Origin of the sequence: Gluconacetobacter johannae (genome assembly GCF_014174305.1) — a bacterium.
GTDB classification, from domain to species: domain Bacteria; phylum Pseudomonadota; class Alphaproteobacteria; order Acetobacterales; family Acetobacteraceae; genus Gluconacetobacter; species Gluconacetobacter johannae.
Window position 1 is genome coordinate 115344 of record NZ_JABEQH010000001.1, and the last position, 55543, is coordinate 170886.

The window sequence follows — 55543 nt, forward strand, 5'->3', positions numbered from 1 at the left end:
GGACCGGACGGCGTGACGGCGCCTTACTGGTCCTCGATCGCCACGATCAGGGGCACATGGTCCGACGGCTGGGCGCGCCCGCGTTCGTCACGGTCCGGCTCGGCGGCCAGCAGCCGTTCGGCAATACGCGGCGACAGCAGGGCGTGGTCGATACGCAGCCCGCTGTCGCGGGGCCACGCGCCTGCCTGGTAATCCCAGAACGTGTAATGCCGGCCATGCGGATGCAGGGCGCGCACCGCATCCGTCAGGCCCAGCCACAGCAGGCGCCGGAAGGCCGCGCGGGTTTCGGGGCGCAGCAGGGCGTCGGTCGGGGGCAGGGCGCCGGGGGCGCAATCCTCGTCGGTCGGGCAGACGTTGTAATCCCCGGCCAGGATGAAGTCGGTCCCGGCCTCCAGCAGGGCGCGGGCATGCAGCGCCAGCGCCTCCATGAAGGCCAGCTTGGCGGCGTAGCCGATGCTGCCGCCCGAATTGCCGTTGGGCAGATACAGATTGCCGAACACCAGCCCGGCGGCCCGGACTTCGACATAGCGCGCCTGCGGGGCGTCGTCGTCCAGAAAGGGCAGCCCCTGCGCCGTGACCTCGAAGGGCAGGCGGCTGAGAATCGCGACGCCGTTATAGCTTTTCTGCCCGACGACGACACTGTCGTAGCCCGCTTCGCGAAACGCCTCGGCCGGGAAGGCCGCGCTTTCGCACTTGATTTCCTGCAGGCCGAGCAGATCGGGCTTTTCCCGGTCCAGCCAGTCCAGGACATGCTGCTGACGCTGGCGGACGGAATTGACGTTCCAGGTGGCGATTTTCATCAGTCGATGGAAAAGCTGGTGCCGCAGCCGCAGGACGCAGTCGCATTGGGGTTACGGACGGTGAAATGCGCCCCCATCAGCGAATCGTTGAAATGCAGTTCCGCCCCCGCCAGCAGGTCCAGGCTCGCCGGATCGACCAGCACCCGCGCGCGTCCTGCCGGAATGACCGTATCGTCGGCCCGCGTGTCGGCATCCAGGGCGAAGCTGTACTGGAACCCGTTGCAGCCGCCGGCCAGCACCGCCACGCGCAGGCCCTGCGCGCCGGCCCCCGGCTGGGACGCGACGATCTCTTCCAGCCGGCTGACGGCCTCGGGCGAAACGCTGAAGGCAGGGGGGGACACGTCCATTCGGATCACCATCGTCGGTCCGGCCGGACCAGGGCATGCTGGCCTTGTGGCGCCGGGCGGGTTATCGACGGGGGCGTGCCCGGCGCATCCGATGCCGGAGCCGCCGCCCGTGCGGGATGAGGGTATATATGAGCATCGCATCCTACGCTGTCCAGACGGGCGCCGCCCGTGGCCGCCTGTACCCCGAGCCCGAGGCTCCGACCCGCACGCCCTGGCAGCGGGACCGGGACCGCGTCCTGCATTCGGCCGGCTTCCGGACCTTGCAGTACAAGACGCAGGTCTTCGTCAATCACGAGGGCGATTTCTTCCGCACGCGCCTGACCCATTCGCTGGAGGTCGCCCAGATCGCCCGGTCGATCGCCCGCAGCCTGGCGGTGGACGAGGACCTGACCGAAACGCTGGCCCTGGCGCACGACCTGGGCCACACGCCCTTCGGCCACGCCGGCGAGGACGCGCTGGCGGCGGCGATGCGCGACTGGGGCGGGTTCGATCACAACACCCAGACGCTGCGCCAGGTGACCAAGCTGGAACGGCGGTATTTCGCCTTCGACGGGCTGAACCTGACGTGGGAGACCCTGGAAGGCCTGGTGAAGCATAACGGGCCGGTCGATCATCCGACCGGCTACATTGCGGATTACGCGGACCGGATGGGGCAGGACCTGGGCCAGTACGCCTCGGTCGAGGCGCAGGTCGCGGCGATGTCCGACGACATCGCCTACCACGCCCACGACCTGGATGACGGACTGCGCGCCGGCCTGCTGCACTTGTCGGACCTGGTGGATCTGCCGGTGGTGGGGCCGGCCCTGGCCCAGGTGCGCGGGCTGGCCGGCGCGGCCGACCTGGATGTCGATGCCCGCCTGCGGCACGAGACCATCCGCCGCGTCATCAACGCGCTGGCGGTGGACCTGAGGGAGCAGACCCGGCGCAACCTGGACGAGCTGGCCCCGGCTTCGGCCGACGACGTGCGGCGCGCGGGACGGCCGGTGGTGGCGTACAGCGCCCCCATGGCCCGCGACAACGGGGCGATCCGGACGTTCCTCTACGCCCGCCTGTATCGCCACTGGCGGGTGAACCGCATGACGCGCAAGGCGCGGATGGCGGTCGAATCGATCTTCTCGATCCTGGCGCAGGATGTGTCCCTGCTGCCCGACGGGTGGCGCCAGCAGGCGCAGGCGGCCGACCCCGCCGGTGCGCGCCGGGTCGTGGCGGATTATATAGCGGGAATGACGGACCGATTCGCGATGGAGGAACATCGACGGTTGACGGATCTGTCCGTGCCGGGCTGAAACGCCCATCATTCTTCGCCCACCCATTCCTTATTCGTCGGCTTTTTGGGAAACCGCATCGCATGTCAGACAGCCTGTTCGTCCGCTATCTCTCGTATGTGCAGGAGGCCGTGCGGCGCATCGTGCCCGACCTGCCGGACGAGGTCGCGGCCCGCGTGGAACTGACGCCCACCCGCGATGCGGCCCACGGCGACATGGCGACCAACGCGGCCCTGCTGGTGGCGAAGATCGCCCGCCGCCGCCCGGCCGACATCGCGGCCGAACTGGCGGCGGCGCTGGTTGCGGCGCCGGGCATCGCCAGGGCCGAGCCCGCCGGGCCGGGATTCGTCAATCTGACGCTGGACGCCGGGGTCCTGCGGTCGGTCGTGTCGGACGTGCTGCGGGCCGGGGAATCGTACGGCGACGCCGCGATCGGGCAGGGGGTGCGGGTGAATGTCGAGTATGTCTCGGCCAACCCCACCGGGCCGATGCATGTCGGCCATTGCCGTGGCGCGGTGGTGGGCGACGCGCTGGCCAACCTGCTGCTGAAGGCCGGGTACGACGTCACCAAGGAATATTACATCAACGACGCCGGCGCGCAGGTTTCGGCCCTCGCCTGGGCGGCCTACTGGCGCTACCTGCAGGCCATCGGCACCCCGATGGACGAGGACGCGTTCGCGGCCCTGGTGCCGGGCGGGATCCAGTACGGCGGCGACTACCTGGTGCCGGTCGGCCAGGCGCTGGCCGAGCTGCACGGCACCGGCCTGGCGGGTGCGGGGGCGGTGGCCGCCCCGGTCGATGTCTGGTTCGCGACCGTGAAATCCTTCACCGTCGCCGAGATGATGCGGATGATCCGCGAGGACCTCGAAGCGCTGGGCGTGCGTCATGACGTCTTCACCAGCGAGGCGCAGATCCTGGCCGATGGGGTGACCGACTGCGCGATCGGCCGCCTGGATGCGCTGGGCCTGCTGTATGAAGGCGTGCTGGAGCCGCCGAAGGGCAAGCTGCCCGACGATTGGGAGGCCCGGCCCCAGACCCTGTTCCGTTCGACCGCGTTCGGCGACGACGTTGACCGCCCGCTCCGCAAGTCTGACGGGTCGAACACTTATTTCGCCAACGATATCGGCTATCACGACGACAAGATCCGCCGGGGCGCGGATGTGCTGATCGATGTCTGGGGCGCCGATCACGGGGGATATGTCACCCGGATGAAGGCGGCGGTGAAGGCGCTGGCGGGCGAGGCGGGCAAGCCCGACCTCGACGTGCTGCTGTGCCAGATCGTGCGGATCGTGCGCGACGGCCAGCCGGTGCGTATGTCCAAGCGCGCCGGCACGTTCGTCACCCTGCGCGACCTGATCGACGAGGTCGGGCGCGACGCCGTCCGCTTCACCATGCTGACGCGCAAGGCCGACGCCCAGATGGAATTCGACCTGGACCAGGTGGTGGCCCAGACGCGCGACAACCCGGTGTTCTACGTCCAGTACGCCCACGCCCGCTGCCGCTCGGTGCTGCGCGCGGCGCAGGAGATGCTGGGGGCGGACGCCATCACGCCGGTGGCGCTGGCCGAGGCGCCGCTGGACGGGCTGGAGTCGGACGCCGAACTGGCGCTGCTGCGCCGCATGGCCCAGTGGCCGCGCACGATCGAGGGGGCGGCCCAGGCGAAGGAGCCGCACCGGGTCGCGTTCTATCTGGGCGAGCTGGCGGCGGATTTCCATACATTGTGGAATCGCGGCCGCGATGATGCGACATTGCGCTTCCTGCAAGAGGACGATCCGCAGGCCACGCGGACGAAGCTGGCGATGGTGGAAGCGACGGCCACGGTGATCCGGTCGGGTCTGGCGGTGCTGGGCGTGGAGCCGGTCGAGGAAATGCGATGACAGATTCGGACCCTTCCGATCGCGACCCCTACGCGGAACGCCTGACCCGCGCGCGCGAACGCATGAGCACCGACTACGACGACGAACCGCCGGCCCGCGATCGTTCCCGCTCGGCGGGTCATCGGGCCGCGGGGGTGCTGCACGGGTTCCTGGGCTCCGACCCGGCTACGCGGCGGCTGGCCTATGGCGCGGCGGGGCTGGGCGGGCTGCTGGTGCTGGCGATCGGCGGCTGGGTTCTGATGGGGCATCAGCAATCGGGCATTCCGGTCCTGGGGCCGCCGCCTGGGCCGCTGCGCGTCCGGCCGGTCGATCCGGGCGGGATGCAGGTTCTGGGCGCGGATGCGCCGACGGGCGAGGACGGGGCGGTCGCGCGCCTGGCCCCCGGACCGGAACAGCCGCGTCCCGACGCGCTGGCCCAACAGTACGGGGCGCCGCCCTCCGCCGCGCCCGCCGCGGCTCCGGGTCCCGCGCCGGCGGCTCAGCCCGTGCCGCCGCCCGCCACGGCGGCTTCCCCCGCGACGCCATCCATCCCGGCCGGGCCGGCGACGGCTCCGGCTCCGGCGGCGCAGCCGGCCGCCCCGGCGCCGACCCCGCCTGTCGCGGCCACGCCCGCCGAGGGAAAATACGGCGTTCAACTGGCCGCCCTCGATTCCCAGGAGGCCGCGCAGAAGGAATGGGCGCGTCTGGTCCACCAATATCCGGACCTGTTCGCCAGCCGCACCCCGATCGTCGAGCGGACGGAACGTGGCGGCGCGGTCTTCTACCGCCTGCGTACGCGCGGGTTCGCCAGCATCGCCCAGGCGACGTCGTTCTGCGAACATGTGCGCCTGAACGGCCTGGCCTGCACCCTGGCCGGGTTCTGAGGCGGCGGCGTTCGTGACGCAGGGACACGAGACAGGCGGGGGGTTCGAGCTGCCGGAGGGCCTGACCTCGCCCATGCTGCATCTGGACGGGTTCGACGGCCCGCTGGACCTGCTGCTGGACCTGGCCCGGGCGCAGAAGGTCGATCTGGCGCGGATCTCGATCCTGCGTCTGGTCGAACAGTATCTGGCCATCGTGGAATCGGCCCGGCGCATCCGGCTGGAACTGGCGGCGGACTGGCTGGTGATGGCGGCCTGGCTGGCCTGGCTGAAATCGCGGCTGCTGCTGCCGGCCGAGGAAAGCGAGGCCGCCGACGCCGAGGAAGCCGCCGGCCTGCTGCAGGCGCGGCTTGTGGAACTGGCGCGGATCGGCCAGGCGGCGGAATGGCTGGCGGCGCGGCCGCAACTGGGCCGTGACGTCTTCGCCCGTGGCGCGCGCGAGGACCTGACGGAAATCGACCGGTCGGGGCTGGCGCTGGACCTGTCGCAATTGATGGGCGCCTACATGGCGGCCATGCGGCGCACCGCGCGCAAGCGGGTCTACCAGCCGCGCCGCCTGCTGTTCTGGACGGTGCAGGATGCGCTGTCGCGCCTGCAGCGGCTGCTGGGCGCCGAAGCGGTGCCGGGCTGGTGCGAACTGGACAATTTCCTGCCGGACACCGGCCCCGGCATCGACGCGGCCGATGACGCCGAACGCATGCGGCTGCGCCGCGCGGCGATGGCGGGAACGTTGATCGCGGGGCTGGAACTGGCGCGCAACGGCGCGATCGAACTGCGCCAGGACGAACAGTTCGGCCGGATCATGCTGCGCCCCAGCGACCCGGCGGCCGACGCCGCCAACGATGGGGACATGGACCGGATGGACGCGGCGGAATGACGAACGACAATATGGAAGCGCCCGCGCGGGCCGGCGGGGGTGACGTGGTCCCGCTGCCGGTCCGGCTGGTCGAGGCCCTGATCTTCGCCAGCCCCGATCCGGTCCCCGAACGCGCCATCGCCGACCTGCTGGAGGCCCAGGGCGAAATCCCGGCGGAGGTCGAGGACCTGGCCGCCTATGTGCGCGGGGTGATCGAGGCGGTGGTGGCGCTGTATGCCGGCCGGGGCGTCGCGCCGGTGCTGATCGCGGGTGGCTGGCAGTTCCGCACGGTGGCGGACCTGGCGCCGCGCCTGACCAAGGTGCTGCATCGTCCCCGGCGGCTGGCGCGCGCCACGATGGAAACCCTGGCCATCGTCGCCTATCATCAGCCCTGCACGCGTGCGGACATCGAGGAAATTCGCGGCGTGTCGCTCAGCCAGCAGGTGCTGGACACGCTGCTCGAGGCCGCCCTGATCGTCCCGCGCGGCCGCAAGGAGGTCCCTGGCCGGCCGATCCTGTGGGGCACCTCGCCCGATTTCCTGCGTCATTTCGGCCTGCGCGACCTGCGCGACCTGCCCCGGCGCGAGGAATTGCTGGTCGATGTGCCGGACAACCCCGGCCTGCGCGAACGCCCGGCCCCCGCGCCCGTGGACGAGGCCGGCCCCGAGGGGGCGGTTTCCGACCTGTCCACGCCGTGATAGGTGTCCATCCTGTTTTCGTGTTACCCGATGCCGCCTGACGTTCCCCGTCGCGGGTGTCGTCCGGCAGGGCAGGAGGCCCTGGGCCACCATGTTTGATTTCGCCTGGTCTGAAATGGCCCTGATCGGTGTCGTCGGCCTGTTGCTGATCGGCCCCAAGGACATGCCGGTGGCCATCCGTACCGTCACCGGCCTGATTAAGAAGGGCCGGAAGCTGGCGGCGGAGTTCCAGTCCCACGTGGACGAGATGGTGCGCGACGCCGACCTGACCGAGGTCCGCGACGAGGTGAACCGCATGCGCCGGTTCAATGTCCGCAACCAGCTCATGAAGGCGATCGACGGCGACGGGACCATCCGGCGGGCCATCGACGACTCGCCGCTGGACACGGTGGCCGAACCGCGCCGGACCCCGATTCCCGACAGCACGCCGCTGAACAGTTCGCCCGCCTTCGATCCGGGCGGCCTGCACGAGTACGGCTACGCCACGCCGGTGGCCTCGTACGCCGAAACTGCCTTTCCCCCGGCCGCCGATGATACGCCGCCGCCCGCGCTGCTACCGCCGTCGGTCGGGCGGCGCCTGGCCGGTGAGCGTGCGCGCCTGCGGCCGCCCGCCTTCCTGCCGCCGGTGCGGGTGATGCATGGCGCGCGGCGGGTTTCGGCCACGCATCCGGCCGAAGGCTGAGGCCCCAACGCGATGGACCAACGCAAGCCCGGAGACACGGTTCTGAACGACGATCCGATCAACGACCAGCCGATGCCGCTGCTGGAACATCTGGTCGAACTGCGTCGCCGCCTGCTGTGGTCGACCGTCACCTTCGCCCTGTGCTTCCTGCTGTGCTACCATTTTTCGGCGCGGATCTATCTGTTCCTGGCCCGCCCGCTGGGCGAGGTGATGCGCCAGCAGGGCGAACAGCCGCACCTGATCTACACCGCGCTGTACGAGGCGTTCTTCACCTACATCAAGGTCGCCATCTTCGGCGCGGCCTTCCTGTCCTTTCCGATGGTGGCCGTGCAGGTGTGGATGTTCGTGGCACCCGGCCTGTATCGCAGCGAAAAGCGCGCCTTCCTGCCGTTCCTGGTCGCAACGCCGGTCATGTTCGTCCTGGGGGCGGCGCTGGCCTATTATTTCGTCTTCCCGTTCGCGTGGAAATTCTTCCTGTCGTTCCAGACCGCCGACGGGCAGGACGGGTTGCAGATCCAGCTCCAGGCCAAGGTGTCGGAATATCTGGCGCTGGTAATGAAGCTGATTATGGCGTTCGGCATCGCGTTCGAGCTGCCGGTCGTGCTGACCCTGCTGGCGAAAGTCGGGATCGTGACATCGGCTTCGCTGAAGCGGGTACGGCGCTACGCCTATGTCGGTGCGTTCGTGGCGGCGGCGATCCTGACGCCGCCCGACGTGATTACCCAGACCGGGCTGGCGGTGCCGCTGATCGGCCTATACGAAATTTCCATTTTCTGCGCGCGCCTGGTCGAACCCCGGCGGCTGGACGATGATGAAGCGGAGCAAAACTGATGCATGATCTTCGCGCCCTGCGCGCCGATCCCGCCGCCTTCGACGCGGCGCTGGCCCGTCGGGGCGAGGAAGCAGTGGCCGGCCGGGTGGTCCGCCTGGACGAGGAACGGCGCGCCGCCGTCACCGCGTTGCAGGAGAAGCAGGCCCGACGCAAATCCCTGTCCCGCGAAATCGCCACCCTGCGCCGCGCCGGCGACGACACCAGCGCCCTCGAGGCCGAGGGCACGCGCCTGCGCGACGAGATGGAGGGGCTGGAACTCCAGTCCCGCGAGCTTGACGCCGAAATCCGCGACATTCTGGTCGTGCTGCCGAACCGGCTGGACGCATCGGTGCCGGACGGCGCGGACGAGGCCGGCAATGTCGTCGTCCACCAGGTGGGCCAGCGGCGGGAATTCGCCTTCGAACCCCGCGAGCATTATGCGCTGGGCGAGGCGCTGGGCCTGATGGATTTCGAAACAGCGTCCAAGCTGTCGGGCGCGCGGTTCGTCGTGCTGCGCGGCGCGCTGGCGCGGATGGAACGCGCGCTGGGCCAGTTCATGCTGGACCTGCACACGCAGGAAAACGGCTACACCGAGACGGTGGTGCCGGTGCTGGTGAACGAGGCGGCGATGTTCGGCACCGACAAGCTGCCGAAATTCGCCGACCAGTCCTTCCGGACCGAGGACGGGCGGTGGCTGATCCCCACGGCCGAGGTCCCGCTGACGGCCAGCGTGTCCGGTGACATCCTGCCGGCCGCCAGCCTGCCGCGACGGCTGGTCGCGCTGTCCTCGTGCTTTCGCAGCGAGGCCGGGGCGGCCGGGCGCGACACGCGCGGCATGCTGCGCCAGCACCAGTTCCAGAAGGTCGAGATGGTGTCCATCACCACCGCCGAGGACAGCGACGCCGAGCATGAGCGGATGACCCGCTGCGCCGAAATGGTGCTGGAACGGCTGGACATCCCGTACCGCCGGATGCTGCTGTGCGCCGGCGACACCGGGTTCGGGGCGGCGAAGACCTTCGACCTCGAAGCCTGGCTGCCGGGCCAGCAGGCCTGGCGCGAGATCTCGTCCTGCTCCACCACCCGCGACTTCCAGGCGCGGCGGATGAACGCGCGCGTCCGCCCGGCCGACGGCGGGGCGCCGGTGTTCGCCCATACGCTGAACGGGTCGGGCCTGGCCGTCGGCCGGACCCTGATCGCGGTGATGGAAAACTACCAGAACGCGGACGGCAGCATCACCGTCCCGCAGGCCCTGCGCCCCTACATGGGCGGGCTGGAGGTCGTTCGGGCCGCGTAGGGGCTCAGGATCGCGCGCGGGCGGCGCGGGGGTTTTCGCGGGCGCGGCTGCTCTGCTGGCGCAGGACGTCCTCGATCCAGTCGTTCAGCCGCGCGGTCGCGTCCTCGGCGTCCTCGCGCGCCAGGTAGGTGTCGGGGAAGCGCAGGGACAGCCACCGCCAGGCCACCAGCCGCTTGTGGCGCTTCTCGGCGCGTTCCAGTTCCACGCGTTCCGCCCGGTCGGCCGGGGGCAGGCGGCCCGGCCCCGGCGGGACGACCGGCCGGCCGGCGGCATGGTCCGCCGCCCAGTGGACCAGGCGCTGGATGCCGTTGTCGCGGTCGTCCACCGGACACATGGCGTAGACCCAGCGCTGCGCCAGGCTCAGGCCCGTCACGCCTTCCAACGCCGTGGCGATGGCGAAGGCCTGTTCCATGTTGGCCAGGCGATAGTTCGGGTCGTCGCGGCGCAGCACCGCGCGGCGGATGCGCGCCAGGACGCCGAACAGGCTTTCCGACCCGATCTCGGCGGCGACGGCCTGGATGATGTCGGCGTCGGGCTGCACCTGGGGGCGCAGGTCGGTCAGTTCGGCCGGGGGCGCGGCCAGCATGGTCCGCACGAAGGAGGCGCTGCCCGCGCCGGCCAGTACGGCGACGACACCCTGTTCATGCTTGCCGTAGCGCCCGGCGCGGCCGCCGATCTGCTTGACCTCCTGCGCGTTCAGGTCGCGGGTCTGCGTGCCGTCGAACTTGCGTAGGGCGGTGAAGATGACCCGCCGGATGGTCAGGTTCAGGCCCATGCCGATGGCGTCGGTCGCGATCAGGATATCGGCGGCCCCGCTGTTGAATCGCTGGGCCTCGGCCCGGCGGACTTCGGGGCTCAGCGCGCCATAGACCACGGCCACCCGGCGGCCGCGCGCCAGCAGGGCCGCGCGCAGGTCCAGCACCTCGCGCCGGGAAAAGGCGATCAGCGCATCGTGCGGGCGCAGGTCCTGCAACCGCACCGGGTCGGGGGCCGTCACCAGCGGCCCCTTGCGCTCCAGATGGACCTCGTCCAGCGGGTCGCCGCACAGTTCGGCGATCCGGCGGACCATGGGAATGCAGTCCGGCGCGCCCAGCACGAACAGGTGCCGCGCCGGCGCGCCCATGATGGCTGCCGTCCAGGCCGCGCCCCGGTCGGGGTCGGTCAGCATCTGGGCCTCGTCGATGACGGCGACATCGACGGGGTTATGCAGGGGGCACATCTCGACGGTTGCGGCCAGGTGCCGGCTGCCGGGGACGTCGATCCGTTCCTCGCCGGTGGCCAGCGAGGTGGGGACGCCGCGCGCGGTCAGCGCCTCGCGGAATTCGTGGGCCAGCAGGCGTAGCGGGGCCAGCGCCATGCCGCTTTCCGCGCGCGCCAGGGCATCCAGCGCGGTATGGGACTTGCCGCTGTTGGTCGGGCCGGTCACCAGGGTGATCCGCCGCTTCAGCGCGCGGGCGGTCTTGAAATGCGCGGCATAGCGGTCCAGTGCCGCGACGCGGGCGATGACGGCGTTGCCCACCTTGCGAGTGCCCGCATCCGGGACCAGGGGGGCGCCGGGGGCCTGGGATTCCCCCCGCCAGAGCGGCAGTTGCGTCCGCAGCGCGATCAGCTCGCGCGGGTCGAATTCCCAGCGTTCGGTACCGTTCTTCTGCGGCACGCGCCGGGCGACCGGCAGGCGGTTCTCGGCGATCCAGCGCAGGGCCTCGTTCTGCGAACACCGCAGCAGGCGCGGCACCTCGGCGAAGGGGACCAGGCTTGCTTCCCATTCGCGCAGGCGGCGGACTTCCTCGCGGCGGCGGGCGCGAGCCTCCTGCTCGATGCTGTCGTGTTCCTGCTGGCGGGCATCGGCCATCCGCCGGACGGATTCGACGAATCCGCCTTCGGGCGCCAGGCCGAAGGCCACGGCGATGGCGCGGGACAGGTCCTCGGTCTCGGCGGGGGACAGGACGCGGCCGGTGCCGTCGAACAGGTCGGCGCGGATCGTCTCCAGCACCGCCTCGGGCGAGGCGGCGGTGGCGCGCAGGCGGGCGTGGACGACCGGCGCCAGCGCACGCAGCAGGCGCGCGTCGTCGGGCTGCGGGTCATCGACGGTGGCGGCCGCGGCCTCGGTATCGGCGCGGGTGATCCAGGCCTGGCCCTTGCGGCGGGTCAGGTCCATCAGGCGCGATCCCCACGGCTTGCGCCGGACGGCGCACAGGGCCGCGCGGAACGTCGCCTCGTCCACCCGGTCCTGCCCCGGCGTCAGGGCGCGGGCGACAGTGCGCTCCAGCTTCGGCAGTTCGCGGGTCTCGACGGTCAGGCCGGTCGCCGCGATGGCGGCGTCGACGGCGGTGCGGGCGGGTGAATCGGATGTCATATGTGGTATGTGCGCCATCCGGCGCGCCGGAACAATCGTCGCGTGCCCCGGCACGCGCGCGAAGGCCTGACCTGCCTGGCGCTCAACCCCCGATGACGGATTTGTGCTGGCATCGGCGGCTGGGGGCGCTTAAACATCTGTCCCTCTTGCACGAACGGGGCGTCCGCCACGGGTCGTGGCCTTCTGTGAATCCCTGACCAGTCGGGAGAATGCGACGTCATGTCCGATACGTTGACCATGCCAGCCACCGAGACCGTCCCCAGCGGTCTGGAGCCCGTCGCGGGCCAGGCCGGCGTGTATCATCTTGCCGCGCCGACCAAGACCTACGGCCATCTGAACGCCGAAACGGTGCTGACCGTCCATCACTGGACGGACCGGCTGTTCACGTTCACCACCACCCGCGACGCCGGCCTGCGGTTCGAGAACGGCCAGTTCGCGATGATCGGCATCGAGGTCGAAGGCAAGCCCCTGCTGCGCGCCTACAGCATCGCCAGCGCCAATTACGAGGACCAGATGGAATTCCTGTCCATCGCGGTTCCCGACGGCCCGCTGACGTCGCGCCTGCGCCATGTCAAGCCCGGCGACAAGGTGCTGATCGGGCGCAAGCCGACCGGCACGCTGCTGCTGGACAATCTGCGTCCGGGCCGAAACCTGTATTTCCTGTCCACCGGCACCGGCCTGGCCCCGTTCATGAGCCTTATCAAGGACCCGGCGGTGTACGAGCGTTTCGACCGCGTGATCCTGAGCCATACGGTGCGTATTTCCGGCGAGCTGGCCTATGCCAACCACATCCGCCACGAACTGCCGCAGCACGAATTCCTGGGCGAGGACGTGTCGGGCAAGCTGCTGTACTACCCCGCCGTGACGCGCGAGCCGTTCGCCGTTACCGACCGGATCACCAAGCTGATCGAATCCGGCAAGATCTTTACCGATCTGTGCATCCCGGAACTGGACCCGGAACATGATCGCGTCATGATCTGCGGCTCGCCCGAGATGCTGGCGGATACCGAGGCGATGCTGGTCGCCCGCGGCTTCGACGAGGGCAACAATTCCACCCCGGGCGCCTATGTCGTCGAAAAGGCGTTCGCCGAACGCTGATCGCCCGCAAGGGCCGAGGCGAATATGGGATGCAGCGGATTGGGATGGCCTGATGGCGTATGATTTCGACCTGTTCGTGATCGGAGCGGGTTCCGGCGGTGTGCGCTGTGCGCGGATCGCCGCCGGGCACGGGGCACGGGTGGCCGTGGCCGAAAGCCGGCACTGGGGTGGAACCTGCGTCAATCTGGGCTGCGTACCCAAGAAGCTGATGGTCCAGGCCGGCGAGTACGGCGATCTGGCGGAGGACAGCCATGGTTTCGGCTGGGACACGGCGCGGGGCCATCACGACTGGGCGGCCCTGATCGCCGCCAAGGACCGCGAGATCGCGCGGCTGAACGGCATCTATGTCTCGATGCTGGAGAAGACGGGCGTCACGCTGTTTACCGGCGCCGCGCGGTTCGAGGACGCGCATACGCTGCTGATCGGGCCGGGGCCGCTGGACCTCGAGGCGCCGGTTCGCCGCGTGACGGCCGAACGGATCGTGATCGCCACCGGTTCGACCCCCGACCTGCCGGACATCGAGGGAATCGGATATGCGATTTCCTCGGACCAGGCGTTCCACCTGGAAACCCGGCCGCAGCATGTCTGCATCGTGGGCGGCGGCTATATCGGCATCGAGTTCTCGGGCATCTTCCAGGGGCTGGGGTCGTCGGTCGATCTGGTCTACCGGCAGGACCTGCCGCTGCGCGGCTTCGACCAGGACATGCGCGCGGGCCTGCGCGACGCCATCGAGGCCCGGGGCATCCGCCAGCATGCCGGACGCTCCCCCACGGCAATCGCCCCCCGGCCCGAGGGTGGCTATGTGGTCCATCTGGATGATGGCGGGCGGATCGGGGCCGATTGCGTGTTCTTCGCTACCGGCCGCCGGCCCAAGATCGACGGGCTGGGGCTGGAACATACCGCCGTCCGCACCACCAGCGGCGGGCGGATCGTCGTCGATGCGACCGGCGAGACGGATGCGCCCGGCATCTACGCCATCGGCGACGTCACCAACCGCGACAATCTGACGCCGGTCGCGATTGCCGAGGGCCATACCCTGGCCGACCGTCTGTTCGGGACCGGCCATCCGCGTGACTGGTCGCTGGCGACGACGCCGAAGGCCGTGTTCTTCTCTCCGCCCCTGGCCACCGTGGGCCTGACGGAAGAAGAGGCGGCCCGTGACGGGGCGGTGGATATCTACCTCGCGCGGTTCACGCCGATGCGCCATACGCTCAGCGGCCGGACGCGGCGGACGGTCATGAAGCTGGTGGTCGATCAGCACAGCCAGAAGGTGGTGGGCGCGCACATGCTGGGCGACGACGCGCCGGAAATGATGCAGGGGCTGGCCATCGCCGTGACCGCCGGCCTGTCCAAGCACGATTTCGACCGGACCGTGGGCATCCATCCGACCTCGGCCGAGGAATTCGTGACAATGCGGACCCGCACCCGCGTCACCGAACGACAGACCGACTGAATTCTCTGCGACCGGGCGGCGCCGCCCGGTCGCTAGTTGGCGTCGTCAGTGCGGCGTGACCCAGCCGTTGCCGGTGGCGTCGCCAAGCTGGCCCTGGCCGTAGGGGCCGCTGCTCTGATACGCGCTGCCGAAGCGCGAGAGGTCGCTGCCGGTGACGGCGTCGCGATGCACGTTGGCCTCGTGGTCCGGGTCCGGCCCGTGATTCAGTTCCATCGACGGTGCGTCCTGGTAGCCGGGCGGCAGGCTACGGCGTCCCTTGACCGTCATCTGGTCGCCGCTGCGGGCCTCGACGCCTTCCTCATGACCGGATGAAGACGTCTGGGGGGTCGACTCGTCCGCCGGCGCCGCCATGGCGGAGGCGCCGACCAGGCAGAGGCCGGCCACCACTGTCACCAGGCCTGTGCGAAGCATGGCCATCATGCGTAATCCTTCTGTTCGCTCTGCATCCAGCATGTCATGCGCGGGGTGCCGCGTTAAGGCACCGTGACGCACGTCGTCCATGCACCATATGGGAGATATGTCGGCGATCCCGCGAAAATGCGAGGTGGAAGACGCGCTTCGGCGCCATTCGCGCGGCACGGCAGCCATTCGCGCATGATCCCTTTGCGTCGGGTAGGGTTTTTCGACATAAAGACTGCCCCCTGTATGAAAGTCCGGCCGACGGGGCGCGGGCAAGGGGGAAAATGGCGGCTGACGGCGGACAGGATGCCGCGGCCGGATAGCCAGAGGAAATTAGGATCCGACCATGAGTGCGATGCACACACACGACAGTTCTTCCCGGCAGGCCTGGACGCCGGAGAGCTGGCGGTCGTTTCCCATCCGACAGGTGCCGGAATATCCCGACGCGGCGGCGCTGCACGCGGTCGAGGAGCGGCTGCGCCGCTATCCGCCCCTGGTCTTCGCGGGCGAGGCCCGGCGGCTGAAGGCCAATCTGGCGCTGGCGGCCAAGGGGAAGGCGTTCGTCCTGCAAGGCGGGGCATGCGCCGAAAGCTTCGGTGAATTCACCGCCGACATCGTCCGCGACACCTTCCGCGTGCTGCTGCAGATGGCGGTGGTGCTGACGTTCGGCGCGAAGGTCCCGGTCGTGAAGATCGGCCGCATGGCCGGCCAGTACGCCAAGCCCCGCTCGTCGGACATGGAGACCGTCGGGGGCGTCACCCTGCCGTCCTACCGGGGCGACATCGTCAATGGCCCGGACTTCACCGCGGCGGCCCGGATCCCCGATCCGGCGCGCATGGAAACCGGCTATTTCCAGTCGGCCGGGGTGATGAACCTGCTGCGCGCCTTCGCCGGCGGCGGCTACGCCAACCTGCACCAGGTCCATCGCTGGAACCTCGGCTTCGTCGAGCGTTCGCCGCTGGCCAAGCAGTACGGCGTCCTGGCCGAACGGATCGACGAGACGCTGGCCTTCATGGCGGCCTGCGGCCTGACCGGCGCCACGACGCGCCAGATGGACGAGACCGAATTCTACACCTCGCACGAGGCGCTGCTGCTGCCGTACGAGCAGGCGCTGACCCGCATCGATTCGACGTCGGGCGAATGGTACGACTGCTCGGCCCATTTCGTGTGGATCGGCGATCGCACCCGCCAGCCGGACGGCGCGCATGTCGAATTCCTGCGCGGCGTACGCAACCCGATCGGCATCAAGGTCGGCCCCTCCACCACGATCGCGGACCTGGAGCGCCTGCTGGACATCCTCAATCCGCAGGACGAGGCCGGCCGGATCTCGCTGATCTCGCGCATGGGGGCCGAGGGGGTGCAGAAGCACCTGCCGCCGCTGCTGCGGCAGGTGATGGCGTCCGGGCGGACGGTCACGTGGTTGTGCGATCCGATGCACGGCAACACGATTTCGACCGTCAACAAGATCAAGACCCGGTCGTTCGAGGCCATTCTGTCCGAGATTCGCGGGTTTTTCGATGTGTTCGAGGCCGAGGGCGCGTTCCCCGGCGGCGTGCATGTCGAGATGACCGGGCAGAACGTCACCGAGTGCGTGGGGGGGGCCCACCGCTTGACGGAAGCCGATCTTGGTGAGCGCTATGAAACCTTCTGCGACCCCCGCCTGAATGCGGAGCAATCGCTGGAAATGGCATTCCTGCTGGCCGAGGAGCTGACGGCGCGCCTGCGCGGCACGCCGGCGACGGGGGGCATGGAGGCCGCATAAAAATCCACGGAGGAACGATGTCCGCAGCAGATACCGGTACGGGCTGGCCCGCCGCAGGCGCCTTCGGGCCGGCCCAGGCCCTGGATGACGGGACGATCCGCGCGCGGACTGACGCCTATTTCAACCGGACGCGGGACATCGTGACCCGCTTCGGCGACCGGCAGGTGACCTACGCCCTGTTCATCCGCCGTCCGGTCATCTCCGCCCCCCGGCTGATGACCGAATGGCTGGACGGCGTGGCCCGCGCCCGCGGGGTCGTGCTGTCCTACGACATCATGTTCCCCGAAGGCGCCTGGGTCGGCGCGGGCGAGCCGCTGGTCTACATCACCGGCTCGTTCGTCGCCCTGGCGGATCTGGAAACGCTGCTGTTGCAGAAGCTGGGTCCGCCCTGCGTCGCCGCGCTCAATGCCTACCAGATGGCGATGGCGCTGCCGGGCGCGCGGTTCATGGCGATGGAGGCCCGTCATTGCGCGGGCTTCGAGATGCAGGAACAGATGGCCTATGCCGCCGCGGTGGGCAGCCGGGCGGCGCAGCGCGAGGGCGCGCTGGGCTTCATCGGCGGCGCCAACGACGCGACGGCGGGTTTTTTCGGCGACGGACGGGGCCTGGGCACCATGCCGCACGCCCTGGTCGGCTATGCCGGTTCCACCCTGCGCGCGGCCGAGATGTTCCATTCGACCTATCCCGAGGCCGACCTTGTGGTGCTGGTCGATTATTTCGGGCGGGAAATCACCGATGCGCTGGAGGTCTGCCGGGCCTTTCCGGACCTGGCCGCCGCCGGGCGCATCGGCGTGCGGCTGGACACGCATGGCGGGCGCTTCCTGGAAGGGCTGGACCCGCAGTTGTCCTACGCGGCGCTGGAGCGCAATACGCCCGGCACCATCCGCCGCTATCGCTCGGAGACCGAACTGCGCCACCTGGTGGGCACGGGCGTGTCGGCCGCCGCCATCTGGCGCATGCGCGAGGCGCTGGACGAGGGCGGCTTCCCCAAGGTACGCATCATCGTCTCGTCCGGCTTCAGCGTGGAAAAATGCCTGGCCATGGCCGATGCCCACGCGCCGATCGACCTGGTCGGGACGGGGTCGTTCATCCCCGACCGCTGGTCCGAGACCTATGCCACCGCCGATATCGTGTCCTACGACGGCGACGCGCGGGTGAAGGTCGGGCGCGAATTTCTGCTGCGTAAGGCGCGCGACCGGGCGGTTCCGGCGCGCAACAGCGCATCGTGACACGGAAACGGAAGGTCTGCCTTTGACGGAATCCCTTTTTGCGCCCGAGGGCGGCTGGCGGGTCAGGATCCTGGACCTGTCCGGCGGGGCCGAGGACAATATCGTCGAGGAAGTCGGCGGCTTCCCCGACCTGATCCATGCCAACGCCTTCGCCCGCGCCTATGTGCGCGACAGCGTCGAACGCTGCCGCGTGCCCGGTGCGTCGCCGCGCGACGTGCTGTCGGCCTGGTTCGCCTTCGGCGAGGATGCCGAGGTGCTCGAATCCGGGGAAAACGGCTGGCGTTCGGCGAACGAACTGGACGATTTCACCGCCCATGCGGCATCGGAGATGGAACGCGACTGGCGCGCGCTCGACCCCCGCCGCGATCAGGACGACGAGCCGGAGGAATAGTCCCGCGCCGCGTCGCGCATGGCTGGTCTTTCGGCCGGCGCCGACGCATATAAGGCGGCATGAAACTCCGTTTTGCGCCCAGCCCGACGGGCCTGATCCATGTTGGCAATGCCCGGCAGGCCATTGCCAACGCCCTGTTCGCCCGCCGCCACGGCGGGACCTTCCTGCTGCGTATCGACGATACCGACCGCGACCGCTCGCGCGAGGAGTATGTCGAGGCCCTGCGTACCGACCTGGCGTGGCTGGGACTCGACTGGGACGAATACGTCCGGCAATCCGACCGGCTGGACCGCTACGCGCTGGCGATCGAACGGCTGAAGGCCTCGGGCCGGCTGTATCCGTGTTTCGAGAGCGAGCAGGAACTGGCCGCCAAGCGCGAGGCCCGGATTCGCATGCGTAAGCCCCCGATCTATGACCGGGCGATGCTGCGCATGACGCCGGAACAGCGCGCGCAGGCCGAGGCGAACGGCAAGGTGCCGTACTGGCGCTTCCGCCTGTCGGACAGCATCGTGGCGTGGAACGACCTGGTGATGGGGCGCTCGCAGGTCAAGCTGACGGCGATCTCGGACCCGGTTCTGGTGCGGGCCGACGGCACGGTGCTGTACACGCTGGCGTCGGTTGTCGACGATATCGAAACCGGCATCACCCATGTGGTGCGCGGCGAGGACCATGTGACCAATACCGGGGTGCAGATCGACATCGCCCAGGCGCTGGGGGCGCGGCCCGACCGCTTCGCGTTCGCGCATCTGCCGCTGTTGCTGGACGAGGGCGGGGGCAAGCTGTCGAAGCGGTTCGACGGGCTGTCGATCCGCGCCCTGCGCCAGGACGGGATCGAGCCCGAGGCCGTGGTGTCCTACCTGGCGCGGCTGGGCAGCGCGGACGACCCGGCGCCGCTGTCGATGGACGAACTGGCCGCCGGCTACGACCTGGGGCGGGTGTCGCGGTCGGCGGCGCGGTTCGACATGCGCCAGCTTCTGGCGCTGAACCGCAGGATCATGCACCAGACGCCCTTCGAGGCCGTGCGCGCCCGCCTGCCCGAGGGCGCGACCGAGGCCTTCTGGCTGGCCGTCAGGGGCAATGTCGACATGGTCTCGGAACTGCGCCACTGGTGGGACGTCGTCGCGGGCACGATCGTGCCCCCGGTTCTGGACGACGAGGGGGAGTATCTGCTGCGGGCCCTGGCGCTGCTGCCGGACGAGCCGTGGGACGCGCAGACCTGGAAGGGCTGGACGACGGCCCTGCGCGAAGCCACGGGCCGGACCGGCAAGGCGGTCTTCCACCCGCTGCGCGTGGCCCTGACCGGCGAGGAAAAGGGGCCGGAGATGCGCGACCTGCTTCCCCTGATGGGCCGTGCGCGCGTGGCCGCGCGCCTGCGGATCGCCGCGCGATGAGCGACGTGACGATCTGGCACAATCCGCGCTGCGGCACCTCGCGCAAGGTGCTCGACCTGCTGCGCGCCGAGGGGATCGAGCCTGCGATCGTCTTCTATCTCCAGACGCCGCCGGACCGGGCCACGTTGGCCGGCGTGATCGCGCGGGCCGGGCTTTCGGTCCGCGAGGCGATCCGCACCAAGGAGGCCGCCTATCGCGAACGGGGGCTGGGCGATCCGGCGCTGGACGATGCGGCAGTGCTGGATGCGATGCTGGCCGATCCGGTCCTGATCGAACGGCCGTTCGTGACGACCCCGCGCGGGGCACGGCTGTGCCGCCCGGCGGAGCGGGTGCGCGAGATCCTCTGACGCTCGGGCGGCGCGCCGGCGGGGTTCGTTATTTCGTTGTTTCCCGATGTGGCGCTGTGCTCATATCGAGCGTGCAATGGGGCGCAAGCGGGCAAAGGCAGTGCGGCAATCCTATCATTTCGTCGTCCTGCCGATCGGCACGCTGGGCGACTTTCTTCCGGCCGCCGGACTGGCCCGGGAACTGGCGGCGCGAGGACACGATGTCGACCTGATGGCCCAGGCGGCCTTCGCGTCGCATGCGCCGGGTGGGGGCGTCCGCTTCCGGACGTTCGGCCGGCAGGACGAGTACGAACGCGATATCGCCAATGTGCGCGTCCTGGACCGGCAACAGCCGGTTCTTTACGAATCCCTGATCGCGCCGACCATCCTGCCGCATCGCCAGGCGGTCGAAACCGCCGTCCGGACGGGAATGAAGCCGGTCGTCGTGCTGTCGGCGGTGCATGCGGTGGGCGCGCTATGGGCCGCCCGGTGCCTGGGCGCGCAGGCGATCGGCATGGTGACCACGCCGCCCTACATGGTCGGATACCAGACCCCCAACCCCGTGGCGGATTCGGTCATGCGCGCGGCGTTCCGCGGCTGCGGCCTGCCGGATCTGCCGCCGCCCGTCCATGACGGCGCGCGGCTGTTCTGGGGCGATTTCATCATGACCTACGACGCCTTCCTGGAATTGTTTCCCGCATGGCTGGAAACCGTTCCGATGCGGCGTGACGCGCGGCATATCCAGGGCACGTTTCCTGGTGGCAGCAGCGATACCGCCGTTCCGGAAATCGAGGCGTTCGCGCTGGATGGGCCGGCGCCATGGATCTTCTTCCCCGGGTCGTCGGGCATGCTCAATGTCGTCTGCCGCGATTTTCGCAGCGTGGTTGCCGAATACGCGCGCCTTTCGGGCCGGCGCTGCATCCTGATCGACCGGACGCTGGACGTGCCGTTCCAGTCGATGGCGGACAATCTGGTGGCCACCCCCTGCACGGACATGAACCGCCTGCTGCCGCTGGCGCGCGGCGTCCTGCACCATGGCGGGATCGGCATCATGTCGCAGTCCCTGGCCGCCGGCCTGCCGCAGGTCGTCGTGCCCGTGGGGTTCGACCAGCCGGCGAATGCCCAGTGGCTGGAGGACAGGGGCGTGGCCGTCACGACCATGCCGGCGGCGCTGTCCGCGTCGCATCTGCTCGACCTGGTGGCCGAAGCCGAAGCCCTGGCGCCAGGACCGGCGCGCGACCTGGCCCGGCGCCTGAAGCGCGAGGGCGGAACGGGCGGCCTGGCCGAGATGCTGCTGGACCGCCTGGACGGGCATGTGCCCGCGTCCGGACTGGTACGGAGCGTGGCGTGACCGGGGCGGGTGCGCTTGTTCCGTCCCATGCCGGACAATTGCCGCTGACCATGCGGGACCGGGCCCTGCTGCCGCGATTCTATACCCGCTTCGGCCCCTCGGGATCGACGTCGCACACCAACCTGGTCTACGGCACCGTGATCCGGGGCGAGGTCGATGTGGACGCCCTGCGGTCCGCCGTCGGCCGGGTGGTCGAGGCCAACCCCGAATTGCGGGCCTTCTATTCCGGCCCGGACCAGGACCCGGCGAAATATTGCGCGTCGCCCGACGTGCCCTTCCATTTCGAGGATTGTCGCGCCGACGGAGCCGCGTTCAAGGCGGCGGTGCGCGCGGCGATCGCCTATCCGTTCAGCCTGACGGACTACCCGCTGATCCGCGTGACGCTGGTGCGCCGCGCGCCCGCGCGCTTCGTCTTCATCCTGTGCGCGCATCACCTGGCGGTCGATGGATGGTCGATCGTGATGTTCCTGCGGGCGATTTCCCGGCTGTACAAGTCGGACGGTCCGGCATCGCGGCCCGCTGTCAACGTGCCGGACTATCTGCGGGACCGTCAGGCCTACCTGGACTCCGACGCCGCCGCCGCCGATACCGCCCGGGCGCTGGCCTGGCTGACCCCGGCGATCCCGGCCCTGCGTCCGACGCAGCCGACGCTGTTTCCGTCGCCCGAGGAAGTCCATCGCCTGGTCCGCCTGGACCGGCAGGCGGTCCGGCAGGCCTGCCAGGTGCTGGGCCTGAGCGTGACCGAGGTGCATCGCGTCCTGTTCGTGCTGGTCCAGCATGCGCTGACCGGACTGGACGAACTGGGCTTCAGCGAGTCGCATCCCAACCGGCCGCCAGAAGGGCTGGGCCTGTATGGCTTCCTGTCCGACGACCATCTGGTCCGCGTGACCATCCGGCCCGGCGACACCGTGCGGGATCTGGTCAATGCCGTGAACCGGGGGCTGGATCATGCCCGGGAGTACGAGGGTCTGCCGGCGGCGACCTTGCTGCGGCGGCTGTATGACGGGCCGCCGCTGCCGCGATTCCATTTCAACCCGTTCGGGGTCGGCGCGAACGCGCTGCGCCTGGGCGGCCTGTCCATCCGCCATTTCAAGACGATGAAAGCCTTCGCGCTGACGGACCTGACCTTCGTGTCCCTGAACGCGGATTTCGCCTTCATCGCCATGGCGCGGCCCGAGGTCGACGGCTTCGACATCGACGCGGTGGCCGCCTGTGTACGGCGGGCGCTGGCGCTGTTGGCCGATCCCACGCGCCCGCTGTCCCACGGGTGGCTACGTTCAGGCTGGGCGGCCTGACCGCGCTTTATCCCTTCGACTGGCGGGATCTGCGTCCGCGCGCCAGTTCGGTGACTACGCCGTGCAGGGTACGCAGTTCCTGCTCGGTCACCTCGCCACGGGTGAAGAAGTGGCGCAGGTTGCGGACCATGCCGGCGCGTTTCTGTTCATTACGCAGGAAACCGCACTCATCCAGATCGTCGATCAGATGGCGCATGAAATTGTCCAGCTCGCCCTTGGTGGCCACATGGGTTTCGTTGGTCATCAGCGTGCGGGGCGGGGTGGCGTCGGCGGCCATCCACCATTCATAGGCCATAATCATGACCGCCTGCGCCAGGTTCAGCGACATGAAGGCGGGATTGAGCGGATAGCGGATCAACGCGTCCGCCCGCGCCATGTCCTCATTGTCCAGGCCGGCCCGCTCGGGGCCGAACAGCAGGCCGGTCCGCAATCCACGCAGGCTGGCCTGCCGCAGTTCGGCGGCGCCGCCCCGTGCGGTCAGCACGGTCTTGACGATGTGGCGGGGACGCGGGCAGGTGGCAAGGACATGGTGCAGGTCGGCGATGGCGTCATCCACGCTGTCGTGCACCGTGGCGGCCTCGAGGATGCGGTCGGCGCCCGATGCCGAACGCCAGGCCCGCTCCTGCGGCCATCCGTCGCGCGGAGCCACCAGGCGCAGGTGGAACAGGCCGCCATTGGCCATCGCGCGCGCCGTGGTGCCGATATTCTCGGCCATCTGCGGGCGGACCAGGATGACGACCGGGCTGTTGCCGATGGGCGCGATGTCGGCGCCGCCGTCACGGCCGGTCATGCGCGCCTCCAGCTTGTGCCCGTCGGGCCGTCTTCCAGTATGATGCCCCGGTCCGCCAGTTCGGCGCGGATGGCGTCCGCGCGGGCGAAGTCGCGGGCCTTGCGGGCCGCCAGCCGGTCGGCGATCAGCGCGTCGATGGCGGCGGCATCGACGTCCGCGCCGGCGCGGAACCATGCGTCCGGTGTCTGCTGCAGCAGGCCGATCATCCGGCCCGCCGCGCGCAGTCCGGTGGCGGCCTCGGCGTCACCGGCCAGCGCGCGGTCGGCCAGCGCATGCATTTCGGCCAGCGCGCGGGGGGTGTTCAAATCGTCGCACAGGGCCGCCAGGACGGGTTCCGGCACCGCGCCTTCGGCATCGGCCGGGGCGTCGCCCAGCGCGCGATAGAACCGGTCCAGCGTCTGTTTCGCCTCCGTCAGCCCGGCCCGTGTGAAATTCAGGACCGAGCGGTACTGGGCGTGCAGCAGCAGCAGGCGCAGCGCCTCGGCCGGCGTGTCGCGCAGCACGTCGCGGACGGTCAGGAAATTGCCCAGCGACTTGGACATCTTTTCCCCGTCCACCAGCAGCATGGCGTTATGCACCCAGTGGTTGGCGAAGCGTCCGTTTGGAAAGCAGCATCGGCTCTGCGCCAGTTCGTTCTCGTGATGCGGGAACAGCAGGTCGGACCCGCCGCCGTGGATGTCGAAACTCTCGCCCAGATAGCGGTGCGACATCGCCGAGCATTCGATATGCCAGCCGGGGCGGCCGCGTCCCCACGGGCTTTCCCAGCCGGGCAGGCCGGGTTCCGAGGGCTTCCACAGCACGAAATCACCGGCATCGCGCTTGTAGGGGGCGACTTCGACGCGGGCGCCGGCCAGCAGGTCGTCCGGGCTGCGGCCCGACAGCGCGCCGTAGGCGGCGAAGCTTGCGACCGCGAACAGCACATGGCCCTGGGCCTCGTAGGCGTGGCCGCCGGCGATCAGGCGCGCGATCATGTCCAGCATTTCGCCGATATGGTGCGTGGCGCGAGGCTCGACATCGGGGGGCAATATCCCGACGGCGGCCAGGTCTTCGTGAAAATCGCGGATGGTGCGCGCGGTCAGGGCGTCGATCGGCTCGCCGTTCTCGCGGGCGCGGGCGTTGATCTTGTCATCGACGTCGGTGATGTTACGCACGTAGGTCACGCGCGGATACAGGTGGCGCAGCACCCGCACCAGGACGTCGGCCGTCACCATGGCCCGCAAATTGCCGATATGCGCCAGGTCGTAGACCGTCGGCCCGCAGAAATACACCCGCACATTCCCCGGATCGAGGGGGACGAACGGAACGATCTTGCGGCTTCTGCTGTCATGCAGGCTCAGGTGCGGCATCGTATCGGACATGATGGCGCCTAGATGCGACACCGGCGGGGCGGACGCAACACCCTTGTTCGCGCGGGGCGGCGCGACGCGCGGAATGGGGGCCTTTCCGGCCCATGCGCGGACCCCTCGTCTGGTCATCCGGTGCCCGATCTGCTTTGGATGCCCGCATGCTTGTTCCGCTCTCCCCCCCGTCCGAAATCCGCCTGCTGCTGCGTATCGCCGGGCCGGTCGCCCTGGCGCAGATCGCCCAGATGGTCATGGGGGTGACCGACAGCGTTCTGCTGGGGGGCCTGGGCGCCGACGCGCTGGCGGTCGGCGGCCTGTCCACCACCTTGTTCTTCACCGTCCTCGCCGTGCTCCAGGCGATGCTGGGCGCGGGCGGCGTGCTGATCGCCCAGGCGGTCGGGCGGGGCGACATGGAGGATATCGCGCCCATCCATACGATGCTGCTGGTGCTGGCGCTTCTGCTGTGTGTGCCTTGCCTGTTCATCCTGGTCCAGGCCGGGCCGTTGCTGCGCCTGATGCACGAACCGGGCTCGGTCGTCGGGCCGGTCACGGCGTTCGTGCACATCCTGATGTGGGGGGTGCCCCCGGCGCTGCTGGGGACCGGTGTCGTCAATGTCGTGCTGCCGGCGATCGACGCGCAGGGCATCCTGCTGCGGGTCATGCCGGTCGTCGCCCTGGCGAACGGCCTGCTGAACGCCGCGCTGATCCATGGCCTGTGGGGGCTGCCGCGCCTGGGGCTGACAGGTTCGGCGCTGGCGACGGTCCTGACGATGTGGGGGGCGGCGCTGGTGCTGCTGGGCATCGTGCATGGGCGGCCGCATCTGCGCGGCATGCTGTGGCCATGGCGCCTCCGGCCGGGGACGATGCGGCTTCTGCTGCGTCTCGGCCTGCCGATGATGGCGGCGGCGGGGGCCGAAATGATGCTGTTCGAGATCACGAGCCTGCAGGCCGCCCTGTTCGGCACCCATGCCCTGGCGGCCCATCAGGTCATACTGAGCGTGACGTCCATGACCTACATGGCGACCATGGCGCTGGGGCAGGCGGCCAATGTCCGCGTCGCCTTCTGGACCGGCGCGGGCCAGTCGGCGCCGGCGCGGCATGCGGCGCGGGTGGCGGTCGGGACCGGCATGCTGGTGATGGGCACGGTGGGCTGCCTGATCTACCTGTTTCGTGCCCGGATCGTGGGTTTCTACCTGGACCCGGCCGCCGCCGCCAACCACGAGAGCATCGAAATCGCGATGACCGGCCTGCTGGTGGCGGCGATCCTGCAGGTGGCCGACGGAACGCAGGCGGTGCTGGGCGGCGTGCTGCGCGGGCGGGGGGACGCCGTGGTGCCGATGGTGCTGGCGATCGCCGGCTACTGGGGGGTGGGTTTTCCCCTGGGGTGGTGGCTGGCGTTCCATGGGGCGATGGGCGTCACCGGATTATGGAGCGGCATCGCCGTCGCCCTGGTCGCGGTGTCGCTGATGCTGGGGGGACGGGCGCTATGGTCGCTGGGCGATCGCTGGACGGGCGTCGGGGGGGCCGTTACGCCCGACGCGCCGGCATCTGGGCCATGAGGTCGTAATCGCACCGGTACAGGGCGCGGATACGTCGCTCCTGCTCCTGGGTCGGGTTCTGCCGCTGCCGGGGGCCTGCGTTCAGGAAAGGGAAGTGAACGTCCTCCAGGCCCGGTATGATGCGGGCCACCTGCCCGAGATCGTGCAGCGATATCAGGTGATCGACCGCGACGCGGCCGTTCCGGTCGGTGACGTACCAGGATTGCGGACGAAAGAAATGGTCCATCTGGTAAGGGCTTCGTGCCCGTTCGACATGGGTCAGCGCATCGTCCAGCGATTTGAAGCCCATATACAGCGCCCGGAACGGGGCGGCGACCAGCCGGTGCGCTCCGCCGCCGTATCGGGCGAAGGTGAAGGCCGAGACGAAACGGTCCACCGGGTCGCGCAGGATCGCGAAACTGGGCAGGACGCGGGCCAGATCCGGCGCCGCGTGCAGGTAGGACCGCATGCTCTCGTGCCGCAATTCGCGCCCGTACAACGCGACCGAGACCGAGGTGCCGGCGTTCTTCGGCACATGGATGAACAGGACGCCCCGCCGGCGGATCGTATCCAGCCGCCCCCTGCGTTTGGCGCCCGCCGGCAGGCGGACGCCCAGATCGACGGCGCGTTCGTGCAGGTCGCCGGCCAGGCGCAGGCCCAGCGGTCGCACCAGCCGTTCGGCCAACCCGTGGGTTGAACGATCGCGCGATATGTAATGTGACTGGACAACATCCATGTTCGGGGTCCCCCGCAGGGCGCCAGCGCGCCGGTACCGGGACACCCTTACGACCGGCGTGCGGGGTGGAACAGCCACCCGGAGACCACCGAAATTCTATATTACCAGATGCTTACAGTTCGTTACCCGACCCCGGACGATCCGAGGCCTTATCGCGTCTCGACGCCGATCTGCTTGATGTCGTGGAAGGCCAGGTCGGGGTTCATCTCGGTCGTCCGGCGCATCATGAACGCCGAGCTGGCCAGCAGGACCGGATCGCCGTCGATGTCGTCGGCCATGGCCGAGCGGTTGGCGGCGGCGAAAAGTTCCAGCTTCGTCCGGTCGCCGGTGACCCAGCGGGCCAGGGAGTAGGGGGTCGATTCGAAACCGATCGCAACGCCATATTCGCCGCCCAGCCGCGCCTGAAGCACGTCCAACTGCAGGGTGCCGACCACGCCCACGATCGGCGGCGCGCCGTCCTGCGGGCGAAACAGCTGCACCACGCCTTCCTCGGCCAGTTCGGTCAGGGCCTGCCGCAGCTTCTTGGCCTTCATCGCGTCATCCAGGCGGACGCGGCGCAGGATTTCCGGCGCGAAATACGGCACCCCGGTAAAGCGCAGGTCCTCGCCCTCGGTCAGGGTGTCGCCGATACGCAGCGTGCCATGGTTGGGAATGCCGACCACGTCGCCGGCAAAGGCTTCCTCGGCCAACTGCCGGTCGCGGGCGAAGAAGAACTGCGGGGTATGCAGGGCGAACTGCTTGCCGATACGCACATGCTTCAGCCGCATCCCACGCTCCAGCCGGCCCGAGCAGATGCGCGCGAAGGCCATGCGGTCGCGATGGTTGGGGTCCATGTTGGCCTGGATCTTGAAGACCAGCGCCGTCAGGCCGGTTTCGTCGGCGCGCACGACGCGGCTTTCGGTCGCCTGGTCGCGGGGCGGCGGCCCGAAGGCCACCAGCGCGTCCAGCAGGTCGGTCACGCCGATTTCCTTCATCGCGCTGCCGAAGAAGACGGGGGTCAGGTGCCCGGCATTGAAGCTGTCACGGTCGAATTCCGGCAGGGCGGCCTCGACCAGTTCCAGATCCTCGCCCAGTTGGACCATGCGCGGGTCGGATTGTTCCAGCGGCGCGGGAACATGCAGACTGCGCGAGCGCAGGTCGTAGGTGCCGACGAAATTGGCCGCCCGGCCGACCGGCCATGTCGCCGGCGCGGTGTCCAGAGCCAGCGCCGAGGAAATCTCGTCCAGCAGGGTAAAGGGGTCCTGCGCCTCGCGGTCCATCTTGTTGATGAAGGTGACGATGGGAATGTCACGCAGGCGGCAGATCTCGAACAGCTTGCGCGTCCGGTCCTCGATCCCCTTGGCGGCGTCGATGACCATGACCGCCGAATCGACCGCCGTCAGGGTGCGGTAGGTATCTTCCGAGAAATCCTCGTGGCCCGGCGTGTCCAGCAGGTTGAAGATGCAGCCGCCGTATTCGAACGTCATCACCGAGGTCACGACCGAAATGCCGCGATCGCGTTCGATGCCCATCCAGTCCGACCGGGTGCGGCGGCGTTCGCCCTTGGCGCGGACATTGCCCGCAAGCTGGATGGCGCCGCCCGCGCGCAGGATGCGTTCGGTCAGCGTCGTCTTGCCCGCGTCGGGATGCGAGATGATGGCGAACGTCCGCCGCCGGGCGATCTCCCGGGAGATGGTGGCGGCGAGGGCGGTGGCGGGCTCGGCGTTCACGGGCAGGTCCATTTATGCGGCGGTGACGGCGGGGTCCTTAGAGGCTGTTTTAAAATTCGCCCTGTGGGCGATCCGACGCGTTTTTTCTGCGCTTCGCTGCTCATGGCCATCAAGGCCATTCCGCTGTGATGCTCGAAAAATCACGCCGGACGTGCCGCTGCGCGGCACTCTCGCTCCACAGAACGAATTTTAAAACAGCCTCTAAAACACGGACGCCGGGCGCGGAGGATCTCCCCCGCGCCCGGCGCCACGATTGTCCGTTTCCGGACCGGGATCAGCGCGAGTAGAACTCGATGACCAGGTTCGGTTCCATCTGAACCGGATAGGGAACGTCCGACAGCTTCGGCGCGCGCAGGAAGCGGCCCTTCATCTGGCGGTGGTCGACTTCCATATATTCCGGCACGTCGCGCTCGCCGCTCTGCGAGGCGTCGAGGATGATGGCGAGCTGCTTGGACTTCTCGCGGACCTCGATCACGTCGTCATCGCGGACGATGTAGGACGGGATGTTCACCTTGCGGCCGTTGACCGTGATGTGGCCATGGCTGACGAACTGGCGGGCGGCGAACGGCGTCATCGCGAACTTCAGGCGATAGACCACCGCGTCCAGCCGGCGCTCCAGCAGGTCGATCAGGTTCTCGGAGGTGTCGCCCTTGCGGCGGACGGCCTCGTCGTAATACTTGCGGAACTGCTTCTCGCTGATGTTGCCGTAGTAGCCCTTCAGCTTCTGCTTGGCCATCAGCTGCACCGAGAAGTCGGACGGCTTCTGCTTGCGGCGCTGGCCATGCTGGCCGGGGCCGTATTCGCGCTTGTTGACCGGGGACTTCGCACGGCCCCACAGGTTCACGCCAAGGCGGCGATTGATTTTGTACTTGCTCTCGAGGCGCTTGCTCATCGCGCGCTGTCTTCCATATTCGACATGACATATCGACGGCCCGGGGGCCGCGTCATCGTCACATATTGCACCGGTAGGCCCTGTTCCGCATGAACAAGGCGGGCGCGACCCGTATTACCGGCGCCGGGGAGCAACACCCGTTGGCGCCGGCCGGATCGTCCACGTTCCCGGCAATGCGGGGGCGTATAGGCGCAAGCAGCCGGGCCTGTCAATCATGGGCGCCCGCGGCCGCCGCTGAGTCCGGCCGGCAGGCATGGCCGATACGTTGCGAATGCCGATGTCGCCGGCGGCGATCGTCTCTTATAGTTCCATCCGTTCATCAAGGAAAACAAGGAGAACCCATGGCTACTCCGTTCACGCAGCGTTGGGGACTGTTCGTCCTGCTGGGGCTGGTTTCCATCGCGCTGGGCATCGTCGCGTGGGTCGATGCGATTTCCGTCACGCTGGCCAGCACGGTCATCATCGGCATCCTGCTGGTCATCGCCGGCGCAGCGCAGCTGTTCCACGCTTTCGCCGTGCGCGACTGGGGGGGATTCGCCCTGTCGCTTCTGGGCGGGCTGCTCTACGTCGCCGGCGGCGTCCTGCTGATGAAGGAGCCGGTCAGCGGGTCCATCGTGCTGACGGTGTTCATATCGGTCTGCCTGATCGTGTCCGGGACCATGCGGATGATTATCGCGGCGCGCCACAGCGAACTGAACGGATGGTGGATCGTCCTGGGCGGCGGCCTTATCAGCCTGCTGGTCGGGGTGTGCCTGTACCTGACCTTGCCGTGGTCGGGGCTGTGGCTGATCGGCACATTCATCGCGGTGGAACTGATCGCGGCGGGCATCGGCTGGATCCAGTTCGGCCTGGCCCTGCGGCAGTCGAACGTCCTGTCGGGGCCGCCCGCGATCTGACAGTGGTCGTCAGGCTGCCGTCATGACGGCAGCCCCAGCCGGCGGCGCAGTTCGGGGGCCGTCAGGTCGGCCTCGAATCCCGGCGTGCCGGGTTGGAACAGGCGCGCCGCCGACAGCGGACCGGCCGCGACGGGATCGAACCCCGCGTCGCGGATCAGGCCCGCGACACTGCGGGTCGCGGCCGGATCGTCGCCGGCGAAGGGAATGCCCAGCAACGGCGGCGTGCGGTGCGCCTCGGCGTCGATCGTGCTCATGTCCTCGGAGTTGAAGGCCCGCACGACATGCGCGCCGGGAAAGAACGATTGGGTGGTGACGCCCGCGCCCTGTTCGCGCGCCTGGCGCGCCACGTCCCCGTCGCGCCAGGGGTAGGGGTTGCAGGCGTCGATGACGATTTTCCCTGCAAGCACGCCATGCAGCGCCGCGCCGATCGCCGGCAGCGCGCCATAGGGAACCGCCAGCAGCACCACGTCCCCGAACCGGGCCGCCTGGTCCGGGGTGCCGGCCTGGGCCAGCGGCCCCAGTCCGGCGGCGACCGACCGGGCCTCTGCGATGTCGCGGGCCGAGAACATGACCGGATGTCCTGCCCGGATCCACAGGCCGCCCAGCGTGCCGCCGACATGTCCGGCGCCGATCGTGCCGATCCGCAGGGGGGCGTCGGCATGCGACGCGGTGGGGATGAACAGGGCGGACAACGCGCCCAGAACGGTACGGCGTCGAAGGGCTGGATTATGCTCGGTCATCTCATGCGTCAGGTCTGGTGCCACAAGGCGGGAAGGGAGCCCGCGGCCCCGGTGACCGGGTCGCTGGCGGGGAAGGGAACATGGTTCATCCGGGCCAGGGCATCGGGCGGCAGGGGGCCGCGTTGCAGGTCGAAATCCTGGCCGGGCGGATAGGCCCCGACCACCAGGAACGTATCGTCGGAACCCAGATTGCGATGCCCCGTGCCGGCGGGCAGGACGACGACATCGCCCGCGCTGACATCGACGATGCGGCCCCCCGGCCCGCCCAGCATCAGGCGGGCCGAACCCGAGGCGACGCCCAGCACTTCGTGCGCCGTGGAATGATAATGGTGGAAACGATAGACGCCCCAGCGCCATCGGGGCGGCCATCCGTTTGCGGTGAACAGGTCCTCGAACCCCGCCGCCGGGTCGTCGGGGCGCAGGGCGACCGCATTGCGGTAGTACAGCACCGGCAGATGGTCGTTGTTCGGAACCCAGTCGTTGCGCGGCAGCATGAACGAGTCGATGTCGTGCCCGCCGGTTCGACCGGCGGCCTGGGCCTGGCGACCTGTCAGGGACAGGCCCAGGCCGGCCAGCAGGCTCTGGAAGGCGCGTCGGGATACGGTCATGTCCGTTCTCCTGCAACGGCGAGGGGCAGGGCGGGCAGTATGTCCGTGCGGTTCGGATGCCGGCCAGTGAAAACCAGTTTAAGATCGTTTCACGCGCGTCAGGGGGGCAGCCTGGACACGATCCTGTCACCCTGGCGGGAAAATATATATTCCGGCCTTTTCGTATCGACCGCGCGACGGCTATGCAGAATTATGGAAATCGAGGGTTTTCAGGGGGGATAGCGCATGCCCGAAATCGTGAATCCGCCGCAGCAGGCCCCGGTGAGGGACATATTCCAACTGATGGGGGCGATTTTGTTCGTGATCGTCATGCTGGGCGTCGGCTGGCACGCCGCCCATTTTTCGGGTGTCTGGCCGACCTGATGACGCCAGGAACCGGCGGGCCGGACCGGTTCAGGCGGCGTTGGACGGCAGCACGGCCGCGATCGCGTCCCGTTCGGCGGTCGACAGGGGACGCGCGGCGGCGGCCACATTGGCCAGCACCTGCGCGGGCCGGGTGGCGCCGGCGATGACCGACCCCACCAGATCGTGCGCCAGCAGCCATCCGAACGCCAGTTCGGTCAGGGTCCGGCCGTGCGTGTCGGCGACGGCGGCCAGCCCCTCCAGCAGCGTCCAGTTCGCGTCGGTCAGGTAGCGGTCGCGCAGATAGGTCCATGCGCCGAGGCGGCTGCCTTCGGGAAGGGGGGTGTCGCGGCGGTATTTGCCGGTCAGCACGCCGCTGGCCAGCGGGAAATAGGGCAGCAGGCCCAGCCCGAAATGCCGCATCGCCGGGATCAGGGCGCGTTCGGCGCCGCGTGCCAGCAGCGACAGTTCGTCCTGACAGGAAATGAAACCGGCCAGCCCGGCCGCCCGCGCCACATGCTGTGCATCGGCGACCTGCCAGGCCGGGAAGTTGGAGCATCCGGCATACAGCACCTTGCCGTCGCGGATTAGATCGTCCAGCGCGCGCAGCGTCTCCTCGATCGGGGTTGCCGGGTCGGGGGTGTGGACCTGGTAGAGGTCGATGCGGTCGGTACGCAAACGTCGCAGGCTGGCCTCGACGGCGTCGCGGATGTAGCGGCGGGAGGCGCCCTGCCTGCGGCCTTCGGCATCCATCGGCATGCCGAATTTCGTCGCCAGCACGATATCGTTGCGGCGCGGCCCCAGGATGGCGCCCAGCGCCTCCTCCGACGCGCCGTAATGGGCTTCGCGCCGGCCATACACATCGGCCACGTCGAACAGCGTGATGCCGCTGTCCAGCGCCTGATGCACCACCGCGCGGGAGTCTTCGAGGTCGATGCGGCCGCCCAGATTGTTGCAGCCCAGCCCGACGGCCGAGACGATCAGGCCGGAGCGGCCAAGGTGACGCTGTTCCATCCCGTAATGTCCTTTCAGGTCACGACCTTACGGCATCGCCAGGCGGACCGACACCGGGCAATGGTCGGATAGACGCCATGCCTGGGCCGGGTCCCGCTGGTCATAGGTCAGGACCCGCAGGCTACCGGGTTGCAGCCAGTTTCGTGCCGTGTTGCCCAGCAGCAGATGGTCGATGAAATAGGCGCCACCCCAGCAGGGGGTGGCCCGTCCCGCCGTCACCAGGGTCAGCGGGCCGTCGTCCTGCAAGGCGCGCATGAAGGGATCGGCCGGGGTCAGTTCGCGATTGAAATCGCCCATGACCGCGAACGGCACCCCCTCGTCCTGCCGTTCCGTGATCCAGTCGCGCAGGACGGCCATCTGCCGGTCCAGGGCCCGGCAGGCCGGTCGCCGGTCGCCCGGCGGGGCGTCGCGGCACCCGGCCTTCAGATGGACGACCAGAATGCGGAGGCTGGCCGTGCCGTCCCCGATCGTGACGTCCACGCCGGCGCGCAAATGGTGTGGCGCATCGGGGGGATAGACGTCCAGCGTCGCAAGATCGGGATGACGTTCGATCGTCAGGCCGGATGCGACGGCCATGCCGCTGTGCTGCACCACATGGTCGCCGGCCATCACGATCCGGTAGCGCCCAGGGGGGAACAGCTTTGCTGCCAGCGGGGCGGAATCCACTTCCTCGAACCCGACCAGGTCGGCGTCCAGGCGTGTCGCATAGGCCGCAAGCCGGCGCAGGTCGTCCGGGTCGCGGGGGCGCACGTCGGGCGGCAGGGCGGGGTCGCCCGCCGGACGGTCGGTCAGCCAGTCCAGGTTCCAGGTCGAGATCTTGATCGTCCGGCATTGGGCCGCCGGAACGGCCCAGAACGCCGGCATCCCCGCGCAGAGAAGCAGGGCGCGGACGAGCCGGCGCACGATCGGCCCGGATTACGCCGCCGGCGCGGGGTCGTCGGGCGTGCCGCGCAGCCGGGCGATGGCTTCGTCGACATGGATGGTGTGGCGGGTGGTTTCGTCCAGGACGGCGACTTCGCCGCTGGCGATGTCGTAGAACCAGCCCTGCAGGATCAGTTCGTTGCGTGCCAGCGCCGCCGCCACGGCCGGATGCGTACGCAGGTGCGCGATCTGGAGCAGGACGTTCTGCTCGGCCAGGCTCCGCACGGATTCGGGGCCGGCGTCGGTCGCCCGCAGCGCGCCGGCAACCGCGCGCGCGGCTTCGGCATTACGCAGCCACGATGCCACGGTGGGCATCCTGGTCAGCTTGGCCGGATCGTCCAGCAGCGCCTTCATCGCACCGCAGTCGGAATGGCCGCAGACGATGATGTGCGACACGCCCAGCGCCAGCACCGCATATTCGATGGCCGACGACACGCCGCCCAGCATTTCGCCGTAGGCGGGAACGATGTTGCCGATATTGCGCAGCACGAACAGGTCACCCGGCTGCGTCTGGGTAATCATGCTGGGATTCACGCGGCTGTCGGCGCAGGCGATGAACAGCGTGTTGGGGGATTGCTGGCCGGCCAGTTCGGCGAACAGCTCGCGATTCTGCGGAAAGACCTCGGAATTGAATTTTTCCACGCCCTGCAGAAGCTCGATCAGTGTCGTCTTGGCTTTGGTGTCGGCCATGGGTGTCCCTGTATTCCGAGGTGAGAACCATGCCCCTCCAGCCTCCAGGACAGGTGGGGCGGTGGCATGATCCGTGCCTTGTAAGACTAGCACGTTAACGGATGGCGAAAATACGGAGTTCCACCAGATCCGTCCCAGGACATACTATGTCAGTGACGCGACGCGATTTGAAAGACGGCCGTCATGACCCGCCCCCCGAAAAGAAGGGGGCGGGGCATGTGGGTCAGGCCGTGGGCAGCGCCCGCAGGGCCGCGCGAACGGCCTCCAGGCCCGCTTCGGCCTGGGCGATGTCGGGGCCGCCGGCCTGCGCCATGTCGCGACGTCCGCCGCCGCCCTTGCCGCCCATGGCGGCGCTGGCCAGGCGGACCAGTTCGACCGCGTCCAGGCGTTCGGTCAGGTCGCCCGTCACCGCCACCACCAGGCTGCCCTTGCCGTCGGCGGTGGAGACCAGCGCCACGACGCCGGAGCCGACCTGCTTGCGCAGGGCGTCGGCCAGCGGCTTCAGTTCCCGGGCCGGCAGGTCGCCGACATTGCGGGCGATGAGGCCCACGCCGCCGATCGTCTCGGTCGCGCTGGCGCTGTCCCCCCCGCTGGCCAGCTTGCGCTGCAGGTCGGATACAAGGCGTTCCATCGCCTTGCGTTCTTCCAGGATCACCGCCAGGCGCTCCGGCGCCTCGGCCGCCGAGACGCGCAGCATCGCGGCCATCTGTTCCAGGCGCTGTTCGGTCGCCACGGCCGCCTGTTCGGCCGCCTTGCCGGTCACGGCCTCGATCCGGCGGATACCGGCCGACACGCCGCCTTCCGACGTGATGCGGAACAGGCCGATATCGCCGGTGCGGCCGACATGGGTGCCGCCGCACAGTTCGATGGACCAGGCCGGACGGTCGTCGTCGGGGGCGCCCATGAACACCACGCGGACCTCGTCGCCGTATTTCTCGCCGAACAGGGCCATGGCGCCCATGGCGACGGCTTCGTCCTGCGACATCGGGCGGGTGACGACGGGGCTGTTCTCGCGGATGCGGGCGTTGACCTCGGCCTCGATGTCCGCGATTTCCTCGGGCGTGATCGGCCGGGGCTGGCTGATGTCGAAGCGCAGGCGATCGGGCGCGTTCAGGCTGCCCTTCTGGGCGACATGCGTGCCCAGGCGGCGGCGCAGCGCCTCGTGCAGCAGGTGGGTGGCCGAATGGTGGGCGCGGATGGCGCTGCGGCGGTCATGGTCCACGGTCGCGGTGACGGCCTGCCCGACCCGGACCGTGCCCTCGATCACCGTACCGTAATGGACCATCAGGTCGCCCAGGCGCTTCTGCGTGTCGGTCACGGCGACGCGCAGGCCCGGCGCGGTAATCAGGCCGGTATCGCCCACCTGCCCGCCGCTTTCGCCATAGAACGGCGTCTGGTTCAGCAGCAGCGCGACCTCGGCGCCGGCCACGGCCTCGGTCACCGACAGGCCGCCGCTGACGATGGCCTGGATTTCGGCATCGGCCTGTTCGGTGGTGTAGCCCAGGAATTCGCTGGCGCCGAAGCGGTCGCGGGCCTCGAACCACGCGGTTTCGGTCGCAGTATCGCCCGAGCCCGACCAGGCGGCGCGCGCGCGCGCGCGCTGCACCTGCATCGCCTGGTCGAAGCCCGCGACATCGACCGCATGGCTGCTGCCGCGCAGGGCGTCCTGCGTCAGGTCCAGCGGGAAGCCGAACGTGTCGTACAGTTTGAACGCCACGTCGCCCGGCAGGGGCTGGCCGTCGCCCAGATGCGCGGTTTCGTCGGCCAGCAGCGCCAGCCCGCGATCGAGCATCGCCTTGAACCGTTCCTCCTCGCCGCGCATCGTCTCGCGGATCAGGGCCTCGGCCTGCACCAGTTCGGGGTAGGCGGCGCCCATCTGGCGGACCAGCGTGGGCACCAGCTTGTGGAACACCGTCTCGCGCGTGCCCATCATGTGCAGGTGACGCATGGCCCGGCGCATGATGCGGCGCAGGACGTAGCCGCGCCCGTCCTTGGCGGGCAGCACGCCGTCGGCGATCAGGAACGAGGTGGAGCGCAGATGGTCGGCGACCACGCGATGGCTGGACCGGAACGGCCCGTCCGGATCCTGCCCCGTCGCCTCGGCCGAGGCCAGGATCAGCGCGCGGAAGGTATCGGTGTCATAATTGTCGCGCTTGCCCTGCATGATCGCCGCGAAGCGCTCCAGCCCCATGCCGGTGTCGATCGACGGGCGGGGCAGGGGCGAACGCACGCCCGGCGGGTCCTCGAAGAACTGCATGAACACCAGGTTCCAGATCTCGACGAACCGGTCGCCGTCCTCGTCGGGCGAGCCGGGAGGGCCGCCGGGGACGTCGGGTCCATGGTCGTAGAAGATCTCGGAACACGGGCCGCAGGGGCCGGTGTCGCCCATGCGCCAGAAATTGTCGGACGTCGCGATGCGGATGATCCGATCGTCGGGCAGGCCGGCGATCTTGCGCCACAAGGCGGCCGCTTCCTCGTCATCGGCATAGACGGTGACCAGCAGCCTGTCGCGCGGCAGGCCGAAGTTGCGGGTAATCAGTGTCCAGGCATATTCGATCGCCTGCGCCTTGAAATAATCGCCGAACGAGAAATTGCCCATCATCTCGAAGAACGTGTGATGGCGGGCGGTGTAGCCGACATTGTCCAGGTCGTTATGTTTTCCGCCGGCCCGCACGACCTTCTGGGCGGTCGTGGCACGCGAATAGGGCCGGGTTTCCTGGCCGGTAAACACGTTCTTGAACTGGACCATTCCCGCATTGGTGAACAGCAGGGTCGGGTCGTTGCGCGGCACAAGAGAGGACGAGGGAACGATCTGATGACCGTTCGCCGCGAAATAGTCGAGAAAAGCCGCGCGGATATCGTTGGTTGTGGACATGGCGGGAGACAGACGATCCTGTAATGGAGGAAATCGGAGACCTCGGTCCTCATCACCTAGCGCAGGGCGCGCGCCGCAGGAAGAGTAGAGCCACACGCGACGGTCGAATCGCGCGTCCGGCCGGGCGCGCGCCGTTCACGAATATGGGGGAATATCATCATGACATGGACGGCGGAACGGCATTGGCCCGTGCTGACACAAGGGCTGGCGGGGCGGCTGCGGAATGACAGCGCCGAAGACTGGGACCGTTTCATCCATCACCCCTTCGTGCGCGGCCTGGCCGACGGCAGCCTGCCGGAGACGGAATTCCGGCGCTTTCTGGTGCAGGATTATCTCTACCTGATCCAGTATGCGCGCGCCTATGCCCTTGCCATCTACAAGGGCGCCACCCTGGAGGACATGCGCGGCGCCTCGGCCATCGTGACCGGGCTGCTGGATACCGAACTGGCGCTGCATATCTCGTATTGCGCGTCCTGGGGCCTGACCGAGGCCGATATGCAAAGCCAGCCGGAATCACTGGAGCTTCTGGCCTATACGCGCTTCATCCTGGACCGGGCGCAGACTGGCGACCTGCTGGACCTGATCGTGACACTGGCCCCGTGCCTGATCGGATATGGCGAGATCGGCGCGCGATTGCATGCCGACCCCGCGACCCGGCGCGAGGGCAACCCTTACTGGCCGTGGATTGCGCTCTATAGCGGCGAGAAATTCACCGGATTCGTCGAGGCCGGGATACGCACCCTCGACATGCTGGGCGCGCGCTACGGGGCCGACGCCCGCTATCCGATGCTGCTGTCCGAATTCCGTACGTCCGTCAGGCTGGAGGCGGCGTTCTGGTTGGCCGGGCAGTCCGGCCCGCTGTGATGCGGCGCGGCGGCGGCGTCATGATGGCGGAACACCAGGCGCCGGCTGAGGTTGAAATTGGAGAACATCCCCGCAAGTGACCCTGCCGCCAGCGCCAGGGCGGGTATCGCCCGGCACAGCGGCACCGTCAGGAACAGGGTGAAGACCGTACCCCGGTTCAGGGCGAACCCGCAGGAATTCGCCATCAGGAACCGGATCCACTGAACCAGCGCCCTGTCCGCGTGTCGCAGGTGGCGAAACGTCCAGTGGCGGTTCATCAGCCAGTTCATCGTCGCGGCGACGAAATAGGCCACCATCGTCGCCGCCGCCAGCCCCACGATCGGGCGGGTGGCGTAGAGCGTGATGGTGTCCCACATCAGGCCGAACCCACCCACAATCCCGAATTTCAGGAACTGGGCGACACGCGCCTGCACGTCTGGCGCCACGGCCCCGTGGTGGTGCGATTCTCGTGCTGCGGGGCCGGAGAGGGGGTCGGACAAGACGAGGGAACCTGCTTTCAAAGGGCTTTGCCGCATTCAATGCGCGCGCGGCCTGCTTGTTTTCCAGAGCCGTGTTCTGATGTCATGTGAATGCGACCAAAAAAAGGGGGATGCCCGAAGGCACCCCCCTTTTTCGACCATTCCCGAACGGGCGCGGCAGAGATCAGTGCAGGATGATCTCGACGCGACGGTTCTGCGGCTCACGGGTGTTCGGACCCGTCGGGACCAGCGGATGCTGCTCGCCATAGCCGTGGATGTCGATCGCGTTGGCCGGCACGCCGTCACGGATCAGTTCGGCCTTCACGCTGTTGGCGCGACGGATGGACAGACCCAGGTTGTACTTCTCACCACGCGGGCCCGGATGGGCGGCGGAGTTGTCGGTGTAGCCGTTGACCTCGATGCGGGTCGTCTGGACGTGGGTCGATGCCTGGGCGGCTTCGGCCACGATCTCACGCGCGCGGGCCGTCAGGTCCGAACGATCCCAGTCGAAGAACACCAGATAGGTGCGGGCCGGTGTCGGCGCGGGCGGCACGACGACCGGGGCCGGCGGCGGCGGCGGCGGGGCCGTGTTGAACGCGTAACGCAGACCCAGGATGAACTGGTGGTTGAAGCGGTCGTCGAAGTTCACGTTGCCGGTGCGGCGGCCGGTCGGGCCATACGACGTATGGCTGAAGGAGCCATCGGTGAACGCCTGGCCGATCATGCGGTACTGGGCCGTGATCTGCAGGCCGGGCACGTTCGGGACGTCGAAGGCCGCACCGACGATGCCCTGATACGCGAAGCTGCCGGTGGTGCCACCCAGGCGCGTGGTGCCGCCGTTGTTGATGTAGGTGGTCGTGGTCGGGTTGTAGTGCTGCCACAGATAGCCGACGCCAACACCGACGAACGGCGTCACGGGGATGTCGACGCCGAACTGCTTCAGGTCGATGTCATACAGGGCGTTGACGAGGCCACCATAGGACTGGTCGCTGCCGCTGGTCGTGTTCGGCACGCCGCTGCGATGATTGATCTCCGAATAGTTGTAGACGCCCTCGACCTCGGCGCGCAGGCCGTTGCCGAAGCCCCAGCCGAAGGACCCGAAGCCGGTGAAGCCATCATGGTGGCGCAGCGTCGACGAGCTGGACTGGCGGGCCACTGGATCGTTGGCGTAACGGCCGTGCTGGGTCTGTACCAGGTTGTAACCGGCACCCAGATCCACATACGGACCAGTAATGATGGTAGCGTTTGCGGCGACAGGTGCAGCCGCCATCAGCGTGGTGGCAAGTAATGCCGTGCGGAGACGCATTATTTTCGTCCTCTTGATCATCCGTTCGAGTGGCCGTCAAACCATAGACGGTCAGCCTCAGCGTGATGCTTAACCCCCTATAGATCTTTCGGTTCCGGATGAGGAACCCATCCGTTGACAGGACCGCCATTACCAGTGCGATGCGTGTTGAAAAAGCAACAGTTTGTTTCGGGGCAATTATGGATAGGAAGAGGTCCGTTCCGTCTCCGATACCTTGGGGCCGGGAGGGACGAGGGGCGAATATTGCGGAGGGCTCGCCTGGCGGGAAGTAATGGGGGGCACATGTGTCCCCACCGACACAGGCAGGCGCTCAGGGAGCACACAATTCCGTGATTAGAACCTCGCGGACGAGGTCGTCCGGGACGTCGCGGCAGGTGAAGGCCTGCCCGATCCCGCGCGCCAGGACGAAGGACAGCCGCCCGTCGCGCATTTTCTTGTCCCGCTGCATGTGCCCGATCAGCGTTTCGGCCGAGAAGACATGCCCCAGGTCGGATATCCGCGCGGGCATGCCCAGTCGGTCCAGATGGCTGGTGACCCGGTCGAGGTCGGTCCGGGCGCAGAACCCCATGCGAACCGAGGTCAGGAAGGCCAGGTGCAGGCCGATCGACACCGCTTCGCCATGCAGCAGGCGCCCGTCGTAGCCCAGCTCGGCCTCCAGCGCGTGACCGAACGTATGGCCCAGGTTCAGAAGGGCGCGCCCGTCGGATTTCTTCTCCTCGCGTTCGTCGTCGCCGACGACCTGCGCCTTGAAGGCGCAGGCCAGGCGGACGGCCTCGGCCTGGGCCTCGGGCTCGCCATCCAGGACCGCCTGGCCGTTGGCCTCGCACCATTCGAACAGGGCGGCGTCCCCGATCAGGCCGGCCTTGACGATTTCGGCATAGCCCGCCCGGATCTCGCGCAACGGCAGGGTCGCCAGGGCCGAGGTGTCGGCCAGCACCGCGACTGGCTGGTGGAAGGCGCCCAGCAGATTCTTGCCGAACGGGGTGTTGATGCCCGTCTTGCCGCCCACCGACGAATCGACCTGCGACAGCAGCGTGGTCGGGATCTGCACGAACGGCAGGCCGCGCAGGGTGGTCGCCGCGGCGAAGCCGGCCAGGTCGCCCACCACGCCGCCGCCCAGGGCGATGACCGTGGTTCCGCGCTCCACCGCCAGTTCCAGCAGGGTGTTGGTCACGCGTTCGTATTCCCCGATCGTCTTCGATCCCTCGCCGGGGGGGACGATGATCGTCTCGGCCCGAATCCCGGCCTCGGCCAGCCCTTCCAGCAGGCGGGGCAGGTGCAGCTCTGCCACGGTGTCGTCGGTCACGACCACCACCCGCTTCTGCCGCAGGACGGGGAGCAGGAGCACGCCGGCATGCCGGATCAGGTCCGCGCCGATGGTGACGTCGTACTGCCAGCGCTCCAGCCTGACCGGGACGATTCGCGGCTGCTGGGCCAGGGTCAGGGCGCTGATGACGTTGCCGGCGCTTTGGTCCACGTTCTCGTCTCCACAATCCACGATAAGGTCGGCTTCGGCATAGACCGGATGCCGTATTTCCATAAGTCCGGCGAGAATCTCGCGCGGGTCGCCCTGGTTCAGCAGCGGGCGGTGGGTGCGGCCCTGGACGCGCCGGACCAGCACGGGCAGGGGGCAGCGCAGCCACACCGATGTCGCGTGCACGCGGATGACCGCGCGGGTCGCGGGGTCCATGAACGCACCGCCGCCGGTCGCCAGGACCAGCGGCCTGTCGTCGAGGATCCGCCGGATGACCCGCCGTTCGCCCTTGCGGAACTCCGCCTCGCCATAATTGGCGAACAGGTCGGCGATGGAACAGCCGGCCGCGCGTTCGATCTCCACATCCGCGTCGACGAAGGGCAGGCCCAGCCGCGACGCGACCCTGCGGCCGATCGTCGTCTTGCCCGCCCCCATCAGGCCCACCAGCACGATGCTGCGCCCGGTCGGCCCTGCGGTACGATGCCGGTCCGTGTGTTTCACCGCATCGAGGTCGAAGGGGAAGAACGGCTCGTCCCTGCCGTCGAGGGGGGGCGCGGCAGGCGAACGGGGAGCAGGCGGGTCGATCGGACGTGACATGATCGCCAACCTAACATACAGCGAAGGCGGCAAGCCATGTCGGTTCGTGAACGGGGAGTTCCGGCCGCTGGCGGATACAGCTTTTCGTGTCATTAGGGGCCGTCATGCAGCGCATCTTGTTGGTTCTTCTGGGCGTGGTCGTCCTTGTGCTGGCGGGGGGATTCGTCTCCATGGGCGCGTTTCCGCCGCCCGCCCCGGTCCAGCCGGTCCACAAGGATGTTCCGTCGGACCGTTTCGCCCATCCGTGAGCGGCGCGCACGCCGAGGCGTTTCTGGAAATGCTGGCCGCCGAACGGGGCGCCGCGCCGAACACGCTGAAGGCCTATGCGCGTGACCTGGACGATTTCGCCACCCACGCCCGCCAGGGCGGGCGGGCCATCCATGACGCCGATGCCGATCTGTTGCGCGACTATATGGCGACCCTGGCCCGCACGGGCCTGTCGCCACGGACCCAGGCGCGCCGCCTGTCCTGCCTGAAGCAGTTCCATCTGTTCCTGGCGCGCGAAGGGGTGCGGCCCGACAACCCGGCCGACCTGCTGGACGCGCCCCGCCTTGCCGCCCCCCTGCCGCGCTTCCTGTCCGAATCGGAAGTCGAGTCCCTGCTGGCGGCCTGCGCGACGGAGACGGATTCGGGCACGCCAGAGGCGCGGCGATGGCTGGTGGCGCGGGCGGCGCTGGAGATGCTCTATGCCTCCGGCCTGCGTATTTCCGAATTGCTGGCCCTGCCGCGTCGCAGCCTGGCGGGGGCCGCGCAGATGCTGCTGGTGCGCGGCAAGGGCGGGCGGGAACGAGTCGTGCCGCTGTCCGCCGCCGCCCGGGCGGCGGCGGAGGCGCTGGTCGCCCACGACCGCCCGTTGGGCAGCCCGTACCTGTTTCCCGGCCGCGACCCCCGCCGGCCGCTGACCCGCCAGGGATTCGACCGGATCCTGCATGATGTGGGGCTGCGGGCCGGGCTGGACCCCGAACGGCTGTCGCCTCACGTACTGCGCCATTCCTTCGCGACGCACATGCTGGCCCGCGGCGCCGATCTGCGGGCGCTGCAGGTCCTGCTGGGGCATGCGGACATCGCGACGACCCAGATCTATACCCATGTGCTGGCCGAACGGCTGCGGCAGGCGCTGGAGGCGCATCATCCGCTGGCCCAGGCCACGTCCGGAACGGAATCGGCGTGATTTGCCGGCAAAACGTGCGCGGGCGGGCGGTTTCCCTGCGGAATGTGCTTGGCAGGAAACGTGGCTGTGCTATCCGCACCGCATGCGCCAGTTTCTAGATTTCGAAAAGTCGGTCGCCGAGCTTGAGAACAAGATCGACGAGCTTCGCAAGATGTCCGGGCCGGACGGAATCAACATCGCCGAGGAAATCGCCAGGCTGACCGAGAAATCGGACAAGCAGCTTCGCGCGGCCTATGCCAAGCTGACCCCCTGGCAGAAGGTGCAGGTCGCCCGCCATGCCCAGCGTCCGCATGCGGTGGATTACATCCACACGCTGGTGAACGATTTCACGCCGCTGGCCGGCGACCGCCTGTTCGCCGAGGACAAGGCCGTGATCGGCGGTATCGGCCGGTTCGGCGACCAGCCGGTCGTCGTGATCGGGACCGAGCGCGGCGCGGACCTGGAAACCCGCCTGCAGCATAATTTCGGCATGGCCCGGCCCGAGGGCTATCGCAAGGCCCAGCGTCTGATGAAGCTGGCGATCCGCTTCGGCATGCCGATCCTGACCTTCATCGACACGTCGGGCGCATGGCCCGGTATCGACGCCGAGGCGCGCGGGCAGGCCGAAGCCATCGCGCGCTCGATCGACGTCTGCCTGTCCGCGCCCGTCCCGGTGATCGCCACCGTGATCGGCGAGGGCGGTTCGGGCGGCGCGGTGGCGCTGGGGGCCGGCGACCGGGTCATGATGCTGGAACATGCGATCTATTCGGTCATCTCGCCCGAGGCCTGCGCCTCGATCCTGTGGCGCGACCCCAAGCAGGCGACCAGTGCGGCCGATGCGCTGAAGCTGACGGCCCAGGACCTGCTGCAACTCGGCCTGATCGACCGCATCGTCCCCGAACCGCTGGGCGGGGCGCAGCGGGACCCGGCGGCAGCGATCCGGTCGGTCGGCGATGCGATCGCGGCCGACCTTCCGGCCCTTCTGGCGCGCGACCCCGCGGTGCTGGTCGCCCAGCGGCGCGAGAAGTTCCTGGCCATGGGGCGTGACGGGCTGACCTGACATCGCGCCCGCGATTCGTTTTCCCGCTCAGGGGGGCGGTTCGCCCGCGATGGGCGTGAAGCCCAGGGTTTCGATCAGGTCATGGACCGCGTCGGCGGCCTGATGCACGGCGGGGGCGTCCAGCCCCTTGCTCACCAGGGCCACGCCGCGCCGCCCGTCGGGGCGGCGGAAGGGGTAGGACCCGATATCGACCTGCCCATGGCGCGACTGGACGTCGGACAGTCCGGCGGCCAGCGTGCCTTCATACAGGTCCAGCGCGTACCAGCTGATGGATGTGACGGGTGTGCCGTGTGTCAGGCCGGGGGCCAGCTCCTCGAACATCGCGCGCATGATGCGGGGAACGCCGGCCATCACATGGACATTGCCCATGCTGAAGCCCGGCGCGACCGAGACCGGATTGCGGATCGGGATGGCGCCTTCGGGCAGGGTCGCCATGCGCTGCCGGGCGGCGTTGAATTCGCCGGGTGGGAAATGGGCTTCCAGCAGGCCGAACGACTCGGGGTGGATGCTCCATGGCACGCCGAACGCCTCGGCGATACAGGGTGCGGTAATGTCGTCGTGGGTGGGCCCGATGCCGCCGGTGGTGAAGACATGGTCGAACCGCGCCCGGACATCGCATACCGTGGTGACGATGGTCTCGCGGACATCGGGGATGACCCGGACCTCCATCAGGGAAATGCCGAGCTCCGCCAGGCGACGGGCGATATACTGCACGTTCACGTCCTGCGTGCGGCCCGAGAGGATTTCGTTGCCGATCACCAGGATGCAGGCTGTGGGATTCATGACCGGATTCCACCTTTGCGGTATGATCGCACTATGACCCCGAAGGGCCGTCCGGGCCAGAGAGGAGGAGCAGGATGTTGAAGGGACCGATCTGCGGCGCGCCGCGCTGCGTGTGGGATCTGCGCGCCACCCTGGGCGAGGGGCCGGTCTGGGCCGAGGCCGAGCAGGCCCTGTATTTCGTCGATATCGTCGGCCGCGCGATCCATCGCTACCGCCCCGAAAGCGGCGAGACGACCAGTTGGGATGCGCCAGACCGCCCCGGTTTCCTGGTGCCGTCGAACGACGGCACGTTCCTGTGCGGGCTGAAGGACGGGCTGCATCGCTTCGATCCCGCCAGCGGCCGGTTCAGCCTCGATACGCTGGTCGAACCGGAACTGCCGGGCAACCGGATCAATGACGGCCATGTCGATGCCGCCGGCCGCCTGTGGTTCGGCACGATGCACGATGCCGAAACCGAGCCGACGGGTTCGCTGTATTCCGTGACGCAGGCGGACGGCGGCCTGCACATCCATCGCGAGGACGAAGGCTATATCGTCAGCAACGGGCCGGCGCTCTCGCCCGATGGACGGACTTTGTACCACAACCATTCCCCGGCGCGAATCGTCTATGCCTTCGACGTCGGGAAGGGGGGAGCATTGTCCAATCGCCGTGTCTTCGCGACCCTGGACGATGGTTATCCGGATGGAATCGCGGTGGACAGCGCGGGCTTCCTGTGGATCGGCGTATGGGGCGGCGGACGGATCGAGCGCCTGGCCCCCGACGGAACGCCGGTCGATCCGATTCCGCTGCCGGCACGCAACGTCACCAAGGTCGCGTTCGGCGGCCCGGACTACCGTACCGTCTTCGTCACGACCGCGCGCAACGGCCTGTCGCCGGAACAGCTTCAGGCCGAACCGCTGACCGGTGGGCTGTTCTCGTTCGGCAGCAGCATTCCCGGCCAGCGGCAGGCGGTCTTTCCCCTGGCGCGGTCGATCGTCCTGTAAGGATCAGATCAGGTCGCGCAGCACGGGGATCAGGGGCAGGTCGGCTTCGGGCATCGGATAGTCCGACAGGGCCTCGGCCCGGACCCAGGCCAGGGTCTGCCCCTCGCGCGGGCGCGGCACGTTCTTCCAGCGCCGGCAGACATAGACGGGCATCAGAAGGTGGAAATGCCCGTAGTCATGAGAGACGAAACTATAGGGCGCCAGGCACGACCGTGCGACGTCCAGCCCCAGTTCCTCGTCCAGTTCGCGGATCAGCGCGGCCTCGGGCGTTTCGCCGGGTTCGACCTTGCCGCCGGGGAATTCCCACAGCCCGGCCATCGGCTTGCCTTCCGGCCGTCGCGCCAGCAGGATCCGGCCATCGGAATCGATCAGCGCCACCGCCGCGACCAGGACGATCTTCTTCTGTCCCGACGGGGCGCCATCGGCGGGGTTCGCCGGGCCGTCCACCGACAGGTCGGCGCGGGTCGCCTCGAACAGCACCACCGGGTGCTCGCCGCCGCGCGAGACGAATTCCTGCCGTCCGGTCCCGGATTCGCGAAAACCGATGCGGCGCAGGACGGCGATCGAGGCCGGATTGTCGTGGGCGACCGCCGCCGCCATCCGTTCGATCGGCAGGTTGGCCAGCGCCCATCGTGCGATCCGGCCCACCGTAATGGTGGCGACCTTGCGGTTCCAGTACGGCCGCCCGATCCAGTATCCGACCGTGCCGGAGCGGGTTGCGGGGTCGATCTGCACCCCGATGCAGCCGATCAGCGATTCGGGCTCGTCCGATTCGGGGTGGGTGATGGCGAAATGATAGGCCGCCCCCCGCCGCGACAGGTCCTGGGTCGAGGCGATCCATTCGTCCGTCAGGCCGCGCGGATAGGGAAACGGCACCCGGCTGAGCATGCGGATGACGCTCCAGTCATTGACCAGGCGATGCATCGCGCCGGCGTCCGACGGCAGCAGCGTCCGCAGCCGATAGGGGCCGGCCTCCAGCGTGGGGGCGGCCCCGCCGGTTCGCATCTCCAGCGTCATGCGGGCAAGGCGGGGGTCAGGATCCGGCCCCGGCCGGGATGCCGCAACGCGCCAGCAGCGCCCGCAGATTCTGGATCACCGGGAAGACTTCCTGGTTGTGGTCGCCGCCCAACTCGTTCCACGCCGCCTGTTCCAGTTCCACGATTTCGCGGTCCTCGCCGAAGATCCGTTCGGTGAACGCGACCAGGAACGGCCATGCGGCATCCAGCAGGCCGGGGATCTTCGGGCGCTTGATCGACAGCAGACCGAATACCCGGTTCGTCAGTTCCTCGGCATCCTGGGGCACGTAGACGATCCACAGGTCCATCACCGGATCCTCGCCCTCGGACTGGATCTTGAGGGTCTGGTACGGGTACTCGGTGCGGATCGTCATGACGTCGCGGTGGGCGTATTTCGCGCTGTTGTCGCGCCGCTGGCCGAAGACCAGGGCCTCGCCCAGCGGCTGCTTGCCGCCGGTGCGCGCGAAGGTATAGCGCGCCTCGATCATGCCGGGGCCGCTGTCCTGCCCCAGGAAGCGCGGCTTCATCTGGCCCATCTGCTTCATGTGCATGAACTGATGATTCATATCCATCAGGTTCTCGTGCATGAAGCTGTAGTGGCATTTGACGTGCCGGCCGAAGCGCCGCGTCTTGTAGGCCGGGTTCGCGACCTGCGACAGGCGGGGCAGGGGAACGGTCTCGGCCTTCGCGGCGTCGCCGGGAAAGACGAAGATCAGCCCGTCCTGTTCGCGGCAGGGATAGGTCCGCACGCCGTTGGGCAGCTTGCCCTTGCCCAGGTAGGGCACGTCGATGCAGCGGCCCGACCGGCCATAGGCCCAGCCGTGATAGCAGCACTGGACCGACTGTCCGGTCACCTGCCCCTTGCTGAGGGGAACCTGGCGATGGGCGCAGCGGTCTTCCAGCGCGAAGACGTCGCCTTCCTTCGGGCGGACCAGTGCGATCGGCTGCCCGGCGTAACGCACGCCGATGGTCTTGCCGGGCTTCAGTTCGCGTGACCAGGCCACGGGATACCAGAAATCGGGATTGGAACGGATCCGCCGAAGGTCCCCTTCGGGGGGCAGTCGGGGCGGGCATATGCTGTCCGTCGATAAGATCTGGTTCATCGTCTCTCTTGTGTTCAGGCCTTCGCAGCCATCATGTCCCGGCCTGGGCGCGGATCAGCAGACCACAGGCGCGGGGACCCTGTCGACAGCACATTCCATTAAAGTTCGATCCCTGCCGGCGGCGCAATTTTTCATTTCGTTGCAGGGCGGGGATCGCGTGCCGGTCAGCTTGGACGGACAAGGTCCCGCCCGGCCTTGACCCGTGTCAATGACCAGCCCGCCGTCATGGCTGGGGGGACAGTTCGGCCGTCAGGTTTTCGATGAACTGGAAGGCGACGCGGCCCGACCGGCCGCCGCGCGTGACCGACCAGGCATTGGCGCGTTGCATCAGTTCGGTGTCGTCGATCCGCAGGCGGCGGGCATGGGCATAGGCCCGGACCATCTCCAGGAACACGTCCTGGGGACAGTTATGGAAGCCGACCCACAGCCCGAACCGGTCGGAGAGCGAGACCTTCTCCTCCACCGCCTCGGACGGGTTGATGGCGGTCGAGCGTTCGTTGTCGATCATGTCGCGCGGCATCAGGTGCCGGCGATTGGACGTGGCATAGAACAGGACATTGTCGGGCCGGCCGGAAATGCCGCCATCCAGGACGGATTTCAGCGCCTTGTAATCCGCGTCCTCGCTTTCGAAGGAGAGGTCGTCGCAGAAGACGATGAAACGGCGCGGGCTGGTCCGCAGCAGGGCCAGCAGGTCGGGCAGCGTGGCCAGGTCCTCGCGCTGGATCTCGATCAGGACCAGGCGGCCCCGGCCGGGCGCCGCCGGCCTGCCGTCGACCAGATTGGCGCGCGCATGGGCCGCCTTGACCAGCGACGATTTGCCCATGCCGCGCGCGCCCCACAGCATGGCGTTGTTGGCCGGAAGCCCGCGCGCGAAATGCAGCGTGTTGTCCAGGATCAGCCCACGTTGCATGGCCACGCCCTGCAACAGGTCGAGATCGACATGCGCGACATGCTCGACCGGGGTCAGGCGGCCCAGGGCGGGATGCCAGACGAAGGCGTCGGATTCGTCCAGCCCCTTCAGCGTGGGCGGCGGGGGCGAGAGCCGTTCCAGCGCGGCGGCGATCCGGTCGAGGGCGGGCAGCAGGTCGGAATCCATCGTCGGTCCTGTTCCAAGGCGGTGTCATGGGCCCGCAGCGCGGCGGGCCGACACGAAAGCGAACCGACGCCTTGACGGGAAACAGGCGAAAACTATGGTCCACATCCACAGCCCGCAACCCAATAATGACCGCCGGAACCGCACGACATGACCCTTCTTTCGGACTTCCTGATTACACCGGCCTACGCCCAGACCGCCGGAGGCGAGGGGGGATTTCTGAGCGCCGGCGGGCTGATGACGATCCTGCCCTATGTCGCGATGTTCGTTATCTTCTATTTCATCCTGATCCGGCCGCAGCAGCAGAAGCAGAAGCAGCTTCGCGCCCAGCTTTCGGCCCTGCGGCGCGGCGACCGGGTATTGACGGCCGGCGGGATCATCGCCGTCGTCCAGAAGGTTCGCGACGATTCGAACGAGGTCGAGGTTGAGATCGCGCCGAATGTGCGCGTCACCGTCCTGCGCGAGACGATCGGTTCGGTCGTCAGCAGCAGCGCCAAGCCCGCGAACGACACCGGCGCCAAGGGGGGCTGACGCCCGCCCCGCCGATCCCGGAGAGTTGATGCACGCCCGGCCACCGCCCCATGGGGAGGTGGCCGGGCGTTTTGCGTTTCAAGGCCCCGGAAAACCAGGGAAAAGCCACTTTGGGTCATGCGTAACCCATAATGTGGGTCGTTGATCCGTATATTGAGTTTTGCGCGAATCCCCCTTACCGATCGTGGCGTGGGGGAATGGATCATGGACGCCACGGGCGCAAAGCCTGCCGCCGCAAGCGGAACGCAGGCGCTGGAACGCGGAATCGCGGCCATCGACGCGGTCGATCGGGGCCACCGCACGCTGCCGGCCATCGCGGGGGCGACCGGGTGCACCCGCAGCACGACCCAGCGGATCGTCAGTTGCCTGGTCCGGCTGGACTGGCTGCGGCTGGATGGGGACGGCGCCTATCGCCTCGGCCCACGCCTGACGGCGCTGGGCGCCGGCGCGCGGGACGAGATGCCGCTGGCCGAACAGGCCCGGCCGGTGACCGAGCGGCTGGGGGCGGAAACGCGCGATACCGTGCATCTGGGCATCCGTTCGGGCGGGGACGTCCTGTATCTGGACAAGATCCCCGGCCAGCGGGGGCTGGAGATGCGCTCGCGCGTCGGGCAGCGCATGAACCTGGCCCTGACCGGGATCGGCCGCGCCCTGATGCTGGACCTGGATGAGGGCGAGTGGCGTCACCTGTATGACGCGGCCCGGCCCGAGGCGGCGGGGGAGGCCGGCTGGCCGGCCTGGCTTGCGCGCATGCGGGACTATCGCGCGTCGGACTGCGTCTTCGACCTGGAGGACAACGAGGTCGGGATCCGCTGCGTCGCGGTCCCGGTCCGCGATCGCGGCGGGCGGATCGTCGCGGCGCTGAGCGTGGCCAGCGCCACGCCCTATCTGTCGCTCGAACGGATGCGGACCCTGGCGCCGGTCGTGCGTCGGGCGGCGGCCGACCTGTCGGGCAGGCTGGGAGGGAACGCCGATGTTGCGGCGGCATGAGGACGAGGCCGTGCCCCCCGAAACCGCCGCGCTGATCGGCATAGACTGGGGCACGTCGTCCCTGCGAGCCTGGCGCCTGTCGGCGTCGGGGGCGGTGCTGGACGAGGCGCAGGCCCCGTGGGGCATCCTGAACCTGCCGGAGGGCGGCTATCCCGCCGCGCTGGCGGCGCTGCTGTCCAACTGGCCGGATGCGGCCGGCCTGCCGCTGATCGCCTGCGGCATGGTCGGCAGCGCGAGTGGGTGGCGGGAGGTCCCGTACGTGGATTGTCCGGCGGACGGTGCGTCGCTGGCCCGTGCGCTGGTCCGTCCGGAGGCGGCGGCCGGTGTTTCCGGCGTTCCGGGTATCGTGCCGGGGGTCAGGCGGCGGCATCCGCTGCCCGACGTCATGCGGGGCGAGGAAACGCAGATCGTGGGCGCGCTGGCGCTGCATCCCGGCCTGGCGGCGGATTCGACGCTGGTCCTGCCGGGGACCCATTCCAAATGGGCGCGCGTGCGGGGCGGCCGGATCGTGGGGTTTGCGACCGCGATGACGGGGGAACTGTTTGCCGTGCTGTCCCGGCACAGCATCCTGGGCCGGCCCGCGGACGGGGCCGCCGCCGTTACCGAGGACGAGGCCCGCGACGCCTTCCGCCGTGGCGTCCTGGCCGCCGCGGCGTCGCGCCAGGGCGTGGCGCCGCTGCTGTTTTCCGTGCGCGCCCTGTTCCTGGACGGCGGGATCGGCGCCGCCGCGACGCGGGACTACCTGTCCGGCCTGCTGGTGGGGGACGAAGTCCGGGCCGGCCTGGCCGACCGGCCGGGTGCGGGCCCGACGATCCTGGTGGGCGAGGAACGGCTGTGCGGCCTGTATGCCCGCGCGTTCGACATCCTGGGCGCCCCCGTGCCCCAGTCCGTGGGCAATACCGCCCCGCAGGGGCTGTACCGGATTGCCATGGAGGCCGGCTACCTGACCCCGGCGAACCACGCGCCCGAGGGGCGCGCGGAAGGAGGACCGACATGACGAGTTTCGATGACGCCCTGGCGGCCTGCCCGCTGGTCGCGATCCTGCGCGGCGTGACGCCGGACGAGGTGCTGGAGGTCGGCGACGCGCTGGTGGGGGCCGGATTTCGCATCATCGAGGTGCCGATGAATTCGCCGCATCCCCTGCGAAGCATCCGCCTGTTGCAGGACCGGTTCGGCGACAGCGCCCTGATCGGCGCGGGCACCGTGACGTCGCCCGACATGGTGGTGCAGGTCGCCGAGGCCGGTGGCCGGCTGGTCGTCATGCCGCACGGCGATGTCGCGGTCATCCGCGCGGCGCGCGCGCTGGGCCTGTTTTGCACGCCCGGCGTGGCCACCCCGACCGAGGGCTTTGCCGCCCTGGCCGCGGGGGCCACGGCGTTGAAGATGTTTCCCGCCGAACAGCTCGGCCCGCCGGTGCTTGCGGCCTGGCGCAGCGTCTTTCCCGCCGGCACCCGCTTCATCCCGGTGGGGGGCGTGACGCCGGACACCATGGGGCCGTTCCTCGAGGCCGGGGCTGCCGGCTTCGGCCTGGGGTCGGCGCTGTACCGGGCCGGACGGTCGGCGCGGGAGGTCGGGGTCGCCGCGCGCCGGTTCGTGGGCGCCCTGGCGCGCGGGCGATAGGGCCGCCGGCTGCAAGAACAAGAACAGGACGGAAACGGTCATGAAGATCACGAAGCTGACGACGTTCCAGGTTCCGCCACGGTGGCTGTTCCTCAAGATTGAAACCGACGAGGGGATTTCCGGCTGGGGCGAACCGGTCGTGGAAGGCCGCGCCGACACGGTCGCCGCCGCCGTTGCGGAACTGGCGGATTATCTGATCGGCAAGGATCCGTTCCGGATCGAGGACCACTGGACGGTCATGTATCGCGGCGGCTTCTATCGCGGCGGCGCGGTGCACATGAGCGCCATCGCCGGCATCGACCAGGCCCTGTGGGACATCAAGGGACGGGCGTTCAACGTCCCGGTCCATGAATTGCTGGGCGGCCGCTGCCGCGACCGGATCCGCGTCTATTCCTGGATCGGGGGCGACCGGCCGGCCGATACCGCGCGGGCGGTGCGCGCGGTGGTCGATCGCGGCTTCACGGCGATCAAGATGAACGCCACCGAGGAACTGCAATATGTCGACAGCCACGCCAAGATCGACGACGTGATCGCCCGCGTCGCCGCGATCCGCGAGGAAGCCGGCCCGTACCTGGGCATCGGCGTGGATTTCCACGGCCGGGTGCACAAGCCGATGGCCAAGGTCCTGGCCAAGGAACTGGAGCCGTTCGACCTGATGTTCATCGAGGAACCGGTCCTGAGCGAACATCTGGAAGATCTGCCCGAAATCACCAAGCATACCTCCATCCCCATCGCCCTGGGCGAACGCCTGTTTTCGCGATGGGATTTCAAGCGGGTGCTGGAACAGGGCTGCGTGGACATCATCCAGCCCGACCCGTCGCACTCCGGCGGCATCACCGAAACCCGCAAGATCGCCGCGATGGCCGAGGCCTATGACGTCGCGGTGGCGTTGCATTGCCCGCTGGGGCCGATCGCACTGGCGGCGAACCTGCAACTCGACGCGCTCTGCTACAACGCCTTCATCCAGGAGCAGAGCCTGGGGATTCACTACAACAAGACCAACGACCTGCTGGACTATATCGTGGACCCCGACGTCTTCGCCTATCGCGACGGGCATGTGGACATTCCCTCCGGCCCCGGCCTGGGCATCGAGATCAACGAGGACTATGTCCGTGCCCGCGCCGCCGAGGGGCATCGCTGGCGCAATCCGGTCTGGCGGCATCGTGACGGGTCGTTCGCGGAATGGTGACGCATCCGTCCGGGGATGGGGCGATGTTCGCCCGCTATCCCAGCCTGTCGGGGCGATCCGTGCTGGTCACGGGGGGCGCCACCGGCATCGGTGCGGCGCTGGTGCGCGCCTTTGCCGGACAGGGCGCGCATGTCGCCGTGCTCGACCTTGATGTCGCGGCGGGAAGCGCGCTGGCCGAGGATCTGCGCGACGAAGGCGGGCGAATATTGTTCGTGCCGTGCGACGTGACCGACATCCGCGCCCTGCGGGGGGGCGTCGATCTGGCGCGCACGGCGCATGGACCGGTCGAGATCCTTCTGAACAACGCCGCAAACGACATGCGCCACACGTTGGATGATGTCGATCCGGCGATGTGGGACCGGCTGTCCGCCGTCAATATCCGCGCCCAGTTCTTCGCCGCCCAGGCGGTGGCGAGGGACATGCGGGCACTGGGGCGGGGGAGCATCATCTGCCTTGGTTCCATCGGGTGGATGCTGAAGAACAGCGGCTATCCGGTCTATGCCACGGCAAAGGCGGCGGTGCAGGGGCTGGTGTGCGCGCTGGCGCGGGAACTCGGCCCGCACGCGATCCGGGTCAATGCGCTGGTGCCGGGCTGGGTGATGACCGAACGGCAGAAAAAACTGTGGCTGACGCCGGAAGGCGAGCGCGAGATCGAGCGCGGGCAGTGCCTGCCCGGCCGGGTGGAGCCCGAGGACATCGCCCGCATGGCCCTGTTCCTGGCAGCCGACGACAGCCGCATGTGCAGCGGCCAGAGTTTCATCGTAGACGGCGGATGGGTGTAGGCCGCATCGCCGATCCGAACTCCGGCTGGTCCGGGTCGTTATAATTGACCCAAGGCAGGCATGACGGGAAACGTGACATGGGCGGGTACGGACATGCCGCGACAATGGAGGCCGGATGGATGGGCAAGCCGGTGACGGGCCGCGCCCGGCTGGTCGCCGGGCTGGCGGCCGTGGCCGGATTGATGTTCGGACTGGATATCGGCGTGATATCGGGCGCACTGAGCCTGATCGCGCAGGAGTTCGAGGCTACCCAGATTCAACAGGAATGGATCGTGGCGTCGATGATGCTGGGCGCCGCGGCCGGTGTCCTGGTCGCGGCGCGGCTGTCCTTCGTCTGGGGACGGAAGCGGACGCTGGTGATCGGGGCGGCGCTGTTCGTCGCGGGGGCGGTGTTCTGCGCGCTGTCCGGTTCGGTCGGCACGCTGATCGCGGCGCGGATCGTCATGGGGCTGGCGATCGGCATTTCGACGTTCACCGCGCCGTTGTACATTTCCGAAATCGCCGATGCGCGGCACCGTGGGGCCATGGTGTCGATCTATCAGCTGATGATTACCATCGGCATCCTGCTGGCCTTCGTCTCGGACGCCCTGTTCTCCTATTTCGATGCCTGGCGCTGGATGCTGGGCATCGTCGCGTTCCCCGGCGTGGTCTACCTGATGGGGGCGGCCTTCCTGCCGGCCAGCCCGCGGTGGCTGATGATGATGGGACGTCGCGACGCGGCCCGGCGGGCCTTGCTGGAACTGCGCGGCCAGGCGGGCGGGGTGGCGCGGGAACTGGCCGAGATCGACGCCCAGTTGCGTGGCCAGACCCGGGGATGGGCCCTGTTTCGCGGCAACCCGAATTTTCGCCGGTCGGTCCTGCTGGGGATCATGCTGCAATGCATCCAGCAATTCACCGGCATGAACGTGG

General features: G+C 68.7%; 54 protein-coding genes (1 of these 54 running past the window's edge). 32 read left to right on the forward strand and 22 right to left on the reverse strand.

Going from position 1 to position 55543, the window contains the following annotated elements; all coding sequences use genetic code 11:
* Positions 1-23 precede the first annotated feature (23 nt).
* Positions 24-800 carry an exodeoxyribonuclease III gene (locus HLH21_RS00495; protein WP_182940267.1) on the reverse strand — a complete coding sequence of 259 codons (777 nt, stop codon included), beginning with the start codon at positions 798-800 and terminating at the stop codon, positions 24-26.
* A complete protein-coding gene (locus HLH21_RS00500) occupies positions 800-1147 on the reverse strand; it encodes a HesB/IscA family protein (protein ID WP_182940268.1) in 348 nt (115 codons plus the stop codon). The genes HLH21_RS00495 and HLH21_RS00500 overlap by 1 nt, the downstream gene beginning before the upstream one ends.
* Before the next feature lie 128 nt (positions 1148-1275).
* On the opposite strand from HLH21_RS00500, the gene HLH21_RS00505 reads away from it, so the two are divergent.
* The 8 genes from HLH21_RS00505 to serS all read left to right on the forward strand — a co-directional run bounded on the left by HLH21_RS00505 (position 1276) and on the right by serS (position 9490).
* Positions 1276-2433 carry a deoxyguanosinetriphosphate triphosphohydrolase gene (locus tag HLH21_RS00505; protein ID WP_182940269.1) on the forward strand — a complete coding sequence of 386 codons (1158 nt, stop codon included), beginning with the start codon at positions 1276-1278 and terminating at the stop codon, positions 2431-2433.
* A 62-nt stretch (positions 2434-2495) separates the two neighbouring features.
* Entirely contained in the window at positions 2496-4289 is a 1794-nt protein-coding gene (argS, locus tag HLH21_RS00510; RefSeq protein WP_182940270.1) for an arginine--tRNA ligase, read from the forward strand.
* Positions 4286-5152 carry an SPOR domain-containing protein gene (locus tag HLH21_RS00515; RefSeq protein WP_182940271.1) on the forward strand — a complete coding sequence of 289 codons (867 nt, stop codon included), beginning with the start codon at positions 4286-4288 and terminating at the stop codon, positions 5150-5152. Before argS ends, HLH21_RS00515 begins: the two co-directional genes overlap by 4 nt.
* A gap of 73 nt (positions 5153-5225) precedes the next feature.
* On the forward strand, positions 5226-6026 hold the full coding sequence (locus HLH21_RS00520) for a segregation and condensation protein A (RefSeq protein WP_182940461.1): 801 nt from the start codon (positions 5226-5228) through the stop codon (positions 6024-6026).
* A gap of 11 nt (positions 6027-6037) precedes the next feature.
* Positions 6038-6703 (forward strand): SMC-Scp complex subunit ScpB, encoded by a 666-nt coding sequence (gene scpB / locus HLH21_RS00525; RefSeq protein WP_182940462.1) that lies wholly within the window; start codon positions 6038-6040, stop codon positions 6701-6703.
* Positions 6704-6794: 91 nt separating this feature from the next.
* Positions 6795-7385: a Sec-independent protein translocase protein TatB gene (gene tatB, locus HLH21_RS00530; RefSeq protein ID WP_182940272.1), complete on the forward strand. Its 591-nt coding sequence runs from the start codon at positions 6795-6797 to the stop codon at positions 7383-7385.
* A 12-nt stretch (positions 7386-7397) separates the two neighbouring features.
* Positions 7398-8216: a twin-arginine translocase subunit TatC gene (tatC, locus tag HLH21_RS00535; RefSeq protein WP_182940273.1), complete on the forward strand. Its 819-nt coding sequence runs from the start codon at positions 7398-7400 to the stop codon at positions 8214-8216.
* The gene (gene serS / locus HLH21_RS00540; protein WP_182940274.1) at positions 8216-9490 is read left to right on the forward strand and encodes a serine--tRNA ligase; all 1275 of its coding nucleotides are present in this window, start codon (positions 8216-8218) and stop codon (positions 9488-9490) included. Before tatC ends, serS begins: the two co-directional genes overlap by 1 nt.
* 4 nt (positions 9491-9494) lie before the next feature.
* On the opposite strand, the gene HLH21_RS00545 is transcribed toward serS, so the two are convergent.
* The gene (locus tag HLH21_RS00545; protein WP_182940275.1) at positions 9495-11846 is read right to left on the reverse strand and encodes a helicase-related protein; all 2352 of its coding nucleotides are present in this window, start codon (positions 11844-11846) and stop codon (positions 9495-9497) included.
* A gap of 219 nt (positions 11847-12065) precedes the next feature.
* On the opposite strand from HLH21_RS00545, the gene HLH21_RS00550 reads away from it, so the two are divergent.
* Both HLH21_RS00550 and gorA read left to right on the forward strand, forming a co-directional pair.
* On the forward strand, positions 12066-12944 hold the full coding sequence (locus tag HLH21_RS00550; protein ID WP_182940276.1) for a ferredoxin--NADP reductase: 879 nt from the start codon (positions 12066-12068) through the stop codon (positions 12942-12944).
* 52 nt (positions 12945-12996) lie between these two features.
* Complete coding sequence (gorA, locus tag HLH21_RS00555; RefSeq protein ID WP_182940277.1) at positions 12997-14397, forward strand: glutathione-disulfide reductase; 1401 nt, start codon at positions 12997-12999, stop codon at positions 14395-14397.
* Positions 14398-14442: 45 nt separating this feature from the next.
* Here gorA and HLH21_RS00560 read toward each other — a convergent pair whose 3' ends face one another.
* Positions 14443-14814: a hypothetical protein gene (locus HLH21_RS00560; protein WP_182940463.1), complete on the reverse strand. Its 372-nt coding sequence runs from the start codon at positions 14812-14814 to the stop codon at positions 14443-14445.
* Positions 14815-15142: 328 nt separating this feature from the next.
* On the opposite strand from HLH21_RS00560, the gene HLH21_RS00565 reads away from it, so the two are divergent.
* From HLH21_RS00565 to HLH21_RS00595, 7 genes are all read left to right on the forward strand, one after another.
* A complete protein-coding gene (locus HLH21_RS00565; protein ID WP_182940278.1) occupies positions 15143-16558 on the forward strand; it encodes a class II 3-deoxy-7-phosphoheptulonate synthase in 1416 nt (471 codons plus the stop codon).
* A gap of 17 nt (positions 16559-16575) precedes the next feature.
* Positions 16576-17787 (forward strand): nicotinate phosphoribosyltransferase, encoded by a 1212-nt coding sequence (locus HLH21_RS00570; RefSeq protein ID WP_182940279.1) that lies wholly within the window; start codon positions 16576-16578, stop codon positions 17785-17787.
* A 22-nt stretch (positions 17788-17809) separates the two neighbouring features.
* On the forward strand, positions 17810-18178 hold the full coding sequence (locus HLH21_RS00575; protein WP_182940280.1) for a hypothetical protein: 369 nt from the start codon (positions 17810-17812) through the stop codon (positions 18176-18178).
* 59 nt (positions 18179-18237) lie between these two features.
* Positions 18238-19569 (forward strand): glutamate--tRNA ligase, encoded by a 1332-nt coding sequence (gene gltX / locus HLH21_RS00580; protein ID WP_182940281.1) that lies wholly within the window; start codon positions 18238-18240, stop codon positions 19567-19569.
* The gene (arsC, locus tag HLH21_RS00585) at positions 19566-19916 is read left to right on the forward strand and encodes an arsenate reductase (glutaredoxin) (RefSeq protein ID WP_182940282.1); all 351 of its coding nucleotides are present in this window, start codon (positions 19566-19568) and stop codon (positions 19914-19916) included. The genes gltX and arsC overlap by 4 nt, the downstream gene beginning before the upstream one ends.
* Positions 19917-19992: 76 nt before the next feature.
* A complete protein-coding gene (locus tag HLH21_RS00590; protein WP_182940283.1) occupies positions 19993-21246 on the forward strand; it encodes a glycosyltransferase in 1254 nt (417 codons plus the stop codon).
* A complete protein-coding gene (locus HLH21_RS00595; protein ID WP_182940284.1) occupies positions 21243-22541 on the forward strand; it encodes a condensation domain-containing protein in 1299 nt (432 codons plus the stop codon). Before HLH21_RS00590 ends, HLH21_RS00595 begins: the two co-directional genes overlap by 4 nt.
* Before the next feature lie 7 nt (positions 22542-22548).
* Here HLH21_RS00595 and HLH21_RS00600 read toward each other — a convergent pair whose 3' ends face one another.
* Both HLH21_RS00600 and cysS read right to left on the reverse strand, forming a co-directional pair.
* Positions 22549-23331 carry an RNA methyltransferase gene (locus HLH21_RS00600; protein ID WP_182940285.1) on the reverse strand — a complete coding sequence of 261 codons (783 nt, stop codon included), beginning with the start codon at positions 23329-23331 and terminating at the stop codon, positions 22549-22551.
* Entirely contained in the window at positions 23328-24689 is a 1362-nt protein-coding gene (cysS, locus tag HLH21_RS00605; protein ID WP_182940464.1) for a cysteine--tRNA ligase, read from the reverse strand. The genes HLH21_RS00600 and cysS overlap by 4 nt, the downstream gene beginning before the upstream one ends.
* 146 nt (positions 24690-24835) lie before the next feature.
* Between cysS and HLH21_RS00610 the strand changes: the two genes are divergently transcribed.
* Positions 24836-26233: an MATE family efflux transporter gene (locus HLH21_RS00610; protein ID WP_182940286.1), complete on the forward strand. Its 1398-nt coding sequence runs from the start codon at positions 24836-24838 to the stop codon at positions 26231-26233.
* Here the strand turns inward: HLH21_RS00610 and HLH21_RS00615 are convergent.
* The 3 genes from HLH21_RS00615 to rpsD all read right to left on the reverse strand — a co-directional run bounded on the left by HLH21_RS00615 (position 26202) and on the right by rpsD (position 29549).
* Positions 26202-26948, reverse strand: a complete 747-nt coding sequence (locus HLH21_RS00615; RefSeq protein ID WP_182940287.1) for a sulfotransferase family 2 domain-containing protein — start codon at positions 26946-26948, stop codon at positions 26202-26204. The genes HLH21_RS00610 and HLH21_RS00615 overlap by 32 nt on opposite strands.
* A gap of 149 nt (positions 26949-27097) precedes the next feature.
* The gene (locus tag HLH21_RS00620; protein ID WP_182940288.1) at positions 27098-28669 is read right to left on the reverse strand and encodes a peptide chain release factor 3; all 1572 of its coding nucleotides are present in this window, start codon (positions 28667-28669) and stop codon (positions 27098-27100) included.
* A 262-nt stretch (positions 28670-28931) separates the two neighbouring features.
* Positions 28932-29549 (reverse strand): 30S ribosomal protein S4, encoded by a 618-nt coding sequence (gene rpsD / locus HLH21_RS00625; protein ID WP_182940289.1) that lies wholly within the window; start codon positions 29547-29549, stop codon positions 28932-28934.
* 341 nt (positions 29550-29890) lie between these two features.
* Here rpsD and HLH21_RS00630 point away from each other — a divergent pair, with 341 nt between their 5' ends.
* On the forward strand, positions 29891-30445 hold the full coding sequence (locus tag HLH21_RS00630) for an HdeD family acid-resistance protein (RefSeq protein ID WP_182940290.1): 555 nt from the start codon (positions 29891-29893) through the stop codon (positions 30443-30445).
* A gap of 20 nt (positions 30446-30465) precedes the next feature.
* Here HLH21_RS00630 and HLH21_RS00635 read toward each other — a convergent pair whose 3' ends face one another.
* Together HLH21_RS00635 and HLH21_RS00640 are read right to left on the reverse strand one after the other, a co-directional pair.
* The gene (locus tag HLH21_RS00635; protein WP_182940291.1) at positions 30466-31185 is read right to left on the reverse strand and encodes an NADPH-dependent F420 reductase; all 720 of its coding nucleotides are present in this window, start codon (positions 31183-31185) and stop codon (positions 30466-30468) included.
* Between the two features lie 8 nt (positions 31186-31193).
* The gene (locus HLH21_RS00640) at positions 31194-31793 is read right to left on the reverse strand and encodes a cupin domain-containing protein (protein ID WP_182940292.1); all 600 of its coding nucleotides are present in this window, start codon (positions 31791-31793) and stop codon (positions 31194-31196) included.
* A 225-nt stretch (positions 31794-32018) separates the two neighbouring features.
* Here HLH21_RS00640 and HLH21_RS00645 point away from each other — a divergent pair, with 225 nt between their 5' ends.
* Complete coding sequence (locus tag HLH21_RS00645; protein WP_182940293.1) at positions 32019-32156, forward strand: hypothetical protein; 138 nt, start codon at positions 32019-32021, stop codon at positions 32154-32156.
* Between the two features lie 30 nt (positions 32157-32186).
* Here the strand turns inward: HLH21_RS00645 and HLH21_RS00650 are convergent, their stop codons facing one another.
* The 4 genes from HLH21_RS00650 to alaS all read right to left on the reverse strand — a co-directional run bounded on the left by HLH21_RS00650 (position 32187) and on the right by alaS (position 37635).
* Positions 32187-33149, reverse strand: coding sequence for an aldo/keto reductase (locus HLH21_RS00650; RefSeq protein WP_182940294.1), 963 nt, complete (start codon positions 33147-33149; stop codon positions 32187-32189).
* Between the two features lie 27 nt (positions 33150-33176).
* On the reverse strand, positions 33177-34013 hold the full coding sequence (locus HLH21_RS00655; RefSeq protein ID WP_182940465.1) for an endonuclease/exonuclease/phosphatase family protein: 837 nt from the start codon (positions 34011-34013) through the stop codon (positions 33177-33179).
* A 51-nt stretch (positions 34014-34064) separates the two neighbouring features.
* Positions 34065-34760 (reverse strand): carbonic anhydrase, encoded by a 696-nt coding sequence (locus tag HLH21_RS00660; protein WP_182940295.1) that lies wholly within the window; start codon positions 34758-34760, stop codon positions 34065-34067.
* A gap of 223 nt (positions 34761-34983) precedes the next feature.
* Positions 34984-37635: an alanine--tRNA ligase gene (alaS, locus tag HLH21_RS00665; RefSeq protein ID WP_182940296.1), complete on the reverse strand. Its 2652-nt coding sequence runs from the start codon at positions 37633-37635 to the stop codon at positions 34984-34986.
* Between the two features lie 159 nt (positions 37636-37794).
* On the opposite strand from alaS, the gene HLH21_RS00670 reads away from it, so the two are divergent.
* Positions 37795-38499: a TenA family protein gene (locus HLH21_RS00670; protein ID WP_182940297.1), complete on the forward strand. Its 705-nt coding sequence runs from the start codon at positions 37795-37797 to the stop codon at positions 38497-38499.
* On the opposite strand, the gene HLH21_RS00675 is transcribed toward HLH21_RS00670, so the two are convergent.
* The 3 genes from HLH21_RS00675 to aroB form a co-directional block, all read right to left on the reverse strand.
* Positions 38415-38978 (reverse strand): GtrA family protein, encoded by a 564-nt coding sequence (locus HLH21_RS00675; protein ID WP_246378980.1) that lies wholly within the window; start codon positions 38976-38978, stop codon positions 38415-38417. The genes HLH21_RS00670 and HLH21_RS00675 overlap by 85 nt on opposite strands.
* Before the next feature lie 163 nt (positions 38979-39141).
* Entirely contained in the window at positions 39142-40263 is a 1122-nt protein-coding gene (locus HLH21_RS00680) for an OmpA family protein (RefSeq protein ID WP_182940299.1), read from the reverse strand.
* 310 nt (positions 40264-40573) lie between these two features.
* Positions 40574-42334 (reverse strand): 3-dehydroquinate synthase, encoded by a 1761-nt coding sequence (aroB, locus tag HLH21_RS00685; RefSeq protein WP_182940300.1) that lies wholly within the window; start codon positions 42332-42334, stop codon positions 40574-40576.
* A 104-nt stretch (positions 42335-42438) separates the two neighbouring features.
* Here aroB and HLH21_RS00690 point away from each other — a divergent pair, with 104 nt between their 5' ends.
* The 3 genes from HLH21_RS00690 (at position 42439) to HLH21_RS00700 (ending at position 44544) form a co-directional block, all read left to right on the forward strand.
* Positions 42439-42582, forward strand: coding sequence for a hypothetical protein (locus HLH21_RS00690; protein WP_182940301.1), 144 nt, complete (start codon positions 42439-42441; stop codon positions 42580-42582).
* The gene (locus tag HLH21_RS00695; RefSeq protein WP_182940302.1) at positions 42579-43505 is read left to right on the forward strand and encodes a tyrosine recombinase; all 927 of its coding nucleotides are present in this window, start codon (positions 42579-42581) and stop codon (positions 43503-43505) included. The genes HLH21_RS00690 and HLH21_RS00695 overlap by 4 nt, the downstream gene beginning before the upstream one ends.
* Before the next feature lie 82 nt (positions 43506-43587).
* On the forward strand, positions 43588-44544 hold the full coding sequence (locus HLH21_RS00700; protein ID WP_182940303.1) for an acetyl-CoA carboxylase carboxyltransferase subunit alpha: 957 nt from the start codon (positions 43588-43590) through the stop codon (positions 44542-44544).
* Between the two features lie 27 nt (positions 44545-44571).
* Here the strand turns inward: HLH21_RS00700 and HLH21_RS00705 are convergent, their stop codons facing one another.
* A complete protein-coding gene (locus HLH21_RS00705; protein WP_182940304.1) occupies positions 44572-45327 on the reverse strand; it encodes a competence/damage-inducible protein A in 756 nt (251 codons plus the stop codon).
* A gap of 74 nt (positions 45328-45401) precedes the next feature.
* On the opposite strand from HLH21_RS00705, the gene HLH21_RS00710 reads away from it, so the two are divergent.
* Positions 45402-46310: an SMP-30/gluconolactonase/LRE family protein gene (locus HLH21_RS00710; RefSeq protein ID WP_182940305.1), complete on the forward strand. Its 909-nt coding sequence runs from the start codon at positions 45402-45404 to the stop codon at positions 46308-46310.
* 3 nt (positions 46311-46313) lie between these two features.
* Here the strand turns inward: HLH21_RS00710 and mutT are convergent, their stop codons facing one another.
* The 3 genes from mutT to HLH21_RS00725 form a co-directional block, all read right to left on the reverse strand.
* A complete protein-coding gene (mutT, locus tag HLH21_RS00715) occupies positions 46314-47327 on the reverse strand; it encodes an 8-oxo-dGTP diphosphatase MutT (protein ID WP_182940306.1) in 1014 nt (337 codons plus the stop codon).
* A 16-nt stretch (positions 47328-47343) separates the two neighbouring features.
* Positions 47344-48429 carry an aromatic ring-hydroxylating oxygenase subunit alpha gene (locus HLH21_RS00720; protein ID WP_182940307.1) on the reverse strand — a complete coding sequence of 362 codons (1086 nt, stop codon included), beginning with the start codon at positions 48427-48429 and terminating at the stop codon, positions 47344-47346.
* 223 nt (positions 48430-48652) lie between these two features.
* On the reverse strand, positions 48653-49525 hold the full coding sequence (locus HLH21_RS00725) for an ATP-binding protein (RefSeq protein WP_182940308.1): 873 nt from the start codon (positions 49523-49525) through the stop codon (positions 48653-48655).
* Positions 49526-49672: 147 nt separating this feature from the next.
* Here HLH21_RS00725 and yajC point away from each other — a divergent pair, with 147 nt between their 5' ends.
* The 7 genes from yajC to HLH21_RS00760 form a co-directional block, all read left to right on the forward strand.
* Positions 49673-50053, forward strand: a complete 381-nt coding sequence (gene yajC / locus HLH21_RS00730) for a preprotein translocase subunit YajC (RefSeq protein WP_182940309.1) — start codon at positions 49673-49675, stop codon at positions 50051-50053.
* A 204-nt stretch (positions 50054-50257) separates the two neighbouring features.
* On the forward strand, positions 50258-51043 hold the full coding sequence (locus HLH21_RS00735) for an IclR family transcriptional regulator (RefSeq protein WP_182940310.1): 786 nt from the start codon (positions 50258-50260) through the stop codon (positions 51041-51043).
* A complete protein-coding gene (locus HLH21_RS00740) occupies positions 51027-52040 on the forward strand; it encodes a 2-dehydro-3-deoxygalactonokinase (protein ID WP_182940311.1) in 1014 nt (337 codons plus the stop codon). Before HLH21_RS00735 ends, HLH21_RS00740 begins: the two co-directional genes overlap by 17 nt.
* A complete protein-coding gene (locus tag HLH21_RS00745) occupies positions 52037-52663 on the forward strand; it encodes a 2-dehydro-3-deoxy-6-phosphogalactonate aldolase (RefSeq protein ID WP_182940312.1) in 627 nt (208 codons plus the stop codon). The genes HLH21_RS00740 and HLH21_RS00745 overlap by 4 nt, the downstream gene beginning before the upstream one ends.
* Positions 52664-52703: 40 nt before the next feature.
* Entirely contained in the window at positions 52704-53852 is a 1149-nt protein-coding gene (gene dgoD / locus HLH21_RS00750) for a galactonate dehydratase (RefSeq protein ID WP_182940313.1), read from the forward strand.
* Between the two features lie 23 nt (positions 53853-53875).
* On the forward strand, positions 53876-54634 hold the full coding sequence (locus tag HLH21_RS00755) for an SDR family NAD(P)-dependent oxidoreductase (protein WP_220789605.1): 759 nt from the start codon (positions 53876-53878) through the stop codon (positions 54632-54634).
* A 77-nt stretch (positions 54635-54711) separates the two neighbouring features.
* Positions 54712-55543 carry the 5' portion of a sugar porter family MFS transporter gene (locus HLH21_RS00760; RefSeq protein ID WP_182940315.1) on the forward strand. The gene runs 608 nt beyond the window's last position, so 832 of the gene's 1440 nt are visible here — the first part of the coding sequence; the start codon lies at positions 54712-54714; its stop codon lies beyond the right edge, outside the window.

Excerpts from the sequence above, each read along its gene's own strand:
- HLH21_RS00495 (WP_182940267.1), bottom strand. The coding sequence starts at position 800 with ATGAAAATCGCCACCTGGAACGTCAATTCCGTCCGCCAGCGTCAGCAG.
- HLH21_RS00500 (WP_182940268.1), bottom strand. The coding sequence starts at position 1,147 with ATGGACGTGTCCCCCCCTGCCTTCAGCGTTTCGCCCGAGGCCGTCAGC.
- HLH21_RS00505 (WP_182940269.1), top strand. The coding sequence starts at position 1,276 with ATGAGCATCGCATCCTACGCTGTCCAGACGGGCGCCGCCCGTGGCCGC.
- argS (WP_182940270.1), top strand. The coding sequence starts at position 2,496 with ATGTCAGACAGCCTGTTCGTCCGCTATCTCTCGTATGTGCAGGAGGCC.
- HLH21_RS00515 (WP_182940271.1), top strand. The coding sequence starts at position 4,286 with ATGACAGATTCGGACCCTTCCGATCGCGACCCCTACGCGGAACGCCTG.
- HLH21_RS00520 (WP_182940461.1), top strand. The coding sequence starts at position 5,226 with ATGCTGCATCTGGACGGGTTCGACGGCCCGCTGGACCTGCTGCTGGAC.
- scpB (WP_182940462.1), top strand. The coding sequence starts at position 6,038 with ATGGAAGCGCCCGCGCGGGCCGGCGGGGGTGACGTGGTCCCGCTGCCG.
- tatB (WP_182940272.1), top strand. The coding sequence starts at position 6,795 with ATGTTTGATTTCGCCTGGTCTGAAATGGCCCTGATCGGTGTCGTCGGC.
- tatC (WP_182940273.1), top strand. The coding sequence starts at position 7,398 with ATGGACCAACGCAAGCCCGGAGACACGGTTCTGAACGACGATCCGATC.
- serS (WP_182940274.1), top strand. The coding sequence starts at position 8,216 with ATGCATGATCTTCGCGCCCTGCGCGCCGATCCCGCCGCCTTCGACGCG.
- HLH21_RS00545 (WP_182940275.1), bottom strand. The coding sequence starts at position 11,846 with ATGACATCCGATTCACCCGCCCGCACCGCCGTCGACGCCGCCATCGCG.
- HLH21_RS00550 (WP_182940276.1), top strand. The coding sequence starts at position 12,066 with ATGTCCGATACGTTGACCATGCCAGCCACCGAGACCGTCCCCAGCGGT.
- gorA (WP_182940277.1), top strand. The coding sequence starts at position 12,997 with ATGGCGTATGATTTCGACCTGTTCGTGATCGGAGCGGGTTCCGGCGGT.
- HLH21_RS00560 (WP_182940463.1), bottom strand. The coding sequence starts at position 14,814 with ATGGCCATGCTTCGCACAGGCCTGGTGACAGTGGTGGCCGGCCTCTGC.
- HLH21_RS00565 (WP_182940278.1), top strand. The coding sequence starts at position 15,143 with ATGAGTGCGATGCACACACACGACAGTTCTTCCCGGCAGGCCTGGACG.
- HLH21_RS00570 (WP_182940279.1), top strand. The coding sequence starts at position 16,576 with ATGTCCGCAGCAGATACCGGTACGGGCTGGCCCGCCGCAGGCGCCTTC.
- gltX (WP_182940281.1), top strand. The coding sequence starts at position 18,238 with ATGAAACTCCGTTTTGCGCCCAGCCCGACGGGCCTGATCCATGTTGGC.
- arsC (WP_182940282.1), top strand. The coding sequence starts at position 19,566 with ATGAGCGACGTGACGATCTGGCACAATCCGCGCTGCGGCACCTCGCGC.
- HLH21_RS00590 (WP_182940283.1), top strand. The coding sequence starts at position 19,993 with ATGGGGCGCAAGCGGGCAAAGGCAGTGCGGCAATCCTATCATTTCGTC.
- HLH21_RS00600 (WP_182940285.1), bottom strand. The coding sequence starts at position 23,331 with ATGACCGGCCGTGACGGCGGCGCCGACATCGCGCCCATCGGCAACAGC.
- cysS (WP_182940464.1), bottom strand. The coding sequence starts at position 24,689 with ATGTCCGATACGATGCCGCACCTGAGCCTGCATGACAGCAGAAGCCGC.
- HLH21_RS00610 (WP_182940286.1), top strand. The coding sequence starts at position 24,836 with ATGCTTGTTCCGCTCTCCCCCCCGTCCGAAATCCGCCTGCTGCTGCGT.
- HLH21_RS00615 (WP_182940287.1), bottom strand. The coding sequence starts at position 26,948 with ATGGATGTTGTCCAGTCACATTACATATCGCGCGATCGTTCAACCCAC.
- HLH21_RS00620 (WP_182940288.1), bottom strand. The coding sequence starts at position 28,669 with ATGGACCTGCCCGTGAACGCCGAGCCCGCCACCGCCCTCGCCGCCACC.
- rpsD (WP_182940289.1), bottom strand. The coding sequence starts at position 29,549 with ATGAGCAAGCGCCTCGAGAGCAAGTACAAAATCAATCGCCGCCTTGGC.
- HLH21_RS00630 (WP_182940290.1), top strand. The coding sequence starts at position 29,891 with ATGGCTACTCCGTTCACGCAGCGTTGGGGACTGTTCGTCCTGCTGGGG.
- HLH21_RS00635 (WP_182940291.1), bottom strand. The coding sequence starts at position 31,185 with ATGACCGAGCATAATCCAGCCCTTCGACGCCGTACCGTTCTGGGCGCG.
- HLH21_RS00640 (WP_182940292.1), bottom strand. The coding sequence starts at position 31,793 with ATGACCGTATCCCGACGCGCCTTCCAGAGCCTGCTGGCCGGCCTGGGC.
- HLH21_RS00645 (WP_182940293.1), top strand. The coding sequence starts at position 32,019 with ATGCCCGAAATCGTGAATCCGCCGCAGCAGGCCCCGGTGAGGGACATA.
- HLH21_RS00650 (WP_182940294.1), bottom strand. The coding sequence starts at position 33,149 with ATGGAACAGCGTCACCTTGGCCGCTCCGGCCTGATCGTCTCGGCCGTC.
- HLH21_RS00655 (WP_182940465.1), bottom strand. The coding sequence starts at position 34,013 with ATGCCGGCGTTCTGGGCCGTTCCGGCGGCCCAATGCCGGACGATCAAG.
- HLH21_RS00660 (WP_182940295.1), bottom strand. The coding sequence starts at position 34,760 with ATGGCCGACACCAAAGCCAAGACGACACTGATCGAGCTTCTGCAGGGC.
- alaS (WP_182940296.1), bottom strand. The coding sequence starts at position 37,635 with ATGTCCACAACCAACGATATCCGCGCGGCTTTTCTCGACTATTTCGCG.
- HLH21_RS00670 (WP_182940297.1), top strand. The coding sequence starts at position 37,795 with ATGACATGGACGGCGGAACGGCATTGGCCCGTGCTGACACAAGGGCTG.
- HLH21_RS00680 (WP_182940299.1), bottom strand. The coding sequence starts at position 40,263 with ATGCGTCTCCGCACGGCATTACTTGCCACCACGCTGATGGCGGCTGCA.
- aroB (WP_182940300.1), bottom strand. The coding sequence starts at position 42,334 with ATGTCACGTCCGATCGACCCGCCTGCTCCCCGTTCGCCTGCCGCGCCC.
- HLH21_RS00690 (WP_182940301.1), top strand. The coding sequence starts at position 42,439 with ATGCAGCGCATCTTGTTGGTTCTTCTGGGCGTGGTCGTCCTTGTGCTG.
- HLH21_RS00700 (WP_182940303.1), top strand. The coding sequence starts at position 43,588 with ATGCGCCAGTTTCTAGATTTCGAAAAGTCGGTCGCCGAGCTTGAGAAC.
- HLH21_RS00705 (WP_182940304.1), bottom strand. The coding sequence starts at position 45,327 with ATGAATCCCACAGCCTGCATCCTGGTGATCGGCAACGAAATCCTCTCG.
- HLH21_RS00710 (WP_182940305.1), top strand. The coding sequence starts at position 45,402 with ATGTTGAAGGGACCGATCTGCGGCGCGCCGCGCTGCGTGTGGGATCTG.
- mutT (WP_182940306.1), bottom strand. The coding sequence starts at position 47,327 with ATGACGCTGGAGATGCGAACCGGCGGGGCCGCCCCCACGCTGGAGGCC.
- HLH21_RS00720 (WP_182940307.1), bottom strand. The coding sequence starts at position 48,429 with ATGAACCAGATCTTATCGACGGACAGCATATGCCCGCCCCGACTGCCC.
- HLH21_RS00725 (WP_182940308.1), bottom strand. The coding sequence starts at position 49,525 with ATGGATTCCGACCTGCTGCCCGCCCTCGACCGGATCGCCGCCGCGCTG.
- yajC (WP_182940309.1), top strand. The coding sequence starts at position 49,673 with ATGACCCTTCTTTCGGACTTCCTGATTACACCGGCCTACGCCCAGACC.
- HLH21_RS00735 (WP_182940310.1), top strand. The coding sequence starts at position 50,258 with ATGGACGCCACGGGCGCAAAGCCTGCCGCCGCAAGCGGAACGCAGGCG.
- HLH21_RS00740 (WP_182940311.1), top strand. The coding sequence starts at position 51,027 with ATGTTGCGGCGGCATGAGGACGAGGCCGTGCCCCCCGAAACCGCCGCG.
- HLH21_RS00745 (WP_182940312.1), top strand. The coding sequence starts at position 52,037 with ATGACGAGTTTCGATGACGCCCTGGCGGCCTGCCCGCTGGTCGCGATC.
- dgoD (WP_182940313.1), top strand. The coding sequence starts at position 52,704 with ATGAAGATCACGAAGCTGACGACGTTCCAGGTTCCGCCACGGTGGCTG.
- HLH21_RS00755 (WP_220789605.1), top strand. The coding sequence starts at position 53,876 with ATGTTCGCCCGCTATCCCAGCCTGTCGGGGCGATCCGTGCTGGTCACG.